General features: G+C 47.9%; 39 protein-coding genes (1 of these 39 running past the window's edge). 29 read left to right on the top strand and 10 right to left on the bottom strand.

All coding sequences use genetic code 11. The features are described 5' to 3' along the window. The 11 genes from recG to Q0110_RS12200 all read left to right on the top strand — a co-directional run. On the top strand, nt 1-713 hold the 3' end of the coding sequence (gene recG, locus Q0110_RS12250; protein WP_297906559.1) for an ATP-dependent DNA helicase RecG. The gene continues 1,384 nt to the left of window position 1, outside the view; 713 of the gene's 2,097 nt are visible here — the last part of the coding sequence; its start codon lies off the left edge, out of view; the stop codon is at nt 711-713. Nucleotides 714-923: 210 nt separating this feature from the next. Continuing rightward, a complete protein-coding gene (locus tag Q0110_RS12245; RefSeq protein WP_297906556.1) occupies nt 924-2,165 on the top strand; it encodes a LysM peptidoglycan-binding domain-containing protein in 1,242 nt (413 codons plus the stop codon). Nucleotides 2,166-2,323: 158 nt separating this feature from the next. Further along, nucleotides 2,324-2,869, top strand: coding sequence for a DUF1599 domain-containing protein (locus Q0110_RS12240; RefSeq protein WP_297906553.1), 546 nt, complete (start codon nt 2,324-2,326; stop codon nt 2,867-2,869). 5 nt (nt 2,870-2,874) lie between these two features. Beyond that, a complete protein-coding gene (locus tag Q0110_RS12235; protein ID WP_297906639.1) occupies nt 2,875-4,158 on the top strand; it encodes a BT_3928 family protein in 1,284 nt (427 codons plus the stop codon). Between the two features lie 36 nt (nt 4,159-4,194). Further along, nucleotides 4,195-4,953 (top strand): triose-phosphate isomerase, encoded by a 759-nt coding sequence (gene tpiA, locus Q0110_RS12230; RefSeq protein WP_297906551.1) that lies wholly within the window; start codon nt 4,195-4,197, stop codon nt 4,951-4,953. Nucleotides 4,954-5,023: 70 nt separating this feature from the next. Then, complete coding sequence (locus Q0110_RS12225; RefSeq protein WP_297906549.1) at nt 5,024-5,530, top strand: SPOR domain-containing protein; 507 nt, start codon at nt 5,024-5,026, stop codon at nt 5,528-5,530. A gap of 5 nt (nt 5,531-5,535) precedes the next feature. Next, nucleotides 5,536-6,126, top strand: a complete 591-nt coding sequence (gene folE / locus Q0110_RS12220; protein WP_297906546.1) for a GTP cyclohydrolase I FolE — start codon at nt 5,536-5,538, stop codon at nt 6,124-6,126. Nucleotides 6,127-6,789: 663 nt separating this feature from the next. Further along, nucleotides 6,790-8,949: an outer membrane beta-barrel protein gene (locus Q0110_RS12215; protein ID WP_297906543.1), complete on the top strand. Its 2,160-nt coding sequence runs from the start codon at nt 6,790-6,792 to the stop codon at nt 8,947-8,949. Nucleotides 8,950-8,969: 20 nt separating this feature from the next. Then, nucleotides 8,970-10,028: a histidine kinase gene (locus Q0110_RS12210; RefSeq protein WP_297906540.1), complete on the top strand. Its 1,059-nt coding sequence runs from the start codon at nt 8,970-8,972 to the stop codon at nt 10,026-10,028. Next, on the top strand, nt 10,025-10,720 hold the full coding sequence (locus Q0110_RS12205; protein ID WP_297906537.1) for a LytTR family DNA-binding domain-containing protein: 696 nt from the start codon (nt 10,025-10,027) through the stop codon (nt 10,718-10,720). Before Q0110_RS12210 ends, Q0110_RS12205 begins: the two co-directional genes overlap by 4 nt. A gap of 72 nt (nt 10,721-10,792) precedes the next feature. After that, complete coding sequence (locus Q0110_RS12200) at nt 10,793-11,428, top strand: outer membrane beta-barrel protein (RefSeq protein WP_297906534.1); 636 nt, start codon at nt 10,793-10,795, stop codon at nt 11,426-11,428. A gap of 46 nt (nt 11,429-11,474) precedes the next feature. Here Q0110_RS12200 and Q0110_RS12195 read toward each other — a convergent pair whose 3' ends face one another. The 6 genes from Q0110_RS12195 to Q0110_RS12170 form a co-directional block, all read right to left on the bottom strand. Next, complete coding sequence (locus tag Q0110_RS12195; protein ID WP_297906530.1) at nt 11,475-12,668, bottom strand: esterase; 1,194 nt, start codon at nt 12,666-12,668, stop codon at nt 11,475-11,477. Between the two features lie 133 nt (nt 12,669-12,801). Then, nucleotides 12,802-14,007: a hypothetical protein gene (locus Q0110_RS12190; RefSeq protein WP_297906527.1), complete on the bottom strand. Its 1,206-nt coding sequence runs from the start codon at nt 14,005-14,007 to the stop codon at nt 12,802-12,804. Between the two features lie 64 nt (nt 14,008-14,071). Beyond that, nucleotides 14,072-15,928, bottom strand: a complete 1,857-nt coding sequence (locus tag Q0110_RS12185; protein WP_297906524.1) for a DUF349 domain-containing protein — start codon at nt 15,926-15,928, stop codon at nt 14,072-14,074. A 211-nt stretch (nt 15,929-16,139) separates the two neighbouring features. Further along, nucleotides 16,140-17,375, bottom strand: a complete 1,236-nt coding sequence (locus Q0110_RS12180) for a sodium ion-translocating decarboxylase subunit beta (RefSeq protein WP_297906522.1) — start codon at nt 17,373-17,375, stop codon at nt 16,140-16,142. Continuing rightward, nucleotides 17,375-19,306 carry a biotin/lipoyl-containing protein gene (locus tag Q0110_RS12175; protein WP_297906519.1) on the bottom strand — a complete coding sequence of 644 codons (1,932 nt, stop codon included), beginning with the start codon at nt 19,304-19,306 and terminating at the stop codon, nt 17,375-17,377. The genes Q0110_RS12180 and Q0110_RS12175 overlap by 1 nt, the downstream gene beginning before the upstream one ends. 20 nt (nt 19,307-19,326) lie before the next feature. Then, complete coding sequence (locus Q0110_RS12170; RefSeq protein ID WP_297906516.1) at nt 19,327-19,620, bottom strand: OadG family protein; 294 nt, start codon at nt 19,618-19,620, stop codon at nt 19,327-19,329. Between the two features lie 445 nt (nt 19,621-20,065). On the opposite strand from Q0110_RS12170, the gene Q0110_RS12165 reads away from it, so the two are divergent. The 8 genes from Q0110_RS12165 (at nt 20,066) to rocF (ending at nt 27,797) form a co-directional block, all read left to right on the top strand. Next, on the top strand, nt 20,066-21,031 hold the full coding sequence (locus Q0110_RS12165; RefSeq protein ID WP_297906513.1) for a tetratricopeptide repeat protein: 966 nt from the start codon (nt 20,066-20,068) through the stop codon (nt 21,029-21,031). Between the two features lie 97 nt (nt 21,032-21,128). After that, complete coding sequence (rpmH, locus tag Q0110_RS12160) at nt 21,129-21,281, top strand: 50S ribosomal protein L34 (RefSeq protein WP_005633099.1); 153 nt, start codon at nt 21,129-21,131, stop codon at nt 21,279-21,281. Nucleotides 21,282-21,431: 150 nt separating this feature from the next. Then, nucleotides 21,432-22,058 (top strand): PASTA domain-containing protein, encoded by a 627-nt coding sequence (locus Q0110_RS12155; protein ID WP_297906510.1) that lies wholly within the window; start codon nt 21,432-21,434, stop codon nt 22,056-22,058. A gap of 4 nt (nt 22,059-22,062) precedes the next feature. Beyond that, nucleotides 22,063-23,142 carry an RluA family pseudouridine synthase gene (locus Q0110_RS12150; RefSeq protein ID WP_297906507.1) on the top strand — a complete coding sequence of 360 codons (1,080 nt, stop codon included), beginning with the start codon at nt 22,063-22,065 and terminating at the stop codon, nt 23,140-23,142. A gap of 2 nt (nt 23,143-23,144) precedes the next feature. Then, nucleotides 23,145-24,137, top strand: a complete 993-nt coding sequence (locus Q0110_RS12145) for a D-alanine--D-alanine ligase (RefSeq protein ID WP_297906504.1) — start codon at nt 23,145-23,147, stop codon at nt 24,135-24,137. A 2-nt stretch (nt 24,138-24,139) separates the two neighbouring features. Beyond that, nucleotides 24,140-25,303 carry a 1-acyl-sn-glycerol-3-phosphate acyltransferase gene (locus Q0110_RS12140; protein WP_297906501.1) on the top strand — a complete coding sequence of 388 codons (1,164 nt, stop codon included), beginning with the start codon at nt 24,140-24,142 and terminating at the stop codon, nt 25,301-25,303. Nucleotides 25,304-25,524: 221 nt separating this feature from the next. Next, nucleotides 25,525-26,733, top strand: a complete 1,209-nt coding sequence (rocD, locus tag Q0110_RS12135) for an ornithine--oxo-acid transaminase (RefSeq protein WP_297906498.1) — start codon at nt 25,525-25,527, stop codon at nt 26,731-26,733. A 167-nt stretch (nt 26,734-26,900) separates the two neighbouring features. Continuing rightward, complete coding sequence (gene rocF / locus Q0110_RS12130) at nt 26,901-27,797, top strand: arginase (protein ID WP_297906495.1); 897 nt, start codon at nt 26,901-26,903, stop codon at nt 27,795-27,797. A 110-nt stretch (nt 27,798-27,907) separates the two neighbouring features. Here rocF and Q0110_RS12125 read toward each other — a convergent pair whose 3' ends face one another. Genes Q0110_RS12125 through Q0110_RS12115 form a run of 3 tightly spaced genes read right to left on the bottom strand, consistent with a single transcriptional unit; the run spans nt 27,908 to nt 35,528 of the window. Then, nucleotides 27,908-30,214: a BamA/TamA family outer membrane protein gene (locus Q0110_RS12125; protein WP_297906492.1), complete on the bottom strand. Its 2,307-nt coding sequence runs from the start codon at nt 30,212-30,214 to the stop codon at nt 27,908-27,910. Beyond that, on the bottom strand, nt 30,211-34,824 hold the full coding sequence (locus Q0110_RS12120; protein ID WP_297906489.1) for a translocation/assembly module TamB domain-containing protein: 4,614 nt from the start codon (nt 34,822-34,824) through the stop codon (nt 30,211-30,213). The genes Q0110_RS12125 and Q0110_RS12120 overlap by 4 nt, the downstream gene beginning before the upstream one ends. A gap of 29 nt (nt 34,825-34,853) precedes the next feature. Then, nucleotides 34,854-35,528 (bottom strand): TonB-dependent receptor plug domain-containing protein, encoded by a 675-nt coding sequence (locus Q0110_RS12115; protein ID WP_297906486.1) that lies wholly within the window; start codon nt 35,526-35,528, stop codon nt 34,854-34,856. 414 nt (nt 35,529-35,942) lie between these two features. Between Q0110_RS12115 and Q0110_RS12110 the strand changes: the two genes are divergently transcribed. The 8 genes from Q0110_RS12110 (at nt 35,943) to Q0110_RS12075 (ending at nt 54,002) form a co-directional block, all read left to right on the top strand. Further along, nucleotides 35,943-37,673 carry a hypothetical protein gene (locus Q0110_RS12110; protein ID WP_297906483.1) on the top strand — a complete coding sequence of 577 codons (1,731 nt, stop codon included), beginning with the start codon at nt 35,943-35,945 and terminating at the stop codon, nt 37,671-37,673. A 100-nt stretch (nt 37,674-37,773) separates the two neighbouring features. After that, a complete protein-coding gene (locus tag Q0110_RS12105; protein WP_297906480.1) occupies nt 37,774-38,139 on the top strand; it encodes a DUF3244 domain-containing protein in 366 nt (121 codons plus the stop codon). A 143-nt stretch (nt 38,140-38,282) separates the two neighbouring features. Then, nucleotides 38,283-40,181 carry a 1-deoxy-D-xylulose-5-phosphate synthase gene (gene dxs / locus Q0110_RS12100; protein WP_297906478.1) on the top strand — a complete coding sequence of 633 codons (1,899 nt, stop codon included), beginning with the start codon at nt 38,283-38,285 and terminating at the stop codon, nt 40,179-40,181. A 20-nt stretch (nt 40,182-40,201) separates the two neighbouring features. Next, nucleotides 40,202-41,539: a Trk system potassium transporter TrkA gene (gene trkA / locus Q0110_RS12095; protein ID WP_297906476.1), complete on the top strand. Its 1,338-nt coding sequence runs from the start codon at nt 40,202-40,204 to the stop codon at nt 41,537-41,539. Nucleotides 41,540-41,546: 7 nt separating this feature from the next. Next, complete coding sequence (locus tag Q0110_RS12090) at nt 41,547-43,001, top strand: TrkH family potassium uptake protein (protein ID WP_297906474.1); 1,455 nt, start codon at nt 41,547-41,549, stop codon at nt 42,999-43,001. A gap of 136 nt (nt 43,002-43,137) precedes the next feature. Next, the gene (gene ruvA / locus Q0110_RS12085) at nt 43,138-43,728 is read left to right on the top strand and encodes a Holliday junction branch migration protein RuvA (RefSeq protein ID WP_297906472.1); all 591 of its coding nucleotides are present in this window, start codon (nt 43,138-43,140) and stop codon (nt 43,726-43,728) included. A gap of 43 nt (nt 43,729-43,771) precedes the next feature. After that, nucleotides 43,772-51,187, top strand: a complete 7,416-nt coding sequence (gene sprA / locus Q0110_RS12080; RefSeq protein WP_297906470.1) for a cell surface protein SprA — start codon at nt 43,772-43,774, stop codon at nt 51,185-51,187. Nucleotides 51,188-51,287: 100 nt separating this feature from the next. Next, nucleotides 51,288-54,002 carry a TonB-dependent receptor gene (locus Q0110_RS12075; protein ID WP_297906468.1) on the top strand — a complete coding sequence of 905 codons (2,715 nt, stop codon included), beginning with the start codon at nt 51,288-51,290 and terminating at the stop codon, nt 54,000-54,002. Between the two features lie 137 nt (nt 54,003-54,139). On the opposite strand, the gene Q0110_RS12070 is transcribed toward Q0110_RS12075, so the two are convergent. Then, nucleotides 54,140-54,838, bottom strand: coding sequence for a SprT family zinc-dependent metalloprotease (locus Q0110_RS12070; RefSeq protein WP_297906466.1), 699 nt, complete (start codon nt 54,836-54,838; stop codon nt 54,140-54,142). Between the two features lie 106 nt (nt 54,839-54,944). Here Q0110_RS12070 and gpmI point away from each other — a divergent pair, with 106 nt between their 5' ends. Next, nucleotides 54,945-56,468, top strand: a complete 1,524-nt coding sequence (gene gpmI / locus Q0110_RS12065; RefSeq protein ID WP_297906464.1) for a 2,3-bisphosphoglycerate-independent phosphoglycerate mutase — start codon at nt 54,945-54,947, stop codon at nt 56,466-56,468. 125 nt (nt 56,469-56,593) lie between these two features. Beyond that, nucleotides 56,594-57,175 carry a DUF3109 family protein gene (locus tag Q0110_RS12060; RefSeq protein ID WP_297906462.1) on the top strand — a complete coding sequence of 194 codons (582 nt, stop codon included), beginning with the start codon at nt 56,594-56,596 and terminating at the stop codon, nt 57,173-57,175. Nucleotides 57,176-57,671 lie beyond the last annotated feature (496 nt).

Here is a 57,671-nt window from a genome sequence, read left to right as displayed (position 1 = left end):
ATAATAAAAAGGCGCAGCTTTATGAGTTCCTCCGGAAAGAGATACGGAAAGGACGGCAGGTCTATGTGGTGTATCCGTTGATTGAAGGAAACGAGAAACTGGATTATAAGGACTTGGAGGCTGGTTTCGAGACGTTCAAGGAGGTTTTCCCCGAGTATAAGGTTTGTATGGTGCATGGCCGCATGAAAGCGGCGGATAAGGAGAAGGAGATGCAGAAGTTTATCTCCGGTGAGGCGCAGATCTTGATGGCGACTACGGTCATAGAGGTCGGCGTGAACGTGCCGAACGCCTCGGTTATGGTGATCGAGAGCGCCGAGCGTTTCGGCTTGTCGCAACTTCACCAGCTTCGCGGCCGGGTAGGTCGCGGCGCTGAGCAGTCCTATTGTATCTTGGTCTCTTCCTATAAGCTGAGTAACGATACCCGGAAACGGCTGGAGATTATGGTGAACAGCACGAATGGTTTTGAGATTGCGGAGGCAGATCTTCGTCTTCGGGGGCACGGGGACTTGGAAGGTACCCGGCAAAGTGGCGAGGGGATAGACCTTAAAATAGCGGATTTGGCTGCCGACGGGCAAATACTTCAATACGCGCGGGATATCGCTCAGGGAGTTCTTGACGAAGACCCCGAATTATTGTCCGAACAGCATCGGATATTGAGCGAAAGGCTCAAAACTCTATTCGCTAGGAAGATAAATTGGGGGATGATTAGCTGATATGTTGTGAAACATATTATTGCGCAAGGCATTGATATTTAATCTGTTTGTTCGCTAATTTCGCTTCCTCAAAAAGTTATTGCAGAAATTTTTCGTTAATCGATTTTGCCGGGTTATTCAAATTTCCGAACTTTGACAAGTTGACAATCAGGCAGAGATGCCGGGTATTGCTGTTTTATCCTGAATTATAAGAATGAAAGTTATCAAAAAATGAGTATAAAAACATATCTATTCATTTGTTGTGCCGCTGCGATGGTATCGACCGCGAGTGCGGAAAATCCGGAGAAACCGGAGACCCCCAGCCATCCGACCCACAAATTGATGGACAAACGTGTATCGGAATTGATGGCCGACCGTGTCGGTTTTAAGAAGGATATGGCTCTGAAAGAGCTTGCGGAGATTAATGAGAGAGCGGAGCTAGAGGCGAGAGAGAACTTGATGTTTCCGGCAGATGAGCTATACGGTGAATGGACGAATGAATGGGTGAATCCTTTCCGGGGTAAAAAGGTGGATATGCCGGATTCTTGCGTGATTGATTGTTCGACGTTTGTGTTGCCGATCGACACGATGATTCGGGTCACCTCTAAATACGGACCTCGCCGGCGCAGGATGCATAGGGGGATTGACTTAAAGGTTCAGGTTGGCGATACGATCCGTGCGGCTTTCGATGGTAAGGTGCGTATCAAGAATTTCGAGCGCAGGGGATATGGCTATTACTTAGTGGTTCGTCATCCGAATGGCTTGGAAACTGTATATGGCCATTTGTCTAAGTTCTTGGTCGGTATAAATGATATCGTCCGTGCGGGAGACCCGATTGCCTTGGGAGGTAATACAGGACGCTCCACCGGTTCTCACCTGCATTTCGAGACCCGTTTCTTGGGCCAGGCTATCAACCCCGCCGATATTATAGATTTCGAGAGTTGTGTGCCTCATCAAGACCAATATGTGTTCCGTAATGTGAAGATCAACGGACGTAAGAGTAATATTTATACTTCTTCCAATAACCAACTGGTTTACCACCGTGTAAAATCCGGTGACACTTTAGGTAAGATCGCCCGTATATACGGAACGACAGTAGGTGAGCTTTGCCGTCTGAATGGATTGAAAAGCACTTCGGTGTTGCGTATAGGGCAGTCTATTCGCTGCAACGCCGGAATAGAGACAGCGGCCAAGGCGACTTCCAAAAAACAAACGCGGAAGAAATCAACCGCTTCCAGCCCTTCCGGGAAAATCACGGTGCAGGCAGGCGCTTCCGCTACCGCTTCTTTAGGTAAAAGCGCGAATACGATGAATGATACGGAGGCTACACCGGTTTACCACCGTATTAAATCGGGCGATACACTTGGCGCTATCGCGAAAAAATATGGTACTTCCGTCAAGAAGCTTTGCGAATTGAATGGTATCACTAAGACTACCGTGTTGCGTTTAGGACGCTCATTACGTTGTTCATAACTAATATATAAGATGTAAGGAAACGAAAGGAAGCCGCTTTGTTAGCGGCTTTTTTCGTTGTAACCTCTTCCCGTTTGCCTTATTAGCTTTTGTTGTCTTGAATTTGAGAGAACATCTACGGCTTTTTTCCTATATTCGCGGGTATAATCTAGGATAGTATGCCAAATACAAAGGAACAATTCGAGCGAGTGATCTCCCTGTGCCGGGAGCTGTTCGAGAAGAAGTTGGAGGATTACGGGCCTTCGTGGAGGATTATGCGCCCCCAGTCGGTTACCGACCAGATATTTATCAAGGCGAACCGTATCCGTAGCTTGGAGATCAAGGGAACGAGTATGGTGGACGAGGGAATTCGACCGGAGTTTATCGCCATCGTTAACTATGGCGTGATCGGTTTGATCCAATTGGCGCTGGGATTTGCGGATACGACCGATATCACGATAAAGGAGGCCTTGGATTTGTACGATAAATATATTACGAAGACGAAGGAACTGATGTACGCCAAGAATCACGACTACGATGAGGCGTGGCGCGGTATGCGTATCAGCTCGTATACGGATCTTATCTTGATGAAGATTTACCGGACTAAGCAAATCGAGAGTCATGGGGGCAAGACGCTTGTCTCCGAGGGAGTGGACGCGAATTACATGGACATGATCAATTATGCCCTTTTCGGCTTGATCAAGCTGGAGTTTGGCGAGGAATGAGCTGCATGGAATATAAGGAGACTGTAAAGAAAGTGATTGCGGAGGCCTGTCGGCTGTTGTTGGGAGTTGTCTTTATCTTCTCCGGGGCGGTGAAGGCTGTCGATCCCATGGGAGGAGCTATTAAGATTGGCGATTATCTGACTTCCTTTGGGCTGGATAAGCTCCAACCTTTCACGGTCTTGATCTCCTTCAACTTGTCTGCGTTGGAGTTCATGCTGGGTATCTGTATGTTATTAGGGGTGTACCGGCGGTATACGACCTTCTTGACTTTGTTGATGATGTCTTTTATGACACCGCTCACGTTGTACCTGGCGATCTTTAATCCCGTGTCGGATTGCGGTTGCTTCGGGGATGCCTTGGTAATCAGTAATTGGCAGACCTTCTATAAGAATATCGTGCTCTTGGCTGCCGCTATTTATGTGTTCATCCATAATCAACGGCTTTTGCAAGGCTATACCTTCCATGTCTATTGGTTCGTGGCTTTGTGGGCGTATGTCTTTGCGATCGGTTTTGCTTACCGGAATTATAATCATTTGCCGATACTGGATTTCCGTCCCTATAAGTTGGGAGCGAATATCCCGGCCTTGATGTCCGTGCCGGAAGGTGCGCCGGAGGACGAGTATGCGTATTCTTTCATTTACGAGAAAGATGGCGTACGGAAAGAATTCTCCTTGGAAAATGTTCCTGCCGATGATAGCACGTGGACTTTCGTAGATTCAAAGACCGAGCTGATCAAACAAGGATACGTTCCTCCCGTCACCGGATTCCTGATTTATGACAAGGATGGCGCGGATGTGACCGCCCGGTTGCTGGACGATCCGAAAGGCCTTTTCCTGCTGGTCGCCCCCCGTCTGGAGAATGCGGACGACGAACGTATCGATGAGATCAACAGCGTATATGATTATGCCTTGGAGAATGGCCTGGGTTTCTATTGCGTGACGGGCTCTTCCGCTGAAGCCATCGCCACGTGGAGCGATAATACCGGTGCCGAGTATCCGTTCCTCATGGCCGACGATGTCCTTTTGAAAACCATCATCCGCTCCAATCCCGGATTGGTCTTGCTGAAGAAAGGTACGATCTTGATGAAATGGCACTACAACGATATCCCGCAGGAGGAAGATCTGAAAACGATCATAAACGGCTATCTGGAAGGAAATACCGACTGGAAAGCGAAAGAAGATGCCCGGCTAATAACCAACTTATTGAGTTTTACCGTACCTTTGTTGTTGGTTTGGGGATACGATGCCTTGCGCAATCGCCGTCGCCGGAAAGGGAAAAAGCCGGAATAGAGATTTATTTGTATTACATATTTAAATTATTAAGTTATGAGAAAGAATATTGTTGCAGGAAACTGGAAAATGAACACTACTCTTGCCGAAGGTCTTGCTTTGGCTAAAGGTTTGGACGAGGCTTTGAAGGGTAAGACTCCGAATTGCGATGTGATCATCGGTACTCCGTTCACTCACTTGGCAAGCGTAGCTGCCGCTATCGATACAAACAAGATCGGTGTCGCAGCCGAGAACTGCGCCGACAAGGAGAAGGGTGCTTATACAGGCGAGGTTTCTGCCGCTATGGTAGCTTCTACGGGCGCTAAATATGTGATCTTAGGCCACTCTGAGAGACGTGCTTATTATCATGAGACACCGGAGATCTTGAAGACGAAGGTTGAGTTGGCTTTGGCTAACGGCTTGACTCCTATCTTCTGTATCGGCGAGGTATTGGAAGAGAGAGAAGCTGGCAAGCACTTCGAGGTGGTAGACGCTCAGATCGCCGGTTCTTTGTTCGACCTTTCCGCCGAGGATTTCGGTAAGATCATCTTGGCTTACGAGCCGGTATGGGCTATCGGTACAGGTAAGACCGCTTCCGCTGAGCAAGCCGAGGAGATCCACGCTCATATCCGCGCTACTTTGGCCGCTAAATATGGCAACGAGGTAGCCGATAACTGCACGATCCTTTACGGTGGTAGCTGCAACGCCGGCAACGCGAAGGAATTGTTCGCTAAGCCGAACGTAGACGGAGGTTTGATCGGTGGCGCTTCTTTGGCCGTTGACAAATTCATGCCGATTATCGAGGCTTTTAATTAATTATAATAAGAAGGTATCTTTCCCCCCCGGTGAGAACGGGAGGAGAGATACCCTTTTTAATGTTCTGTCTATGAAAAGAATTCCTTGTATCTTATTGTTATTCGCCTTTATGATGGCCGGAACTTCATCCTTATTCGCCCAGACGGTGCCGGAGGGTGAGCGCTCGACCATATTCGATGCGTTGAAGGAGCCCGGTTTAGGAAAAGGCGAGGTCGTTATCAACCAGTCTGCCGCTATCAGCGGGATGGTGGGAGAACGTATGCGTGGAGCGAACGTAGAGACGACAGACAGCCTTACCTTCTTGAAGGTACAAGGGTATCGTACACAGGTATTTTCCGGAAATAACCAACGGGTCTCGAAAGACGAGGCTTTCCGCAAGGAGAAAGAGATCAAGGAGCTTTTCCCCGAAGTCCCGACGTATGTCACGTACAACGCCCCGTTCTGGAAGTTGCGTGTAGGAGATTTCCGCTCGCATGAGGAGGCTTATCATATGATGCGCCTGCTGATGGAGGCTTTCCCGAAATACGGAAAGGAAATGTATATCGTACGAGAAGAGATAAAAATTCCCCTAAATTAAAGAGAATGTCAGAAGTAAACGAAGAGACGCTACGTACCCGGGAGGCCTTAGCCGGCCATTATAAGGATATATTGGGCTTGCTGGGCGAGGATACCGGACGGGAGGGTCTGCTTAAAACGCCGGAACGTGTGGCGAAGGCCATGCAGTTTTTAACCAAAGGATATCACGAGGACCCGGAGGCGGTACTCCGTTCCGCCATGTTTCAAGAGGAGGATTACAAACAGATGGTCATCGTGAAAGATATCGATTTCTTCTCCCTTTGCGAACATCATATGTTGCCTTTCTTCGGTAAGGCTCACGTAGCTTATATCCCCAGGAAGTATATCACGGGCTTGAGCAAGATACCCAGGGTGGTGGATATATTCGCCCGCCGTCTTCAGATACAGGAGCGTATGACGATGCAGATCAAGGAATGTATCCAAAAGACCTTGGATCCGCTGGGTGTGATGGTCGTGATCGAGGCGCAGCATATGTGTATGCAGATGCGTGGCGTGGAGAAACAAAATTCCTTGACGACTACCTCTGATTTCACCGGCTTCTTCCAACAAGCCAAGACACGCGAGGAGTTCATGAACCTGATCAAGCATAATCGCTGATCCGGTATCCTGTTATTATCCCATTGGGCCGTACGTCGCATATTGACGTTACGGCTTTTTTTATGCCTTAATCCTGCCTTTTTGCTTCCCATAGGTCGCTAACCATGACAGAGGCTTTCTACAGATCGACCGAACTAGGAGGCAAGGGAGACGATAAAACCTTCCTTGGGATAAGAATATCGTTGTTTTTATGCACGATAGGTAGCGAAAGCCTATGCGTTAGGCGGCGTTGGGCAACGCCAGTAGTACTGTTGGACGTTGTTGATAGTCGTGAATAGGGTTGTAAGTAGTCGTGAATGGGCATCATAACCTTATTATAACCCAATCCTACCCCGAAGATAAGCCTAAAGAGGCCTATGAATATGAACTACGATGAATTGATTTTACTGGAATGCAAGGCTGTTTTTCGGTATCAATCTAATTAGTAAACGATTAAATATATTTTAACGTGGATTTAGGGAGTCCTTGTATCTTTGTCCGGAATAATAGGCTCCTCAGAGGGTAGGTTTACAAAATGTCAAAATGTAAGTTCCGTTCCAATTTGAATGGGGTGTATATTGTGATGTACGTGTGTACTCTTACCTTTCATCCCCTGAATACTTCCGTTGGTCACAATAATTTGATTGGATATTCCTGTGGATGTAGTTTTGAAATAAAAACGATATGGGCAGGAATCTTTTTATAATAGTTCTATTGTTTATCGGCCCTTTTAGCGGTTGGGGGCAGGTCGATACGATAGCGGACCAGAAGCTGCAGGAAGTGGTGATAATGGCAAAGCTCCCTACGGTAGAGATGAAACCGGGTAAGATGACTTATAGGTTGGATGCCTCCATCACCCAGAGCCAGGGAAACCTCTACGACGTGTTGAGCAGCCTTCCGGGAGTAGTGATACAAAACGATGGCACTATTTTCTTGAATGGCCAAAACGGAGCGAATATCCTGATGGATGGTAAACCCACTTATTTATCGGGCCAGGATCTTATCAATCTCTTGAAATCTACTCCTGCGTCTATCACGGATAAAATAGACCTGATAACACATCCTTCGGCCCGTTACGACGCTAGCGGCAATTCCGGTATCATTGATATACGGACGAAGAAGATACTGCGAAAGGGGATGAACCTCTCGGCGAGCGGCGGTTATGACCAAGGTAAATACGGGGAGGGCTTCGCCTCTGCCACCCTGAACGCACGGACGAATAGATTCAACTTTTATCTCTCTTATTCCTATTCCTTGAAAGATGATTACGATGACCTGTATGCGGAGAGAAACTATCTGGAAGGCTGGCGACCGGAAGGGGAGAGCGGGCAGATGATACAATCTTCCTATCGGACATGGAAGAATCGATCCAACTATTACCGTTTCGGGATCGATTACCAGATGTCGGACAAGACAACGATCGGGCTTTCCACGGATGGTAATCTGGCGAGTAGCAGGGTTGAGGGGGATATGAACTCATCTATTCCTACGCGGTCTTCGCAAACCGAGGGGGTACTTCGTACCTTGAACGACCAGAATCGTTCGCAAGATAATTTTACGGCTGTTTTGTGCATGACACATACCTTTAACTCCGATGGCGGGGTATTGGATGCCTCTATGGACTACCTCCGTTATCGATACGAGGAAGACCAATACCTGAATAGCCGAGATACCCTGTTCGGGGACATGGATGGAGGAATCCGTTTATACTCCGGGCAAGCGAACCTGGTGTGGCCTTTCTCAAAATCCTTCACGTTTCATGCGGGTGCCAAGACCTCTTTCGTCTCTATCGATAATAATGCGGACTATAATCGTCTGCAAGGTGACCGCTGGGAGCCGGATCGCGACTTGAGTTGTGATTTCCGGTACGACGAGAATATAAACGCCGGTTATATACAGCTCGACGCCAAGTTCTCCTCGGTAAGTCTGGAGGCAGGCCTCCGTCTGGAGAATACCCGCATAGAGGGGCAGCAGTCTGGCAACGCTTATCAAAGAGACTCCTCATTTACCGGCCATTATACGCATTTATTCCCTACGCTCGCTGTCCGGTATGCCTTGGGGAATGGGAACAGCCTGGCACTTACTTACGGCAGACGGATCAACCGCCCGAATTACCGGGATTTGAACCCGTTTGTATATATCCACGATGAGTATACATACGACAAAGGCAACACCCTGTTGCGCCCGGAATTATCCGACAATCTGGAACTAGCCTATATACACGGTGATCTGTTCCGGGCGGGGCTAGCTTTCAATTATACGAAGGATGTGATCATCAAGAGCTATCTGGATCAGGGAGATTATGTGGTCTATGTCTCTCCGGAGAATCTTTCTTCCCGCCTCAGCGTAGGGCCCCGGCTCAACACTTCCCAATTGCCGCTGACCTCCTTTTGGGACGTGAATCTCAGTGCTTCCTTGATCTATAACCGGTATCGTTTACCCGAGAATTATCAAGTGAAGGTGAATAAGAGATGGACACCGAATATCGGTATCTCGAATCAGTTTCGCTTTGCCCGGACTTGGAGCGCCGAGCTTGTCGGTTTCTATAACGGGAAAATGGCAGCAGGGCAAGCTACGATCTATCCGTTATGGCAAATAAATGCCGGTATCCGGAAAAAGATATGGAAGGGCAAGGGAACGATCCAGTTGTTCGCACGGGATATTTTCCATTCGAATATATCGAGAATGAGCGTGATGGCTCCTACCCAGCATGCGTTTATAAAAGAGCGGATGAACCGGTCGGTGATAGGTATTTCATTGACCTACCGTATAAATCGCGGCCTGGAGGTGAAAGAATCTCACCGGAAGCATAGCATAGATGAAAGTAAAAGAATAAATTTGTGAAACCTCCAGACAAATGGTTTATGAAAAAGATATATAAGTGGATATATGCCCTGATTTTCGCGGTCTCTCTCTATTCCTGTATCCGTTGGGTCACGGATTACACGAAAGAGGGGCATTACTGGACAAAGTCGATAAGGGGCAGCTTTTTGGAGATCATTATTATAGTTGTGGTCTCTTATCTGTTATTCATTTTCTTTGAAAACAGGATTAACCAAAACCGTACCTCAAGGGAGACCGGTAAATGGAGACAAGTTTGGCGCTTGTATGGGATGCCTTTCTTGTTTATCCTGCTTTGCGTTAACGGGACAATGGCCTTTTCCCATGTATTATTGGGCGGTTCGCTTGAGATGGACGCTATCATAATCGCTAACGTGATAGGAAGCTTATTCGCCTTTATGGTTTATAATGTCCAGCGGGTTCAGATGCTGGATAAAGATTACGCCGAGCAACGTATCCAACTGGAGAAGATCAAGAACGATCAATTACAGACGGAATTGAAGTTCCTGAAATCCCAATATCATCCTCATTTCTTGTTTAACGCTCTCAATACCGTGTATTTCCAGATCGATGAGAGCAACGAGGCCCCGCGCCGCACGCTGGAGATGATATCCGAACTCTTGCGTTACCAGTTGTATGGCGGCAATCAGAAGGTCAATATCCTGCAAGAAATTGATTATTTGAAAACGTATATAGATTTGCGTAAACTTCGTATGAGCGAACGCCTGCGGTTGCATGTGGAGTTTCCGTCCGGATTGAATGAGCTGAAGATTTATCCGTTGCTCTTCCTTCCGTTGGTAGAGAACGCCTTTAAATATGTAGGTGGCGATTATCAATTGGATATTATCATGAAACGGGAAAATAACCGGATCAGTTTGTTTATACGAAACTCCATCCCCGAGCTTTCGGAGGAGGACGAGGCGTTGTGTAAATCGGTGGATGAACGGCAGCGTAAAGGTATCGGTTTAGTAAATCTGCGTCGCCGGTTATCTTTGTTATATCCTAATAAGTATCATTTAGAGACTCGGAAAGGAGAGAATGAGTTCATTGCGGAATTAATGATTGAAATTGAAGATATATGACAATAACCTGTGTGATAACAGATGATGAGCCGATGGCCCGTAAAGGATTGCGATCGTATGTGGAGCGAGTGGATTTTCTCTCCTTGACCGGTGTATGTGAGGACGCTATCCAGTTAAATACCCTGTTGAAAACTCAGCGGCCGGATTTACTCTTGTTAGATATTGAGATGCCTTATCTCTCCGGTTTGGATTTGTTGGCGACTTTGAACCGGCCTCCCAAGGTGATCATTACCTCTGCCTACGAGCGATATGCCTTGAAAGGCTATGAGCTGGATGTCGTGGATTATCTGCTGAAACCTATTTCCTTCGAGCGTTTCTTAAAGGGCGTGAATAAGGTGCATGACCTGTTGGTTCGGGAGAATACACCGGATACGGATGCCTCGTTCTTCGTGAAAAGCGAGAAGCAAATGCGTAAGGTCTTTCTGAGGGATATCTTATTTGTAGAGGCCTTGGAGAATTATGTTAGCATCTATACGACTTCCGGCAGGGTATTGACTCATTCTACCTTGAAGCGGATCGGGGAGTCTCTTCCCAATGAGCGGTTCCTCCAAACGCATAAATCGTATATAATTAATGTGGACCGTGTCGATCTGGTAGAAGGGAATAGATTGCGTATCGAATCCTATCAGATCCCGATCGCCCGTAATCTCAGGGATGTCGTATTTAAGCGTATCCTTAAGAATACGTTGTAATTGCCAATTTATTGTATTTATACGAATTTTGTTCTTCAGGCGTTTTTATAGTAAACTAAAATACGGGAAGTTATGAAGATCAAAAGTTGTGCATGGTTGGTTTGTCTTATTTTGTGTTTGCCTGTAATGATGAGGGCGCAGGTACTGAAAATAGAGAATGGTATGGCTTTCTCTTCTTTGGTGAATGAAGGTGAGGACCTTTTTGATAAGTCTTTGTCATCGTATCAGATGTCTATAGGATTGGATTATTTGGATCAGGGTTGGTATGAATTGTCAAGTAATGTCGGTTACTTACGTAAAGGTGGAAGTTTTGACTTCTATGAGACTACGGATATGGGGCTCGGTATGCACGAGGGGCATATGAAATACAGGCTTGATTATATAACCCTGAATACTACTTTTCGAGTAAAGACTCTTTCGGATAGTGGTTGGAATTTTTACGCAGGTGCCGGACCTCGTGTTGATGTAAATGTGAAGCGTCATATTTCTTTAGGCGATATGGATTCTTTGTTTCCTGGGCAGACAGCTCCTGCCGTGAACCGGATTATTGTCGGATTAAAGTGCGAGGCCGGCGTTAATTATAATTTCGATCGTTATTTGTTGGGGCTAAACGTTAGTTATCTCCCGAGTTTTATAAAGCCTAATAAAGACTTCATTGCCCGTGACCGGACCTTCACGGTTGGGATTTTACTCGGATATAGGTTATAAAGCCATAGAGACGCGGCACGCCGCGTCTCTACGAGTGGGTATTTTGTCAGTTGAATAACATCGGGGCGAATTTCGTGAGATAGATACGCCAGTTTTTCCAGATATGGCCTCCGTCGCTCTCATAGTATTCATATTTGTAGCCGTTTTCGTCTAGTTTCTTGCGGTAGTCTACGTTGTTCTTATACAAGAAGTCGGTTTTGCCGATGGCGATCCAGTACAGCTTCGGGTGCTTGCTGAATTGTACTTTCAGCTTTTCGTCCATATTCTGGTAGATAGGAGATTCGGAACCTTCGCGGGGAAGGATGGCGGCAGAGAATAATCCCACGTAATCGAACATGTCCGGATATTGCTTGGAGATATGCAGGGAGTGGAAACCGCCCATGGAAAGACCGGCTATCGCACGGCTGGATTTCTTCTTTTCCACCCGGTAATTGCTCTCGATAAACTTGATGACATCCGGGAAACTGCTTTCCATGCTACCTTCCATGGTTCTCGGCAGTTGCATACCCGGTTTTACCAATCCCAGGCTGGATTCACCCGGAGCGGCCTCTTGATCCGCGTTTCCGTTTGTCATAACCACGATCATCGGTTTTGCCTTGCCTTGGGCGATCAGGTTATCCATGATCTGCGCCGTGCGTCCTAGGGCTATCCAAGCTTCCTCGTCGCCCCCCATGCCGTGCAATAGGTAGAATACCGGATATTTCTTACCGCTTGTCTCATAGCCTGCCGGCGTATAAATGGTGATACGGCGGGTCTTTCCCAGGGTAGGGCTCTCGTACCAACGGCGGGCGACCGTTCCGTGAGGAACATCATTGACACTGTATAAATCGCCCTGTCCACCTTTGATGATAAAGATATTCGTGACGGATGCCACGTCTCGGTTCAGGTACACATTGTTGGGGTCTGTCGTCTTCAACCCGTCGACGATAAAGGAATAACTATATAGTTCGGAAGGAAGAGGCTCCGGTGTGGTATATTCCCAAACGCCTTCTTTACCTTCTTTTAAGTCTACGGTACCGGGTACGTCCACTAAGCCGAACTGGGTCTCCATTTTTTGCGTGGGGAGGAAATCTCCGGTAAGCTGCACCTTTATCGCTTTGGGAGCCATGAACCGGAAGGTAACGGTATTATCCGGATGGATCTCCGGTGAGATGATGTTCTGACTTCCCCAAAGGGCTTGCTGGGCGAACGAGATCACGCTGATCAGCATGAATACGGCCAAGAATGATAATCTTTTCATAATGATAAATTTATTAATGGTATTACTGTGGTCCAAAGATATTTACAAATGTAATGAATAATACGGATGTCACAAGCTTTTGAAAAATAAATTCTCATAGAGGCGTGCGAATCCCCCGTCCCCACAGGCCTGACTAGATGAATAAATAGGCCCGGTAACGGGTCTCTTCGGAGACTGGACATAAAGAGAGGTATCCTCCTCGAATCTTTCCGTTTTCGATCCGGAGCGGGTAAGCTTCCGTCATGAACCGGTGTTTGTCGAGGGCTTCTCCGGCCTCTTTCTCGTAAGAGACCCGGTAATCGCCGGATGCTCCGGGCGCTACATAGTTCTGGTATAGGCGCAAAGCGACCATTCCCATCGTATACCGCATGTTGATCTCGACGCAGGGATGGATGGCGAAAGATCCGTCTCTTTGCTTATAGACCAGCATATCCACGCCGATATAACCCGCATAAATAGATCCGTATACTTCCTGCAATACGATCCTTACCGCCTCCCGGATACGGGAATATATCTCTTCGCCCGTAAACCGGGTGATGCGGGCAAGCATGGTGGATTGCTCCTCGAGGATATTACCTGTATAAGAACCTCTCTCTTCGGTGTTGAAAACGGACAGTCCCTCATACCGGACGTTACCTTGCCCGTCGGAATAAAATTCCATGGCGAAATCCTGTACCTTATCCAACCCGCTCTCGACGCTGATCGCCCCTTGCTTGTTGAAAGCGCCCGCTATCCAGTTCCTTGCCTTCGTATCCAGCATTTGTTTCTCCAGCCATAGCAATCCCCGTCCGGAGGAGGAATAGGGTGTTTTTAATAAGAGAGGCGCTTCATATGAGAGCATCTGCCTCTCTACCTCCTGGATATCCGTGCAAAAGCAGGGTGCGGTTGGAATGGGGAGACCGGGTAGAAGGGTCTGTAGCTTTTTCAGGCATTCGGCCGCGGTTTGCCTACCGGTAAGGCGAAAATAGTCTTCTTTCCATGTGGGGACCGACAACCGGGCTTTCGTCTTGTCTCTCAATTGCTCGAACAGATGGAGACTATGCGGGGATAGTCCCCACAGAGTAGCCTCCAGAGGAGGAAGAGAGGAAGCGTTCTTGGCCAGCGCCGCCATCGTTACGGGCGTAGGGGCCGGTTGTATCTCTAAGGGTAAATAGGAAAAGTACGAGGAGGGAACCATACTGTCTTCCAGATAGACAAGATCATCTTTCTCCGCGTACCATACCGGTAATAGCGCCAGATCCTTTTGCATCTTGCGGACGTTCATCGGCGCCGTATAGTTCAGTGTTCCCAAAAGTACGGCCGTCTCATGGCCGGGATTGAAATAATGTATACGTGGCATAAAAGCGTAAAAACAACGAAGCCGTCTTTTTTAAGAGACGGCTTCGCTCGGGTTTATGAGGTTGTCATTCCAGATTCTCATCAATGGCATCGATCTTCTTGATCGTCAGAGCCATGTCTTCTTTCAGTTTCTCGATCTTACGTTCCATCTCTTTCAGTAAGCCGCCGCCTCCTTTCGAGGAAATGCTTAAGAAGCCGATGTTGTTCTCGTAAGTCTGAAGCTCGTTCTTCATGCGCTCGTACATACGCATCAACTTGTCGCGTTCGCTGAACAAACGGCCTTTACCTCTCTCTCCGCTGGTCATCTCGCTCAGGTTGTTGCGGAACGATTGCATCTTACGGTCGTTCTGGTCTACTTTCAAGCGATCGAATTGTTGATCTACCGCCTCATGGTATTCCTTGTAAATCTTATCTTTCTCCTTGAACGGTACGAAGCCGATCGTATTCCATTCCGCCATGTAAGTTTTCAAGGCCGCGATAGCCTCATCATGGTCAAGGCTCTCGTCCAGCCCCTTGATCTTGGAGATCAATTCTCTCTTGGCAGCCAGATTGGTCTGCTCTATACTCTTCTGGGAGACAACATTCTTATTCTTTTGCTCGAAGAAGTAATCACAAGCCGTGATAAAACGTTTCCATACGGCATCGGAATGCTTGCGGGCTACGGGTCCGACCGTCTTCCACTCTTTTTGCAAGGCGATCATCTTATCCGTCGTGTCCTTCCAGTCCGTGCTATCTTTCAAGGCCTCGGCTTTCTCGCATAACGCACGCTTCGTTTCGAGGTTTTTCTCCATATCGCTCTTGATAGCCTTGTAGAACTCGCTCTTCTTCTCGAAATAAATGTCGCAAGCGGCGCGGAAACGCTCGAATATCTTCACGTTGTATTTTTTCGGCGCGAAACCGATCGTCTTCCATTTCTCTTGCAAGCCGATTACCTCCTTGTTCTTTTCTTCCCAGTCCTTGAACGATTTCAAGACACTGAAATCAATCGCCTCGATTTGCTCGCAGATCGCCGTTTTCGCTTCCAGGTTCTCTTGCTCCTTGGCTTTCAGTTTCTCGAAATGCTCTTGATGACGCTTGTTGATCACGGTTGAGGCCGCTTTGAAGCGGGCCCATAAGTCCTCGCGCAACTCTTTCGCTACCGGCCCGATCTCGCGCCATTGCTGGTGTAGCTTCTGTAGCTGGTGGAAAGCGGAAATGACATCCGGCTCGTTACCTAGCTTCTCTACGGTCTCGCACAAGGCGGTCTTCAATTCCAGGTTCTTCTTGAAGTCGTAATCGCGGAATTGATTGTTTATCTTGATAATATCGTAGAATTTCTCACTGTAGACTTGATAGTTCTTCCAAAGCTCGTTTACGTGCTCCTGCGGAACGGCTTTCACCTCTTTCCATCTTTGTTGGATATCCTTGAAAGAGTTATACAACTTATTGAAATCGTCTTGGCTTTCGCAAAGCTCTTTCAGTTGGTCGATCAACTGTAATTTCAAGGCGTAGTTGGCGGCCTTTACACGTTCTTCCTCGGCGAGGATGGCGGCTCTTTTCTCTTTATAAGAAGCGAGCAAGTCTTTGATCTTGTTCTCGGTCTCGTCTGCAGGCGCTGTAAAATCCTTTTCTTCGCCACCGTCGGCCATGAATTCCTTCTTAAGTTCTTCCACCTCGTTACGACGGATCTTGTAGTAAGCCTGTTTCAAGGCCTCTACTTCTCCGCGGGAAGTTTCTACGGAAGTCTCAACAAGTTCGGTTAGCTTAGCGAGAATTTCTTCTTTGGTTAATTTACCTGCGGCAATAACAACGGCCGCTTCCGCTGCTGTCTCGTTGGGTTCAACGTCTGCGGTAGCATCGATTTCCGGTGTCTCGACCGGTTTTTTAGTTTCTTCCAATTTCCCGGTTTCTTCCGGCAAATTAGTCTCAAGAGTGTCCTTCATATACAATCGCTTTTAAGAAAAGGATAAATACGTTCCTATATCAAGTCACAAATTAAGCTAAATATTTTTGGATTACAGCATTTCGGGGAAATTATTTATTTAAAAAGTCATTCTGGATATTAATAGACGTTAAGGTCGGGCTATTTTCCCTGTTTCCGGTTGTAGAGACGGGGCGTGCCCCGTCTCTCACCGTCAGGTTATAATTTAGAATTTATCCCAGGAAAGATATTAATACGCCGGCAGCCACTGCCGAGCCGATCACCCCGGATATATTGCTTGCCATGCAGTATTGCAAGACATGGTTCTTCGGATCATATCTCAACGCGATCTCGTTCGCCACGCGGGAGGCCATCGGCACGGCGCTCAGGCCTGTGGCACCAATAAGCGGATTGATTTTCTTCTTGGTAAACAGGTTGAAAATCTTAACAAATAAGATACCTCCGGCGATAGACAGGGCGAATGCCAGGAAACCGCCGATTACGATACCGATCGTTGTCAGGTTCAGGAACGCTTCCGTGGTCATGGTTGCCCCGACCGATAGTCCGAGGAAAATCGTTGCGGCGTTCATGATGCTGTTGGAGGCCGCGTCGAACAGACGGAACGTATTGGTACCGATCTCTTTCACAAGGTTACCGAACATCAGCATACCGATCAAGGGTACGGCGCTGGGGACAAACAGGGCGACCACGGTAGTCACCACGATCGGGAAAACAATTTTCAGCACACGTAAATTCTTGATCTCCGTGTTGGAAGGATATTTCTTCTCTTGTTCCTTCATGTTGATCTGCAATTCCTTCTTGGAGCACAATAGCTTTACCACCAAGGGGATGATAACCGGTACCAAGGCCATGTAGGAATAGGCGGCGATAGCGATCGGGCCCAGCAGATGCGGAGCCAATTTGATGGTCGTGAAGATCGCCGTCGGGCCATCGGCCCCGCCGATGATTCCTAACGCCGCCGCTTCTTTCGGCGTGAATCCCATCAGGATCGCTACCAGAAGCACCGTGAAGATACCCAATTGAGCCGCGGCGCCGAAGATAGACAGGCGAAGGTTGCGGAGCATCGGGCCGAAGTCGGTCAGCGCGCCGACACCCATAAAGATGATCGGCGGCAAGAAACCTGTCTTAATCAACATATAATAAATGAAGTTCATCAAGCCGAGCTCATGGGCGATGTCATGCAACGGCATTTCCCAGATGTTTTTCATCACGCCGTGTACGTTGACCAGTCCGTTCTCGTCTGCTTGGATCACTCCCATATCGCCTCCGGGGAAATTAGCCAGCAATACGCCGAACGCGATAGGCACGAGCAATAGCGGCTCGTATTGTTTCTTGATACCGAGGTAGAGCAATACGAACGCTATGGCGTACATGATCAAGAATTGCGGTTCAGCGATGATATTGCTGAACGCGGTCATCTCGTATAAGTTTTGAAATATCTCGTTCATTATTGAATCGTCATTAATACATCATCCTCAGATACGGCATCGCCGGAAGACAGACAGATCGCCGTGATCGTCCCCCCGAACTCGGCACGTACGGCATTATACGTTTTCATGGCCTCCACGTAGCAGAGCACATCGCCTTCTTTCACTACATCGCCCACTTTCACCGGGGTATCGGAGGCGTTCTTTACCAAGAAGAATTTACCTTCTAGCGGAGAAAGCACCTCTTTTCCCGCTCCGGCGGGAGCGTTTGCCGTCTCTGGGGCTGCCGGGGCGGGAGCTGCCGCCGCTGCCGGCTTGGTTTCCGGGGCCGTGCCGTTGGTGTCGCCGAAAGCGACTGTCACGCGGTAAGCCTGCCCGTTTACGTCTACGGTCATGACTTGCGGAGTTGTCGGCATAGCGAGCGTGGCTACAGGTGCCGGGGCCGGCGCTACCGGTGCGGCGGGCGCAGCGGGTTTGCCCGCGTTCGCTTTATCTGCTTTACGTTTGGCCACGTCTGCCTTGAACTCTACCTTGGCCTTACCGGAGCGATAAGCCTCATATTGGGCGGGATGCATGGCGTATTCGAAAAGCTCTTCCTCGTCTTCGCCGACTTCCCATTGTCTCTCGTTCATCAACTTGCGATATTTGTCCAATGCGTCCGGGTAATTATCTTGAGGATTGCCCTTGAAGAACTTGCGTCCCTCTGCTTGCGCTTTCTCGATGATCTCGGGGGCCAACGGGCCTGGGAGCCGTCCGGCTTTTCCAAGGATCATGTCCCAGATGTCATCGGCGATCATGCTCCAGCGGGCTTTACCTTTCTCCATCTGCATGACGTTCATCAAGGCCAGATTTTTCACGTATTGGCTGAACGGGGTTACCAATGGAGGATAACCTACACGCGGCCATACGTAGGCTACCTCGTCGAACAACTTGATCAGCAGTTGGTCTTGCGACATCAGCGGTTTGTTGTTCTTTATATTGTTCTTGTTGATCGTCTCTAGGTTCTTCTCAAGGTCTGCCATCAAGCTGCCCATCATACCTCCCGGAAGGCCCGGGCCGATCAGCAAGGAGTTCATCAAGCGGTTCTTCGGGCTGATGTACAATCCTAGGAAATCGTCCATAAATTCCTGGATCAAGGCGCGGACCTTCATATAAGCCTCCATGTTGATCTCCGGAACCTTATAACCCGCATCTTTCAGCATGGCTTGCACGGTTAGCAAGTCGGCGTGCCCGGTACCCCAGGAAAGCGGCTCCATGCCTACGTCGATGTAATCGCAGCCCGCGTTACAAACCTCCATGATAGAGGCCACGTTGAAGCCTGGACCGGCATGGCTGTGGTATTGGATGGGGATCTCCGGGTATTTTTCCTTGATGTTGGCAACGATACGTCCCAATGTGTACGGACGTCCGATACCGGCCATGTCCTTGATGCAGATCTCGTCCGCTCCTAGCTCGATCAGCTCGAATGCCATCTTGGTATAATATTCCACCGTGTGTACCGGAGAGTGCGTGATACATAAGGAGCATTGCGAGATCATGCCGGCCTCTTTCGCGTATTTGATAGACGGTGCGATATTCCGTACGTCGTTCAGGCCGCAGAACGTGCGGGCGATGTCCGTTCCCTGCGCTTTCTTTACCTTATAAAATAGCTGGCGCACGTCGTCGGGCACCGGGCTCATGCGAAGGCCGTTCAGCGCACGGTCCAACATATGGGTCTGGATACCTGCCGCATGGAAAGGTTTTGTCCATTCGCGGACAGCTTTATTGGGATTCTCGCCGAATAATAAGTTGACTTGTTCAAATCCTCCGCCATTCGTTTCCACCCGGGCGAAACAGCCCATCTCGATAATTGCCGGAGCGACTCTGGTTAGCTGGTCTACGGTCGGGACATATTTTCCGGCAGATTGCCACATGTCTCTGAAGACCAAACTGAATTTGATTTCTCTTTTCATGATATTAAAATGTGTATTATTTATACTTTCTCGATTTTGATAACTTTTCCCTGCCCGCGGGTCACGGCGCTGATTGCCGATATGATGGCTGCCGTTTCTTGTCCGGAAAGGTTACCGGTGATGGCTTGTGCCGGAGTGGCCGCTTGTGTCCGGACGGCCGCTGTCGCCGGTTTCTTCGCTATGATCTCTTCCGGCGCGTATTTATTCACCAAGACGATGAGTCCTTTTCCCAGATAAATAACGATCAGAAGGATAGCGAACACGGTGGTCATTCCCACTACCATTAATAAAAGTCCTATTTCTATATTCTCCATATTTTGTATTTGTGGCTAGCTTAAAAAAGGTTCTTACAAAGAATTGAGCAACTTCAGCCCAATTAAAAACAATCGCAAAATTATAAAATAACGGGAAAACGATCTGTTACATTTTAATTAAAAAAACGAAAATAAATAAGCGAAAGGGCGTTAAAGGTGAATGATTGTCAGTATAAGGCAGTTAGATGGGATTTTCTCGTACAATTGTAAGGTTTGTTTTACCTTCGGAAAAACATGCACGTCTTTCTAAAAAAACACGTACGTCTTTTCCGGAAAACATGTACGACTTTTCCGGGAGACACGTACGTGTTTTTTCGGGGTGTCTACGGCTGTGTCTCGTCGACGGCGAAATCATCTTGAAACGTTTGTCGCGAACTCTTTCGCCGGAAACGGAGTTAATGTTATCTTCGCGGCAAAACTATAATAATATTTAAGGTATAAGACCATGGGAAATTTCTTTACATCTCTGTTCTCGTCTTCCAAGACGGCCGGGTCGACGGAGGATAAGGCGAAAAATGAGCAGAAAAACTTCGATATCCTGAAATATGACGGTATCCGTGCCCAAAAGGTGGGAAAAGTCGCTTACGCCATCAAATGTTTTACGGAAGCGCTGAATATACGGGAGGATTTCGAGACGATGAATTATCTTGTCTCCGCTTATACGGTGGCCAACGACCTGGAGAAAGCCGGGGAAGTGTTGAACCGGATGGTCGAGCTGGAGCCGGATCATGTCGCCACACGTTTGACCCGTGTCAACCTATTGTTTATGCTGGATAAAGACGCGGAGGCCATAGCCGATTGTTTGCGTGTGATCGAGCTGGAACCCTCCAATCATATCGCGTATTTCATGATGGCGAAAGCGAAGAGAACGACGAATGACTTATTGGGCGCTATCGCCGACCTGACAAGGTCTGTCGCCTTGAAAGAAGATTTCGCGGACGCTTATTTGCTGCGGGCGGAGATCCTCTTGGGGCTGGGGCAGGCTAAAGAGGCGCTGGCCGATGTGGAGAAAGCGATAGAGATCGTGCCGGAAGAAGAAAGCTCTTACCTGCTGAGAGGACGTATCCGCGTGGCGCTGGGTGATGTCGATGCGGCAAGCTCGGATTTCCAGAGAACCTTGGATTTAAACCCCTTTAATGAAGAAGCTTGCGTCTTATCCGGCCGGTTGCTGATCGAGCGGGGGAAATACGACGAGGCCATCGCGTTCTTCAACGAGGCTATTGATACGAATCCCTCTTTCGCCAAGGCTTATAGCGAGCGCGGGCGGGCCAAGAACCTGAAAGGCGATAAGGCCGGGGCGTTCGAAGACTTGAAGAAATCGCTGGAACTGAACCCGGAAGGAGAGGAGGCCCAAAAGATGAACGGGCAACATTCGAATTTCGATAATATGTATAAAGGGGGGATCTTTTGAATTCGTAAAAAATCGCGCAACCCTTTGTTTATTAAAAAAAAGGCTCTATCTTTGCAGCCCGAATCAGTATGCGAATAATAATAAATAAAATAGAAAGATGAAAAGAACATTCCAACCTTCCAACAGAAAAAGAAAGAACAAGCATGGCTTCCGTTCCAGAATGGCTACCGCTAATGGCCGTAGAGTATTAGCTTCTCGCCGCGCTAAAGGCAGAGCGAAATTAACGGTATCCGACGAGTACAACGGATAATCGGTCTCGTTATAAAGATTTATAAGGAAAGTAGAGGTTTTTTACTAAAAAGCCTTTACTTTCTTTGTTTTTATAGTATTGTGTCGGTGGGAATTGGTCTATATGCCGTTTTTTTCCTACTTTTGGACCGCCTACAAATACATACGTGAAATGAGTAACTTTTTTGTAAGACTAATAAAGAACCCGTTTATCATCAACCTCTTGTTGGTGGTGGTCGTGTCGTGTGGCGTTGTCTACGGCGTGCTGGCATGGCTGGATTCTTATACCCGGCATAATCAAGCGGTGATCGTTCCGGACGTGAAAGGGATGAAGCTGGAAGATGCCGCCGAGTTCTTCCGGAATAATAAGCTGCGCTATAACGTGATCGATTCCGTGTTCTCGAAAGACGTGGCCCCGGGCTCCATCGTGGAGCTGGTTCCCGGTGTCGGGTCTAAGGTGAAAGAGGGACGGATCGTCTTTGTCACGATTAACGCGCTGACCTCCCAGATGGCCGTGATACCGGAGGTGGAAGACCTGTCTTTCCGCCAGGCGTACGCCTTATTGAGGGCCCGCGGTTTCTCGTCGGTCGAGATCGAGTATGTGCCGGGCGATTATAAAGACTTGGCGATGGGCGTAGAGTTAAACGGGCGTTCGTTGCTCAAGGGAGAGCATGTGCCGCTGGCCGCTCATCTCGTATTGAAAGTAAGCAGTGGCGACCCGAATATGCTTCCCGACTCCTTGGCTTTGGATAGCATCCCGGTGGAACCCTTGGATAGTGATATAGAAAACTGGTTTTAAAGGAATGGGCGGGTTTTTGGACGATATGGATGATGAGCGGGTAGACGACCTGTTGATGCCGGAAGAAGACGAAACGTCGCCGGGCCAGATGTATGAGCATTTCCGCTTCGTGGCGGATAAGGGGCAATCCCTGCTCCGGGTGGATAAGTTCTTGGTAGACCGCATGATGGGAGCTACCCGTAACCGTATCCAGTTGGCGGCCGAGGCGGGGTGTATCTTGGTGAACGATAAGCCGGTGAAAAGTAATTACCGGGTGAAACCTCTCGATGTGGTCTCTATCGTGATGGATCGCCCTCGCCGGGAGCTGGAGATCATCCCCGAAGATATCCCTTTAGATATAGTATATGAAGACGACGACTTGCTGGTGGTGAATAAACCGGCAGGCTTGGTCGTGCACCCCGGTCACGGCAATTATACCGGAACCTTGGTGAACGCCTTGGCGTATTATTTAAAGGATGATCCCTACTACGATCCTTCCGATCCTCGTTTGGGCTTGGTACACCGCATCGACAAGGATACGTCGGGCTTGCTGGTGGTAGCCAAGCGTCCGGAGGCCAAGAGTAATCTCGGCTTGCAGTTTTTCAATAAGACGACCAAACGTAAATACCGGGCCTTGGTATGGGGGATCATCCAGGAGGATGAGGGACGTATCGAGGGAAATATCGGGCGTGACCCGCGTGACCGTATGCAAATGACCGTCTTCCCGGAAGGCGACCAGGGCAAGACCGCCGTTACCCATTACACCGTGTTGGAGCGCCTGGGATACGTGAGCCTGGTGGAATGCCGCCTGGAGACGGGGCGTACGCACCAGATTCGTGTACATATGAAATATATCGGCCATACGCTTTTCAACGATGAGCGGTATGGTGGCCATGATATCCTGAAAGGAACAACTTTTGCTAAATATAAACAGTTCGTGCAAAACTGTTTCGCTATTTGTCCGCGTCAGGCCTTGCATGCTAAGACGTTGGGGTTCGTTCATCCTACTACGGGAGAGGAGATGTTTTTCGATTCCGAGATTCCTTCCGATATGCAGCGACTGATCGACAGATGGCGTGTATACGCGAACACTAAAGAATTGTAAAAATGAAGAGGAACATCGCTATTATAGCAGGAGGAGATTCCTCCGAGATCGTTATTTCATTAAAAAGTGCGGACGGGATCTACTCTTTTATTGATAAAGACAAATATAATTTATATATTGTCATCGTTAAGAAGGATGAGTGGGCGGTTGTACTTCCCGGCGGGGAACATGCGCCGATCGATAAGAATGATTTCAGCTTCAAGGAGAATGGCGTGGCGAGACATTTTGACTTCGCTTATATAACGATACACGGTACTCCGGGCGAGGACGGGCGTCTGCAAGGATATTTCGATATGATCGGCATGCCTTACTCGTCGTGCGGGATGTTGGTGAGCGCTTTGACATTCAATAAGTACGTATGCAATCATTACTTGAGAAATTTTGGCGTGAGAATTGCCGCTTCCATTCATTTGTTTAAGGGCGAGACTATTACGGACGAAGAGGTAGTGAACCGTTTGGGTTTGCCTATTTTCGTGAAGCCGAACGATGGAGGTAGTAGTTTCGGCGTGACAAAGGTAAGAGAGGCCTCCGCTATCCAGCCCGCTATCGCCAAGGCGTTCGGGGAGGGACGAGAGGTGATCTTGGAGAGCTTTATCGATGGGACGGAAGTGACGTGCGGCTGTTACAAGGTAGAAGGCAAAGAGGTGGTCTTCCCGCTGACCGAGGTGGTTACGGATAACGAGTTCTTCGATTTCGACGCGAAGTACAACGGGCAGGTAGACGAGATCACCCCGGCCCGTATCTCTGCCGGCTTGACAGAGATGATACAGCGCGAGACATCGAGGATTTATGATATATTGGGCGCCAAGGGGTTGATTCGTGTGGATTATATCATTCCGGCAGACGGGGAGCCCGTATTGCTGGAAGTAAACACGACACCGGGAATGACGTCTACCAGCTTTATCCCGCAGCAGGTACGCGCGGCGGGATTGGATATCAAGGATGTCATGACAGATATTATTGAAGACGAGCTCAAAAACAGAAAAACAAAATAAATATGGATACAGAAACAGTTTCCCCTAATTTCGACGACATCCGTCCGCTGAACAATAGTGAGGTGAAGGACGCGATTGAAAAATTGGTCGCTAATGAGGATTTCGAGCGGGCTTTACGTTACATAAAGCCGAATTTGAATTGGGAGGAATTCTCGGCTGCCATGCGTGCTTGCAAGACGAAGGAGGAGTTTAAATCTACTTTGGCCTATGACGCTGTAATGACGGTGGCGAAAAAAACTACTTTCTCGCTTACTATCTCAGGGCGTAGCCGCCTGCCGAAAGACAAGGCCGCGTGTACGTTTATCTCGAACCACAGGGATATCGTATTGGATGCCTCCTTCTTGAATGTCATGTTGTATGATGTTGGTTATGGTATGACGCAGGTCGCTATCGGCGACAACCTTTTGATCCGTCCGTGGATCGAGACGTTGGTCCGCTTGAACAATAGCTTTATCGTGAAGCGCGGCGTTTCTGTCCGTCAGATGCTGGAGGTCAGCAAGACGCTTTCCTCTTATATCCATCATGCGATCAAGGACGTGAAAGAATCTATCTGGATCGCTCAGCGGGAGGGACGTGCCAAGGATTCGGACGATCGTACGCAGGGTAGCGTACTGAAGATGCTGAGTATCGGGGGCGACAAGGATAACTTGTTGCTGAACTTGATGGACTTGAATATCGTGCCGGTCGCTATCTCCTACGAGTTTGACCCTTGCGATTTCCTGAAAGCGAAAGAGTTTCAGATGAGGCGGGATGATCCGGATTTCGTGAAATGCCAGCGGGATGATCTGTTGAGCATGGAAACGGGTATCCTGAATAATAAGGGGCGTGTCCATTTCACGATCACTTCCCCGATCAATGACTCCTTGGTTAAGCTAGACAAGGATATGGAGAAGAACGAGCTGGTGAGCGCTATCGCCTCCGTTATCGATCGGGAGATCTATAAGAATTATCGTTTCTATCCTTGTAATTACGTAGCTTATGATTGGCTGAACGGTACCCGCCGTTTCCACGAACATTACGGGCCGAAGGATAAAAAGCAGTTCGAGGAGTATATACAAGGGCAGTTGGATAAGATCGTTCTTCCGAATAAGGATGAGGCGTTCTTGCGTAAGAAACTGTTGGAAATGTACTCCAATCCGTTGAAGAATTATTTGACGACTTTATAAGTTTCAATTGATTTTGAAAAAGAGGTGTTGTAAAAGGGCGGAGGATGCCTTTTGCGACACCTTTTTTTGTAGACCGCTGCGTCTATGCCTGCGGATATCCGCATGAATGTATGTTTCTTAACATACGCTTTCGGTGACATATTGTAATCTCCTATTTCGTATCTTTGGCATATACGGTAAGAAACGCTTACAGTATGCGAATCATTTAAATCAGTAGCAGTATGAAACCGGAAGATTACATCACCCGTGAGGAGAAGTATGGTGCTCACAATTATCATCCCCTGCCTGTGGTCTTGAGAAGAGGCGAAGGTGTTTTCGTATGGGATGTGGAGGGAAAACGTTATTTTGATTTCTTGTCCGGATATTCGGCGTTGAGCCAAGGACATTGCCATCCTAAGATCGTAAAGGCCCTGATGGAGCAAGCGGAGAGACTTACGCTTGTATCTCGTGCCTTTCATGCTGATATACTTGGTGAATACATGGAATTTACCTGCAAATTCTTCGGGTATGACAAGCTCCTGCCGATGAATACGGGAGCCGAGGCGGTAGAGACGGCCCTGAAGCTTTGCCGCCGGTGGGGGTATCGCCGGAAAGGGGTTGCCCCGGAACATGCGAAGATCGTGGTTTGTAGCGAGAATTTCCACGGACGTACGATCACGATTATTTCCATGAGTACGGACCCTAGCTCATATGCCGATTTCGGTCCTTATACACCCGGCTTTATAAAGATACCCTATAATAATGTGGATGCGTTGGCCGGGGCCTTGAAAGAGCCCGGTGTGGTAGGCTTCTTGGTAGAACCGATCCAAGGCGAGGCCGGGGTAGTGGTGCCCGACGATGGTTACCTGCGGGATTGCTATGAGCTTTGCCGTCAGCGGAATGTGTTATTTATTGCGGATGAGATACAGACGGGTATCGGACGTACCGGTAAGTTGCTGGCTTGCGATTACGAGGGAGTCCGTCCGGATATCTTGATTTTGGGGAAAGCGTTGTCCGGCGGGGTTAGCCCGGTATCGGCGGTGTTGGCAGACGATGAGATCATGCTTACGATCGCTCCGGGAGAACACGGCTCTACGTATGGTGGAAATCCGTTGGCGGCGAAAGTCGCTATCGCCGCCTTGGAGGTGGTACGTGATGAGCGTTTGTCGGAAAACGCGTTTAAGATGGGCGAATTGTTCCGTAGTGAGATGGAGCGGATCGAGAACCCGATGATCCGGAAAGTACGTGGCAAAGGTTTGCTGAACGCGGTCGTAACGGAACCTAAAGACGGGAAGACCGCTTGGGATATCTGTCTGGCGCTGAAAGAAAACGGTTTGATCGCTAAGCCTACTCATGATCATATTATCCGCTTTACGCCTCCTTTGGTGATTACGGAGGGGCAAATGATGGAAGCGATTGGTATCATACGAGATACATTCGCTAAATTCTAGGAAATAATGAATTTATTACCTCTGTTCGTACATCCATATACCTATCAGTTTGTTATCCATATACCTAGTTGTAGAGACGGGGCGTGCCCCGTCTCTACAACTGGATTCGGATATACGGACTAGGGGAATTAGGTTCAAATCTTATAATTATTGAAATAATTTGTGATATGAAGATAAACGTGATAGGTGTCCCTTTGAATCTGGGATGTGATCGGGAGGGCGTGGAGCGTGCCCCGAATCACCTCCGGGAACGGGGATTGATGGAGAGGATACGGAAAAACGGGCATAAGGCCTTCGACCTGGGTAATTTATATGTGCCGCCGGTTAGCGAGACGGATAAATTTGCGCGGGGTAACAGCATGAAATACTTGGATGCGATCGTGGAGGTGAATACGAATCTGGCGGAACTGGTTTATGATACGTTGAGGGGAGGGGCTTTCCCTTTGGTTATCGGTGGGGATCATTCGCTGGGTTTGGGCAGTGCCTCGGGCGTGGGGAAGTGTTATGATGATTTTGGTATCATATGGTTGGATGCGCATGGAGATATCAATACCAGCGAGACTTCTCCCAGCGGTAATATTCATGGGATGCCTTTGAGCGCCTTGATGGGAATGGGCAGTGAGGAACTGGTGAATATCTATGCCCCGGGGAATAAGGTGAGCCCGCGGAATGTGTTCTTGGTCGGGACTCGCAGCTTGGATGAGGGTGAGCTGGAACTGATCGAGCGGGAGAATTTGAGTGTTTATACGATGGAGACGATCCATCTGAAAGGGATCGGTTTTGTAGCCGAGGATATCAAACGGAAACTAAGGGAGCGGAAGATACGTAACGTGCATTTCAGCATCGATGTGGATAGTATCGATCCTCGTTTCGCCCCGGGTACGGGAACCCGTGTGTGCGAGGGGCTGATGCCGGATGAATTCAATGATTTCGTGGATCATATACTGTCTACGAACCTGATTAAATCAATGGATCTGGTAGAATTGAACCCGGAACTGGACGTGAACGAGCAGACCGCGAACCTCTGTCTGGAGATTATCGATTATATTACGGCTCGTCTATGATATAAAGGTTGGGGGGGGAGGTAGAGGAAAGTATTTCATTTTCAACTGGAATCGGTCTGTTGAAAATGAAATACCTTGAATCAGACGGCAGAATCCTTGGAACAGGACCGCTAGAAGGGATATCCGATGGCGAAATGGTAGCCCATGCCGTCTTTAAATTTCGGGATATTGTAATACCCTTTCTTTCCGGTATCGTAGGGAAGGTGCAAGCCGATGCCTACGTCGAAACGGATTACGATGAAGGTAAGGTCATAACGCAACCCAAAACCGGTGCCCAAGGCTAGATCCTTGAAGAAACTGCCCCATTTAAGTTGCCCGCCGGGACGGTCCGGGTCGTTTCGGATCAGCCAGATATTGCCGCTATCGAGGAATGCCGCCCCGTGAAGGTCGCCCAAGATCGGGAAGCGGTATTCGAGATTCGCCTCGAATTTAAGGTCGCCCGTACGATCGATATAAGCGTATTTATTGTTGTCGCTGTTTTGATAATAGCGACCGGGACCGATACTGCGGATCGTGAAAGCACGGATACTATTCGCCCCGCCGATATAGAATTGCTCGTTATAGGGGGAGGTCCGGGCGTTACCGTAACTGTAAATAGCTCCGGCCATCAGTCGGCCTACGAGATGCTGTTTATGCCCAAGGGCGTAGTTATAGCGTATCTCGGCGGTTCCCTTGATGAACTGGGCGAAGGGGTTGCCGAGTAATTCTTTGTCTTCTTTATTGAATTTCTTCCCGGCTAACGCATAAATCCCGTTCAAGACAAGACCCGCTTGCGTGACGGATGCCTGCCACCAAAGATGGTTCCGGCGGCTGGTGATCGGGGAGTCATCATAGGTATAAGTATAGTTCATGGCAGGGATGAACTGATCTTGCAAACTCTTCTTCAAGGCCTTGTTCACGTCTGTAATGCTATCGAACTCATGCGTGGTATGTTGAAGCAGGTTGAACGTCAGCTTGAATGGGGTAATGGAATGATGAGACGTGGCAGAGGGCTGGAACTCGTACGAGGCATCGCCCCCGAATGCCAGCAACTTGAAGAAACGGGCCCGGTTCATCTGGTCCGCGTAGAGACGGAAAGCGGTACTGGCCGGGAAATTCATATCCCGTTTGCTGAACGCGGGAAACAATACCCGCGGGAAAGTCAACGTGGTAGTCAGCCCCAGCTCATAACTGTTGATCTTGGAGCTGCTGCCATCCAACTTGTTTCCGGTTTGCCATTCGTAGGAACCGCGAAGTTTTACGCCGAAGGTCTCGCCCCCTCCGAAGACATTCCGTTTGGTCACGCTGAAAATGGCACCCGGGCCTACTTGATCGTTGCTCTTGGCGGTAACGTTCAGCTCTAGCTCACCGTCTAAAGGGAGATCGTAAACCGTATTGATCCGTAAATCCAGCGTGTCTTGGCGGCGCATGGTATCCCGGGGGGAATATTGTAACTCCGCGTAGCGGAAAATACCCAAGCGGGCCAGGGCGGTTTGCGTCCGTTCCTGTGCCTGTTGGTTGTAAAGCTCTCCCGGCTTGAAATATAAACGGTTGTAAATGACCGATGGACGTACCCTTAACTTTCCTTCATAATAGATCGTAAGGTCTTTATAACGGATCGAGTCTGTAGGAGGCTCGTTCTGATAACCGTTCAGCCAGACGGATATATCTCCTAGTTTCCAAGGCCGGAGGGCCGAGGGAGGCAGACTCTCCTTCGGGGTCACCCGCAGGGTCACTTTTCCCGGGTTCAGCAAGGTATCCGCTTGGTAGGTGATAAAATCGGGACGGAAATAGTAATATCCGTTGTTACGGAGCAAGGACGAGATGCGTTCTCGCTCGGCTTGCAATTGTACTACATTGAAATTCTCTCCTTTATGAAGGATACGCTCACCGATGGTGGCATCGATCAATGAGTCGGCACGGTGGCGGATATGGATATACTGGATACTGTCCAGCGTATACGGATCGTTCATGGTGACACTGTATTCCAGCTTCGCTTTCCGGGGATTCTTGGGATCGGGAATGACCTCGAAGGAGGTCTCTCCGTTGAAATAACCGTATTCGTTCAACAAGTTCCGGGCCACCTTGATACGGACATCCGGATTTACGGTAGTGATAAGTACCGGCTTCGCGGCCAGTTTATTGAAAATCCATTTGCCGATCTTCCCTTTCTTGTTCACGAAAGCGTTGTATACCCATAATCCGAAAGGGAAGGGTACTCGGATCGAGGAACTTCCCAACAAAGCGTTGTTAGGAGGATAAGCTAAGGCGGCCTCAACCTCTTCCAAGGTCGTTTCACCGGCTTTGGTCTTATCCTCGTTTCTCACCTCTATTTTCTTGATGCCGGTATACAAGACTGCTCCCTCGGGAAGATTCTTCGTGGTGGAGCAAGAGAAGAGAAGAAGTACGAATAGGAGATATGTTAAGATGTTTTTCATTCCTTTTCCTTTTCATCATTTATGGGTTTCACTTTCGTTTTCTTGAAGTTGAACAACTCCCTGAGGTGCATCATCTTCTTGCGGAGCACGATACCGGCCCCGGTCTCCGTGATCTCGCCTTCCAGCAGGCTTTCGTAATTCTTGTCGTGGAAGAGCTTGACGTAGCGAGATCCGCTGCTGTCTAGCCGGTACTCTACGGATACGTTGTCGATGAAGGGTTGCGCTTGTCCGTTGTTGATGTTCTCGCCGGTAGAGATACGGCCTCCCAGAACCACGCGGATGCGGTCGTTATAGAATCGCTTGGCGAAGCGGAACGAGTAGTCGGTACGGCTGCCACCGCCCTCTTCGCCGTTATCGTCATACGTCTCCATGCCGAAACTGATGTCCACGGACTTTAAGGCGCTTCCGGCAATGTTGTTGATCTCGCTTTGCAAGAAACTGGTCAAGGCATCCCCCATATTCACGTTCACCTTGCCACTTCCTCCTCCTCCGAGGTACATGCCGGTCACGAGCATGCTGACTGCCAGTTTCGCCCGTTCCTCAGGACCTTTCGAGGTTAATTCCTCCTGCATCGCCATGTCTTCTGGGGCGGTGAGAGTGAATTGCAGCCCGAGGTTTTCCAGCCGCTGGGTCAATTCGATACCCACGTCGAAGTTCACCAAACGGGGAGATGATTGCCCGGTCGGTGTGACAGACGTGCGGACACGTTCGGTAGCCGTTAAGCTCAGGGTCGGGTCCATAGGGTCGCCTGTCCATTGTACATAACTACCCTCTTGTACATTGAACTCCTTCAGCGGAATGACCGGAATGGAGTATTTGATGGTTCCTCCGGATAGCGTGTAGCGTCCGTTCAAGAACATATCGCCTTGCGGGGTATACTGGAAAGAAAGATCGCCGCCACCCTCTAGGTTGATGTGGTTAGACTGGTCGGAACTCAGGTCTACGTTCGCTTGTACGGCGGGATCGATGCGGATAGTCATCAACATGTCCATGCCGCCCATCGGCAACGGAGGCTTACGGGGCATCCTGCGGCGCAAGGTATCGGTGAAGGAGGTGAAGGTTACCATGTCCGACATCCGGTCTTGCACGGTCAGCGGAGAGTCTTTCAGTACATAGGTGATATTCGTACCACCCAGTAGTTGCAAGTCACCCCGCATAGTCAAGGCATCCAACGGCCCGTGCACGGTAGAATTCAGGTTGACGAACAATTTCCCGTATACAAGGCTTTCCTCGTTTTTCTTGACATTCAGCAGTTGTAAGTTATTCGCCGTTAGTTTAAGATCTGCCGTCATGCGGGATAAGTCGTTGAAGTCCACTTCCCCGTTGATGATAAACGGATTCTCGTTGTATGCGTAAATACCATACCGGTCGAACACGATCCGGTTATCCTTTATCTTGATCTTCTTATCGTCAAAACGGAAGGTGGAACCTGCCGCGGCCACATAGACAGAGGCGGTATCAAGTATCAGGTACCCCTCGGCCATAGGCTTGTCGCTCTGCCCGCTGATAGCGAGCGTACCATCGAGGTCTCCTCCCATCTTCGCCATATCATCCGGGATAAACGGGTTGGCGATATCCAGGGGGAAGTGCATGAACTCTACGGTACCGCTGATATGGTCGGTCTCGCCCATCTGATATAAGGCAGTGATGGCGCTCACTTCCTCCCTGTCTCGGAAAAGGTGCATATCCACTTGGTGGTTTCCTTGCTCTAAAGGCAGGTAAATGGCGTTGAACATGAGTTCGCCCACTCGCTCATTCTCGTAATACAGGTCATCGATATTCATGTCGGCCACGACCATGAAAGCGGAATCGGAAGGCGTGTACTGGAAATCGGCGTTCAAGATTCCTTCCATCGGCGGGATATAGCTGAACGCGCTGGAGATAACCCCTAGGTCGATCTGGCTCAACTCGGCGTGGATTTCCTCCATCTCCTCACTCTCCGCTTTGGAGTGAACCCACAGGGTAGCGTTATTCTCTCCGCTGAGCCGTAGGTTTGCCGCGATATCCTTCATGCCGCGTACCGTGACGTAGTTATCCGGATTCAGTTTAAAGGGACGGAACGCTATGATCGGGTCGTCGGGGAAAAGGCGGAACTTAATCCCGTTCTGTATCTTATCGGCCCGGATCCCGAGCAATAAGCCGGTCTCGCCTTTGCCATTCTTAAAATAAAAGCGGGCATCGCCGGAGCCATAACGTATTTGCCCGTCCAGCCCCGCGCTGAAAGGTTGTTGTTGCCTGTATTTATTCTTGATCACTTGAGCGCTGTAGACCAGCCCGAGCGGGTCTTGGCGCACCTCGGCCCGGATGGTATCGATCTGCGTCGTATCCCTCGCCAAGTCGTAGATGGAAGCATCCATGCGTATACCCGTTTCCGGCGAGGTATAGGCATTCATGGCGATACTCTTGAAATCCACGTAATAGGCTTGTAGATAGTTATAGATCGGATTATCTTGCCCCGCCCGTACCTCAAGGCACATATCGGGGAGGAGCGGGCGCAACATTTCCAAGTCGACCGTCGAGTCTCGTTCCAGTTGGAGAGTGATATCATTGGATACCTTAGCCAACTTATCCGTGATATGGTGTATGCAATCGTTGCCCGTGAGGATGATCCCTAAATCCCCGGCATGGAAAGATATCCGGGTAGTATCGATATCCGTCCGGGCACGTAAGGTAAGCGTCTTCGGCTTGAAACTTTTTTTCGGGGTGACGATCTCCCAGTTGCCCAACGTAACATCGAGCGCGTTATCTTCGTCCAGGTTGCTTTCTGCCTCGGCGAAAAGCTGGAAAGACGTGGAAAAGGGATCGGCCATTAGATGCATACCGTATAAATCCGCGTTCTCTACGTCCGCTATCAACATGGCCTTAACCTCATGCTTATGGAGGGTAGCGTTTAAAGTGACATCCATTTTCGCCAACGGGTATTCGCTGAGCAGGTCTGCTTTCAGTAAATTCTTTTCCAGAGAACCATCGATGGATACATCCGACACGGATGAGGTGCCGTAGCGTATATCCGATATTTTACCATTCAGCTTAGCCCATGTATGTTCGGAAAAAAGATCTGTTCCCTGACCTTCCGCTTTAACGGAGGCTGTCAGCCAATATAGGGAGTCTTTGGGCATGAAATGGGTAGGTTCCAGGCTGTCTATCCGCAAATTGGCTTCGTAGGCAAGCTGTGCCGGATTATAGCGGGCGGTCAGATCCACTTTGCCTTTGTCTTGGGTGAGAACAAGCTCCGTACGATATTCTTGATTCACGATCGTAGCCTCTCCTTTCAATTGGATTCCGGCCGGAATGGAGAATTGATCTCTTTGAGAGGCGGGAAGCATCGCCAGCAAAAAATCCAGGTTACCGGATTGAGCCTTTAACTGAACCTCGCCGGTACGCCGGATACTATCTGTCACGGATTCCAAGCCGCCCGTGATGTCTACCTGGAACGCACCCGGCAGCGTGATATCTCCTTGCGTGATACGTATGGCGGAGAGATTCCCTTCCACTCCGGTCGTGATAGCGAGAGGCTTATCCGGATAGGCCTTCTTGAAATCTTCCGGAAGGGAACCTGCCGCTATCCATAGATCTTCTTTCCCCAACGATGCGTTTAACAAGGCTTTCATGTTTCCTTGCGGATGATCCTCGAAGGAGCTCCAAGGGATGGTAGCGGCCAATTTCATCTCGGAATTCGGGGTCTGGAGAAGCAAGCCCGGTATGTCTATCTGTTTATGGTCGCTCCGGATATTTCCCGTCAGTGCGGTAACTTTGAGGCCGGAACGTTCTTCTACGGAGAACTCCTTGATACGGGCATTTATTTCTTTGCCTTGGTATAGGATGGAATCGATGGAGGTGTTCAGGCCCGTCAGATTGATATGGGAGAAATCAAGCCCTTTTCCGGCGGCCGCGTAATTTCCGTCATAAGCGAATGTGGAATTCGCTATGTCGAAGTTTCTCGCTTGATATCGCTCAGCTCCAAGGTCTACGATACCGTTATTTAGCCCGGCTTTATTTACGAAAGCCGTAAGCCGCAAGGAGTCTGAGGGTATCTGGAGGGCAAAAGCCACACGGTCCAGGCTAATCTTATCCAGTTTAAGTACCCAGTTCAAGGGAGTGGAAGTCGTGTCTTCTTTCGAGGTTGAATCTTTTAATATAAGGGTAATGGCGGTATCGGATAGATCTACGGTATTAAGCGTCGCTTTTTCCTCGGACAGGTTTATACGGTCGGCGTGCAGGTAAAGTTTCCCTAAGAATCCTTTAATTTCCAGACCTTCAATCAGGGTTCCTGTGTTGACTTTCACGTCGCGGAGATCGATCGCTTCTACCAATATCTGCTTCCGCAAAAGAGGAAGGGCACGAACCCGTACCGTCAAGCTCTGTAAACTCAATAAAGTATCGGCGGGAGGATTCATTACCTCGACACCTTTGACCGTAAGGTCTAGCGGGAAAGACAGCCTGATTTGCTCGATCCCGATACGCATGCCGGTCGCTTTTCCGGCATACTCGGTCGCTTTCCGTACCGCGAAGTTTTGGAAAGGTGGTATATATAGCAATATAGAGAGTAACAATACCAATGCGATCGGTATTAGGCATATCGCTCCTATCCGTTTAATCCATACTCTCATGTTGATCTGTTTCTCTTTTTCTTATTTGTTTATTTGCCTGTTTTTATGACGATTGCCCCGTTAGCGCCTCTCACTCCGTATTCACCGGCGTCTTTTAATACCCTTAATTCCGAGACATCTTCCACGGGCATCGTGTTTAGAACAGATAAGTCCATCGGTATACCGTCTACTACCACTAGCGGGTCGCTCGGGCTGTTTAAGGAGGCACTCGCTCGGATGCGCACGGAACCATCGGCAAATGTTATGCCGCTCATCCTTCGCAGCAGGCAATAGAGATCCCTGCATCCTGTTTTCTGTATCTCTTCTTTATGCATAACGCTTGAACTTATCATTTTGTTTCGTTCCCTTTCCATAATTTCTCTCAAGGTCTCGCTTGGCTCGAAACTACGCTCTGCGTTGAAAGTACTGTTCTCTAGAGTGATGGTTATATAATTGTATCCGTTGACGGGGACCTTGACCGTATTTTTCGTTTTCTTGATGGTGACGAACAGGGTATCGTTCAAATTAGCCCCCGGGATAGTGAATACACCCTGCCTGTTCGTTTTCACGGTGATAGGCTTCAGGCTCCCTAGCGTGACCGGATAGCGCTTGATCTTCTTATTGCTGATGTCGCGCAACACGCCTACCAGCGTGTCATTCTGTGCCGAAAGGAGTTGGCTACAGGCTATCAGTGAGAGAATTGTAAGAATATGGATCATTCGCATGGCTCTATCATTTTGGGTTGTCGGTCAAAGATAACATAATATTTCTTAATATCTGGTTCCCAAAGGTAATTTTATCAAGGGAAAGTGATCGGAATAACCTGTGAAATAAGAAAAAAATAGAGTGATAAAAGGAGGATAAAGATTATGGGATGTTCATAAATTCGTTGGGGTTACCGGAGACTGTGGCATCGGTTGGGCTTTGGAGAAATTGTGTTTTCGTGTTTTTACGATTTTAAGGATAAAAGAGTTTAAACATATTTTTTATGGATTAATTCGGAATTCTTTTTGATTTTCAAAGTCATTAAAAAAGGGGTATATCCGTGTATTCGTATGTATATCCGGCTCTATAAAAAATCAATACTTTGAAGATTTGAGATTTTATTTACATTTGCGGGAAAAATAATGTCGCAGTGTATGAAAAACAATATGTGCCTCTTTTTTCTGCTCTTCATTACCGGTCTAATCTCATGTAACCCTTACTCAGATCTGTATGAACATGCGGAAGAGATAATGCCGCAACATCCTGATAGTGTCTTAACGTTGCTATCTGCGATCGATGTGGACGATCTTTCAGAAAAGGACCGTGCGATGTACTATTTGCTTTTGACGGAAGCGCAAAACAAGACTTATGTCAAGCCTGCCTCAGACTCATTGATTACGATAGCTGTCGAATATTTTGATAAAACGGAAGACTGGGAAAGGAAAGCGAAGGCTTGGTATTATAGAGGCCGGATAAACCAAGATTTAGGCGATGCGCTTCATGCGCAGGATTATTATTTAAAAGCGTTGCGGGATGAGGATAAGATAACTGACTATGCCCTGTTAGGGCGTTTGTGCAATAGTATCGGTATGCTCTATACGGATCAACAGGTTTACGAGAAATCTTTGTCTTTCCAGAAAAAGGCGTTAGGGTATTTTGGCGCTTTACGTGATACGGTAGGGCAATCTTTTGTCTTAAGAGGATTGGGAAGAGTCTTTTCAGTGATACAGGAAAAGGATAGTGCCGTTTTTTATTACGAGAAAGCGCTGGCATTGGGTAGCGAGGCCACTAGACGCTCTCTATATAATGAGCTGGGCGGTATTTATTTAGATTTGGGTTTATATTCGAAAGCTTTCGACTATATCCGGATCGCTTTGACCCATCCCGCGAGCCAGGAGCAATTATATCCGATTTATTTGACATTGGGGGAACTCTATTTAAAAACATCTCGTTTAGATTCCGCGGAATATTATTTGAAAAAGGGATTGGCCAGCACAAGGCTTTCTACCCGAGCTGGAGCCTATTATCATTTGTCCCGTTTGTCAAAGGCCCGGGAGCGATGGGAAGAGTATGCGTTAAGGCAAACTAAATACGAGGAATTGCGTGATTCCTTGATGTTGGTAAGGCAGACGGAATCTTTTAGAAGAGAACAAGACTTATTCAATTACCATCAGGTAGAGTCTAAGCTCCTTCAAGCTACGATCGCGTTTAATAGAGCGGAGATCAACTTCTTGATAGTAAGTATTATCGCGATAATACTTGTTGTGGTCTTAGGCTTGTTCGCGGTTCTCGTTTATATGAAGTTCAAAAAGAAGAAAAGGAGTATACAGGAACAACGCAAGAGGTTGGCCGAATTGTTGAGGAGGCAATATGAGGATAAGATTCATATAGAGAAGAATGAAGCGCTCATCGCAGATCTGGAAAAGAAATTGCATGCCTCTTCTGTCGCTTATGATGAAAAAGAGAAAGAGCTTATGGCTTTGAGGAAGCAACGGCTGGAAATAGAAAATCAGAATTTATTGTTCGCGAAGACTGAAAATAAACTTTTAGTGGACCGTTTTGTGGTTTCTAACGTGTATTATCGTTTTCATTTAAAGGAAGAATGGAGGCCGAAAAATAGTGATTGGGCCGAGTTGTTCGAGGCGTTAGACAAGACCTACAATAATTTTACCCATAGATTGATGGGGCTTGTGCCGAAATTGACCCCGATTGAGCTGAAGGTAAGTTGCCTGGTGAAGTCAAATGTGCCTCCCGCTACAATCGCGATGCTGATAGTGACAACTCCCACGAATGTGTCGATGATACGTAAACGGCTTTATGAGAAAATATATACGACAGATAAAGGCTCTTCTGAGAAATTCGATAAGTTTATTCGGGATTTTTAGGAGTGTGCATAATTTGTGCAATAAAACAATACCGGTTAGTGGGGAATGAGTGATATGTTTGCTTCACATTTTATAAACATCTTTTTATAAACATCCGATTATGAAAGTTAAGAGACTTACTTTAATCGCATTATTATTTGCGACCTTTTTGATTCATCCTTTGTTTGGCGACACGATCCCTATCGAGGGGCGTTGGGATGACGAGTATTATCGTTCTGCCGATACGAATCGTCCACCGGTAGCTTCCATCGAGGGAGATATCCTTACCTTGGACTTTGAAGACGCTCTATCGAACCTGACTGTATGTGTCGTGAATGATAAAGGCGTGAAAGTATACGAGGATATCGTATCTGCAGAGGCGGGCGGTACGTATTCGCTCTCTTTAGCTGGAGAAGCGAGCGGCCGGTATCAGGTTGTGTTATTACATCAATTAGGATACTTGACCGGAGACTTTACCTTGGAATAGGAATTTAAGAGGTTTTTTTATTCCGATCGGGTTTGGGTGTTAAAATTAATATGGATTTTCCGCTTGTCTAAGATAAGAAATGACAGGGCAATACTATTATATATGCCGTTTATTCTGTATTTTTGCCAGAAAAATTAGCAGACATGGCGGAAAGCAAAGTTGGACACCTATTGGATAGCATTCAGATACCGGCAGACCTGAGACATTTGTCACAGGATAAGTTGGAGCAAGTATGCGCCGATTTGCGTCAATATATTATTGATGTTTTGTCTGAGAATCCCGGTCACCTGGGGGCGAGCCTTGGTACGGTGGAGCTGACAGTCGCCCTTCATTACGTATTCAATACTCCCTATGATCGTATCGTTTGGGATGTCGGGCATCAAGCTTACGGACATAAGATACTTACAGGAAGGAAGGATATATTCCATACGCTCCGTAAATTCAAGGGAATCAGTGGTTTCCCAAACCCGTCGGAAAGTGAGTACGATGCTTTTATCGCCGGGCACGCCTCAAACTCAATCTCGGCGGCGATGGGTATGTCGGTAGCGTCGGCCTTGAGGAAGGAAGCAGATCGCCATGTGATCGCCGTGATCGGGGATGGCGCTATGACCGGCGGGCTTGCTTTCGAGGGCTTGAACAATGCCTCTGCCAATCCTAATAATCTATTGATCATCTTGAATGATAACGATATGGCGATAGACCATAGCGTGGGAGGCCTTAGCCAGTATCTAGTGGATATAACGACCAGCCAAGCCTATAATAAGATGAGATACGATGTGTATCGAGGCTTGAAGAAAATTAAGCTGATCAATAACGACAGGCGGGAGAATATCTTGCGTTTTAATAATAGTCTAAAGGCATTACTTACCCAGCAACATAATTTATTCGAAGGTTTCAGCATCCGCTATTTCGGTCCGGTGGATGGACATGACGTAAATTATCTGGTGAAAGTATTGAATGATATAAAAGATATGCAAGGTCCGAAATTGTTGCATATCAAGACGAAAAAAGGAAAAGGCTTTAAGCCTGCCGAAGAATCGGCGACGGAATGGCATGCGCCCGGAAAGTTCAATAAGGAAACCGGGCAGCGTATTATCGTCCGGAAATTGGATGAGCCTCAATTGTATCAAGATGTATTCGGGCATACATTGGTAGAGCTTGCCGAGAAGGACGAGCGTATCGTGGGAATAACCCCGGCTATGCCGACGGGCTGCTCCATGACGTATATGATGAAAGCCTTTCCGGAGCGAGCCTTCGACGTGGGAATAGCCGAGGGACACTCCGTTACATTCTCCGCGGGCTTGGCGAAAGAGGGTATGATTCCTTTCTGTAATGTATACTCCTCGTTTATGCAGCGTGCGTACGATATGATTATCCATGATGTAGCTTTGCAAAAGTTGCATATGGTAATCTGTTTGGATCGTGCGGGATTGGTGGGTGAGGATGGAGCCACGCATCATGGCGTGTTTGATTTGGCTTATCTCCGCCCGATACCGAATTTGGTGATCGCTTCTCCGTTGAATGAGTTGGATTTAAGGAACCTGATGTATACGGGTTATGCCGCTTTTGACGGCCCGTTCGTAATTCGTTATCCTAGGGGCAAGGGAGAGATGAAGGATTGGCGTAACGAGATGCGGGTATTACCTGTCGGAAAAGGGAAGAAGTTGCGTGACGGGGATGATATCGCCGTGCTTTCCATCGGACCGATCGGCAACGAGGTGATCAAAGCCATTGAGATGGTGAAAGACGAGGGCCTGTCGGTAGCCCATTACGATATGATTTACCTGAAACCGATAGACGAGGATCTGTTGCACGAGATCGGAAAGAAATATAACCATATCATTACGGTAGAAAACGGGGTGATAAAAGGAGGTTTGGGTAGCGCTGTCCTTGAGTTTATGGCAGATAATGGCTACACGCCTCACGTAAAGCGCATCGGAGTGCCGGATACGTTTATCGAACATGGTTCTATACCGGAGCTATACCGGTTATGTGGTATGGACGCCGAGAGTATAGCGAAACAGTTGAGAATAGAGAATTGATTATTGCCGATTAATAGAATATGAAAATTGTCATAGCCGGTGCGGGAGAGGTAGGTACACATTTAGCGAAAATGTTATCTCAAGAGAATCAAGATATTATTTTGATGGATCCGAATGAGGAACGGCTGAATTTCTCTAAGTCCAGTATGGAGATTCTCCCCATGGTCGGGAATCCGACCTCGCTCAGGGATTTGGAGGAGGCGGGGATCAAGAAAGCGGATTTGTTTGTAAGTGTCACTCCCGAGGAGACTACCAATGTGACGGCTTGTATGCTAGCCCATAATCTGGGGGCGCATCGTACATTGGCCCGGATCAATAATTACGAATATTTATTACCTAAGAATAAAGAGCTGTTCGAGAAGCTGGGTATCAGCTCGATGATTTACCCGGAGATGTTGGCGGCAAAGGAAATCGTGACGGCGGTGCGCCGCCCGTGGACCCGTCAATATTGGGAATTGTTCGGTGGGGCCTTGATCTTGATAGGCGTTAAAGTCCGGGATAACTCTCGCTTGGTGAACCGGGTATTAGCCGAGTTGCTGAATGAGCAGAAGCTATATCATATCGTTGCTATTAAGCGAAAGAACGAGACGATAATACCTCGCGGTACAGACCGGATAGAGTCCGGCGATATCGTATTCTTTACGACCACCCGGTCTCATATAGAAGATGTACGCTTGCTGGCCGGGAAGAAAGACCCGGAAGTTAAGAAAGTCATAATCTTGGGCGGGAGCCGTATCGCTATCCGTGCCTGCCAATATTTACCTAATAATATCCGGGTAAAGGTGATTGAGGTTAATAAAGAGAAAAGTCACCGGATAGCGGAGGTCGTACCCGGCAATGTCTTGATTATAAATGGAGACGGGCGTGATACCGATTTGTTGATGCAAGAGGGGATCAAAGATGCCCAAGCCTTTATAGCCTTAACGGAGAACTCCAGCACGAATATCTTGGCTTGCCTGGCCGCTAAGCGTCTGGGGGTGTTTAAGACAATTGCCAAGATCGAGAATATTGATTATATCCAATTGGCTGAAAGTATGGATATAGGTTCGGTTATCAACAAAAAACTGATAGCGGCCAGCCATATTTATCAGTTCCTGTTGGATGCGGATGTCTCTAATGTGAAATGCTTGACTTTCGCGAATGCGGATGTGGCAGAGCTGGTCGCCCGTCCGGATTCGAGGATTACCAAAAAGCAAGTCAAGGATCTCCGCTTGCCGAAAGATATGACTCTCGGAGGTTTGATCCGCGACGGTGAGCCGATGATGATCAAAGGAGATACTCAGATACAGGCATACGATCACGTGGTCGTATTCTGTTTGGATACCGCGATGCGTAAACTGGAGGACTACTTTAACTAGTGGAATTATGTTGAACGTACGTTTTATAGTGAAGATGCTAGGGATGATGTTCATCCTGGAGACTTTTTTTATGCTGGCCGCTACCGCTGTCGCCTTCCTTTATCGGGGAAATGATGTATATCCGCTTCTTATTTCCAGTGGTATCTTATTCGGGACGGGATTCTTGTTCTATTCTCTGGGCTTTAGGGCAAACGAACATTCGGCCGGACGGCGGGAAGGAATGTTGATCGTGACGTTGACATGGATTTTATTTTCCTTATTCGGGATGTTGCCATTTTACATAGGCGGGTATATAAATAATGTAACCGATGCTTTTTTCGAGACTATGTCCGGGTTCACGACTACTGGCTCCACTATTTTGAGAGATATAGAAGCGTTGCCTAAGGGGATCTTGTTTTGGAGGAGTCTTACGCAGTGGCAGGGAGGCATCGGTATGGTGGTGTTTACGGTGGCGTTGATGCCTATTTTCGGGGGTGGCGCCTCACAGATGTTCGACGCAGAGACTCCCAGTATAACCCATGAGCGTTTTCGTCCTCGTATTACACAAGTGGCTAAACGCCTTTGGGGGGTATATGTTTTCTTGACGTTATTTTTGGTGGGGCTTCTTTGGGCGGGCCCTATGGATTTATATGACGCCGTCAATCACGCTCTTACCGCTATATCTACGGGCGGGTATTCTACGAAAAATGCCAGTATCGCTTACTGGAACTCTTCTTACGTGGAGTATATAATAACCTTGTTTATGTTTATTGGGGCTACCAATATGACCTTGATTTATTTCTGTTTTAACGGAAATGTGAAGAAGTTGCTTAAAGACGAGGAGTTTCGCTGGTTTTTCTTTTTCGTTTTAGGGACGATTATCGTGGTCATGTTGTGGATTCTCTATCTCGGATTCGCTTCTGATGTGGAGAATGCGTTCCGTAAGTCGGCGTTTCAAGTGGTAACATTGGTCTCTACCTGTGGCTTCGCTACAGACGACTATATTCCTTGGGGGCCGTTTTTCTGGTTTATCTCGTTGGTCTTGATGTTTATTTGTGGTTGCGCCGGATCTACTTGCGGTGGTTTGAAGATGGGGCGCTTTATTATATTGACGAAGAATCTTTCCAATGAGTTCAAGAAGCAGACACACCCTCATGCGGTAATTCCGGTGCGGATGAACGGACATGTCGTGTCGGGCGATATCGTGCATCGTGTGTTGGCTTTTGTGTTCGCTTATATTACGTTGATCGTGGTAAGTTGTTTGGCCTTGTCTTTGGATGGCATGGGATTCTCGGAGGCGATAGGAGCCGCTGTCTCTGCGATAAGTAACGTAGGGCCGGGTCTGGGGACACTGGGGCCGGTAAGTAATTTTGCGGATGTCCCTACGGTATCGAAGTGGTTCCTCTCTTTCTTGATGTTAACGGGACGGTTGGAGATATTTACGGTATTGACAATACTAGTCCCCGGTTTTTGGAAACAATGACAGGTAAGCTTGTGGGTTACCCGGGAAAGGGATGGTGGTTCCTGAATGGTACCTATTTGATTTTTCTTATAAGATGATATACGCTTTTGGTTAATTTTGCGTTATAATAGGTACGAAATATAAAAAAGATATATAGATGATAGAATATATAAAGGGTGAAATCGTGGAACTTACACCTACACGGATGGTTTTGGAGTGTAGTGGTATAGGCTACGAGCTGAATATATCCTTGAATACATATAGTGCGTTTGGAAGCAAGACTACCGGAAAGATATATATATATGAGGTAATCAGGGAAGACGCTCATTTATTATTTGGTTTCGCCGAGAAAATAGAAAGAGAGTTGTTCCTATTGCTTACTTCCGTCTCCGGGGTAGGGCCGAATACCGCGCGCATGATCCTTTCTTCTCTACCTCCAACCGAATTAATACAAGTGATCGGCTCGAAGAATGAAGCCGCTTTGACCGCCGTGAAAGGTATTGGATTGAAAACGGCTCAACGTATTTTGGTAGATTTGAGGAACAAGGTAAAGCCGATGGAAGGTATGGCCGGCAACTTACCGGAAGCATCAGTCTCCAGTGGGGCGGTAGCGGAGGAGGCTGTAGCTGCGTTGGTTATGCTGGGCTTCCAGAAAGCTGCCTCGCAAAAGGCTGTGGCTGCGATTTTGAAAGGCTCGCCCGCTTTAGCCGTGGAACAAGTAATTAAAACTGCGCTTAGAATGCTTTGATAATTGACAATTGAGGATTGACAATTGACAATTAAATGAGGAAATGAGAAAACGAGTATTGAAATATTCCATATGGATCGCTGTACTGTTGTTTGGTGTCGGCCTGTATTCGCTGAACGCTGATTACCTTGCGTATACATCGTCCTTGCCGGAACTGGAATTGCTGGAGGCCCCGGAAGATACGATTCCTCCCCGTTATCCGGTAGCTAAGACCACGCCGGAGGAATATCAAGATATCGTAAGGCAATCGCCCGCCGATTTGCGTGATCCGGAGAATGTCAAGACAACGATTGAGTATGACTTGAGGACGAATACCTATATTGTCCGCACGAAATTGGGCGATATGGAGATCGGTACGCCGATGAGCTTAACACCTGCGGAATACCAAGATTACTCTATGCAACAATCCCTTCGTTCGTATTTCCGCCAAAAGAATGAGGAAGAATACCAGAAAGCTACGAATAAGCAGTTTAACCTGACCGATATGCAGTTTAATATCGGTGCGGCAGAACGTATCTTCGGCCCTGGTGGAGTACGTGTAAAGACACAAGGCTCTGCGGAAATTACGATGGGATTGAAGACCAATAAGAATAATGACCCTTCCCTTCCGGAGCGTTCCCGTAAACGTACTTTCTTTAATTTTGACGAGAGCGTTCAGTTGAACGTGCAGGCCTCGGTGGGCAGTAAGGTGAATTTCGGGATGAATTACAATACCGAGACCTCTTTTGACTTCGATTCCAAGAAGCTGAAGTTGGCGTATACGGGCGAAGAGGATGAGATCATCAAATCGTTGGAGGCCGGTAACGTGAGCATGAATACCAGCAATTCCTTGATTAACGGAGGGGCGGCTTTATTTGGTATGAAAGCGGATTTGCAATTTGGCAAGCTGCGGGTGAACGCCTTGTTCGCCCAGCAGGAATCCGAGTCTAAGACGGTTAGCTCAAAAGGTGGCGTGCAAACGAAGCCCTTTGAGATCAAGGTGGATGAATATGATGAAAATCGCCATTTCTTCTTGGCCCATTATTTCTATGATAACTACGACAAGTTTATGGAGTCTTTGCCTACCGTCACCTCTGGTATCGAGATCTCCAAGATAGAGGTTTGGGTTACCAATAAGCGCGGTAATTACGACCAGTCCCGCAATATCGTAGCTTTCACGGATTTGGGAGAAAACGAGTCGCGCAACATCAGCAATACCGCATTGGTGATGCCATCCGGAACTGACCGGCGTCCGAACAACTCGGCTAATAACTTGTATACGACTTTGACCACCCAATTTACGGATGCGCGTAAGATCAGCATGGTTAACGATGCGTTGAAAGGAGTCATGGAAGGTGGAAAGGATTTCCAAGAGATCGAGAGCGCCCGTTTGCTGGAGTCTTCTGAGTATACGCTGAATAAGAAGCTGGGATATATCTCGTTGAAAACCCAATTGCAGGCAGATGAGGTATTAGGTGTCGCTTTTAGCTTTATCTATAACGGTAAGACGTATCAAGTCGGCGAGTTCTCTACGGATAATAAGGAGAATACGAGCGACTGTATTTTCGTGAAATTGCTGAAAGGTATCACGATGTCACCGGATATGATGTTTTGGGACTTGATGATGAAGAACGTATATTCGTTAGGCGCTTACTCGGTACAGAAAGAAAAGTTTAAGTTGAACGTAACGTATCAAAGCGATTCTACCGGCACATATGTCAACTATCTTCCGGAAGGTAACTGCGCGAATCAGATTTTGATCCGGGTATTAGGCCTGGACCGCTTGGACACTTATGATAATCCGAATCCGGATGGTTTCTTCGATTTCATTGATGGCTATACGATACAGTCGGAGACCGGAAAGATCATATTCCCTTGCGTGCAACCATTCGGCTCGAAATTGCGGGAAAAGATAGGTAATGCTTATGCGAGCAAATATGTGTTCCAGGAACTGTATGACTCTACATTGACCGTTGCCCGCCAGATCGCCGAGAAAAATAAATTCCTTTTGAGCGGTGAGTACAAAGCCTCGTCGGGCTCGGAGATTGATTTAGGAGCCACTAACGTAGCCCGGGGGTCCGTGCGTGTGACAGCGGGAGGGGCTACGCTGACCGAGAATGTGGATTATACGGTAGACTACAGCTTGGGCCGGGTGACGATCTTGAATGAGAGTATCATATCTAGCGGAACCCCTGTCAGCGTATCGTTGGAGAACCAGTCTACTTTTAATATGCAACGGAAGACGATGATCGGGTTGGATTTGAATTATCAGTTCAACAAGGATTTCATGGTCGGCGCCACGGTTATGCATATGTCGGAGATGCCTCTTACGGTAAAAACCACTTTGGGGGATGAGTCTATAAAGAATACCTTATGGGGTTTGAATACCTCCTACAAGGCAGAGAGCCAATGGCTGACGAACGTGTTCGATAAGTTACCGTTGCTGACATTGACTAAACCCAGCCAGATCTCGTTCAATGCAGAGTTCGCTCATTTAATAGCGGGGCATTATGAGAACCAATATACGGGTGGTTACTCATATCTGGATGATTTTGAGTCTACCCAAAGTGGCATGGATCTATTGAATCCCTATGCGTGGAGCTTGGCGAGTACTCCTTATGAGGACACGAACCCTAAATTCCCGGAGGCAGATAAAGTAAATGATATCGCTTATGGTAAAAACAGGGCTTTATTGGCTTGGTATACGGTGGATGGTATTTTTACTCGTAAAAGTTCGTCTTCCCGCCCCCGTCATCTTACGAATGATGATTTGTCGAATCATTATGTCCGGGGAGTTAGCTATAAGGAGATTTACCCCAATAAGGAATTAGGAACGAATGATAACACGACCTTGCCGGTGTTGAACTTAGCTTTCTATCCGGATCAGCGAGGCCCTTATAACTTGGATGCGGATAATATAACGCCGGAGGGCAGATTGGCGAACCCTGAGAAACGTTGGGGTGGTATTATGCGTAAGATCGAGCCGAGTGATTTGGAATCTGCCAATTATGAGTATATAGAGTTCTGGATGTTGGATCCCTTTTTATACAGTGAGAACTCGGAAGGTGGTGATTTGTATTTTAACTTGGGGGAAATATCGGAGGATATCTTGAAAGATGAGAAGAAGTTTTTCGAGAATGGTATGCCGGTAGACGGCGATATGTCGAAAGTCGATACCACGGTATGGGGTAAGGTGCCTCGTACGCAAAGTACGGGGTATGCGTTTGATGCCCAGAACCGGGAGCTGCAAGATGTCGGCTTGGACGGTCTTTCTACGGAGGAGGAGTTGCAGTTTCCTACTTATGCGGAATACCTCGATAAGTTACGGAGCAAGTTATCCGGTACGGCCTTGGCCGATATGATGGACGATCCTTTCTCGCCGTTCAATGATCCGGCCGGCGATAATTACCACTATTTCCGCGGCGATGATTACGATGAGGCGGGGAAGAGCATCTTAGAGCGTTATAAGCGCTATAACGGCGTGGAAGGAAACTCGCGGGAATCAGACCAGCGGTATGCCACGGCGGGCAAGAGTACCCCGGATGTGGAGGATATAAACGGTGATAATACCTTGAACAAGACGGAGAAATACTTTGAGTATAAAGTCTCGCTCCGTCCGGAGGATTTGCAGGTCGGGGTCAATAACATCGTTGACGAGCGTACGCCGGAGGTGACTTTGATGAATGGTAAGTCGGAGAAGGTGAAATGGTATTTGTTTAAGATCCCGATCAAGAATTACGACAAGACGGTAGGCGCTATTCGCGATTTCAAGACGATCCGTTTCATGCGTATGTATATGACGGGTTTCCGTGATTCTACGGTCTTACGTTTCGGCTCTTTTGAGTTGGTTCGCGGTGATTGGCGTACGTATACGCAGGATTTATCGAATCCGCTTATTCCACCTAAGTCTGATGGACAAATAGTTGTATCTTCTGTAAATATAGAGGAGAACGGGCAACGTCAACCGGTCAATTACGTGTTACCTCCGGGAGTTAGCCGTATGTTCGATTCCAGCCAGCCGCAGTTGCTTCAACAGAATGAGCAGGCGTTGTCTCTGAAGATTACGGATCTGTCTCCGGCAGATGCCCGTGCGGTTTATAAATCTACCTCATATGACCTTCGCCGATACAAACGGTTGGAAATGTTCGCTCACGCGGAAGCCCCGATTGATGAGAACCAGACGTTAGGCGATGGAGATCTCTCGGTATTTATCCGTTTGGGATCGGATTATAAAAATAACTATTATGAGTATGAGGTTCCTCTGAGCCTGACCCCTCACAGTACGATCCTCTACAATACGAACAATAGTGCGGATCAAGAGAAGGTTTGGCCAAACCAGAACAAGCTGGACTTCAGCCTGGATATCTTAACGGATCTGAAATTGGAGCGGAACCGCTTGAAACGGCAAGGACAAGGAAATATAAGCTATCAAAAAGTTTATTCGAAGAACGATCCGGACAACACCCGTAATAAAATTAGTATTATCGGTAACCCGAGCTTGGCAGAGGTGAAGGTAATCATGATCGGTGTGCGTAATAATACGAGCGATATCAAGAGCGGTGAAGTCTGGGTGAACGAGCTCCGTATGACGGATTTCGATGAGAAAGGCGGTTGGGCGGCTAATGCGAACCTGAATGTCGCTTTGTCGGACTTGGGTACGGTCAACGTGAGCGGACGGATGGAAACCGCCGGTTTCGGTGCGTTGGATCAGTCGTTGGCCGAGCGTCGGATGGATGATTATTCGCAATATAGCGTGGCAACCTCTATCGAGTTGGGAAAATTGTTCCCGGAGAAGGCCAAAGTCAGCATACCTTTCTACTACGCTTATTCGAAAGAGACGACAACGCCCGAGTATGATCCGTTGAATGAGGATATCAAGCTCTCGGATGCGTTAGACGCGGTGGATACCCAGGCCGAGAAAGACTCTATCAAGAATTATTCCTTGGACCAAACCGTTATCAAGAGTGTCTCTGTCAATAACGTGAAAGTGGATATCCGTAGCAAGAACCCGATGCCGTACGACCCTGCGAACTTCTCGTTCGGTTATTCTTATAGCCAGAACAGCAAGAAGAACCCGGAGACTGAATATGAGACGACCAAAGACTACCGAGGCAATTTCGCGTATAGCTATACGCCTTACGTGAGACCGTTCAGGCCATTCGAGAAGATGAAGAAGAACAATGGCTATACGAAATATATCAAGCAATTCGGATTGAATTACGTCCCGTCGAATATTAGTTTCCAGACGGCGATGATGAGGAATTACTACGAGATAAAACTGAGAGACCTGACTAGTTCTACCGGTGGTGGCAACCAGTTGCTCTCGTTCAGCCACAATTTCTTATGGGACCGTGCTTTCAGCTTGCGTTGGGACTTTACGAATAACTTGAGTATGACCTTTACCTCGGGTACGAACGCCCGTATCGAGGAACCGAACGTTCAGGTAAACAAGAAGTTGAACCCGGATGATTATCAGGTATGGAAGGATTCGGTGAAGCAAAGTATCCGTGATTTGGGTACTCCGTTGAAATATGACCAGACGTTTAATGTCACTTGGAACATGCCGTTGCAATTCATTCCTGCGCTAGACTGGGTGAACAGCTCATTGACTTATAATGCCACGTACAACTGGGACCGCGGGGCCGAGGTCGCTAGTGTAGAGTTGGAACAGGGTAATATAATCAAGAACCAGCGCCAATTTGACTGGCAAGGTAGTTTCAACCTACAGGCGTTGTACAACAAGAACAAATACCTGAAAAAGATCAACCAGAAATTCATGGCCTCTTCCCGTACAAACGCCCGCCAGCCGGAGAAAAAGAAGAAAAAGGTAAAACTGGAGAAGGAGATCCAATTGAGCCCGGATAGCGGTACGATCGTGCAGCACGGGATGTTTACGAAAAAGGTTCGCATCTCGGCGCGCGGGGCGGATGGAAAAGTCTATTCGATCAAATATAAACCGATCAATTATGCCCAAGTGATGATCTTGAATAAAGATACGGCGCATTTGAAACTGACAATCGTGCCCGGTCCTCAACCATTGGAGGGAACGCTGACGAAAGTGGCCGAATACGGTAGCCGTTTCCTGATGATGTTGCGCCGGGTGAACGTACAATACTCGTCGGTAGATGGTATGATGTTGAGCGGTTACGCGCCGGAGGTCGGCGATATGTTCGGGCAGCGGCGTACGGGTACCTTGGCTCCGGGGCTTGGTTTTGCTTTTGGAGCGGTAAGAAGGAGTTTTATCGACGAGGCGGATGAGCGGGGCTGGTTGATAAAGAATGAGAATATGACGACTCCCGCCATGATCAGTAACGCGAAGAATCTTACGATCCGTGCGAACCTGGAACCTATAACCGGCTTGAAAATCGATTTGAACGCGAACCGGGTGGATACCCGCAGCACCGATATCTATTATATGCAAGACGGTATGCCAGAACAGATGGGAGGAAGTTTTACGATGACAACGATCGCCTTGGGTAGCGCTTTCAGCGGTAGCGGAAACGCTAATAACGGCTATTCGTCGAAGGCTTTCGATAAGTTTATCTCCCACCGTAATGTGATCGCCCAGCGTTTGGAGAATGCCTATGCGGGAACTAATTATCCTACTTCCGGTTTTATGGCCGATCACTCATTGGCCGGTAAGCCGTATGACGCCTCGGCCGGCAACGTGAGCTTGAACTCGATGGAGGTATTAGTACCGGCGTTCTTGGCCGCTTATACGGGGAAAGACCCGAACAAAGTAAGTTTGTCTCCATTCCCTTCGGTAAAAAGCTTACTTCCGAACTGGCGTATCACGTATGATGGCCTGGGCCGTATCCCGGCTGTCCGTAAATATTTTAAGAGCATGATATTGAGCCATCAATACCGCTGTTCTTATAGTGTGGGGGCATTCTCCTCGTTCTTGGATTGGGTGGATGCCGGGCAGGATGGTTTGGGATATATCCGCGATATCCAGACCGGTAATCCTACGCCATCTTCCCCTTATGATATAGCGGCGGTGAGTATCACGGAGGGATTCAGCCCGTTGTTTGGCGTAGACGCTACCTTATTGAATAATGTAACAGGTAAGTTTGAGATACGCAAGACGCGTAATTTAAGTTTGAACATATCCTCTTATCAATTGGTGGAGGCGCTTTCCAACGAATTCGTGGTTGGCGTAGGATATAAATTGACTGAGTTTAACAAGGTGTTGAAAATGAAGAAGACACGCGATTTCAGCAATGATCTTACGATCCGCTTGGATTTCTCCTACCGCAAGATGATGTCTTTGATCCGTAGGATTGAGGATCAGTTGACGCAAGCTACCAGCGGGAATGTAGCGAAGACCATCCAGTTCTCCGCTGATTACGGGTTGAGCCGTGCCTTGACATTGAGAGCGTTCTATGATTTGCAGATCAATGAACCGATCGTGTCTACCTCTTCTTACCCGACCTCCAACTCGAACTACGGCATTAGTTTACGGTTCTCGTTAGCGCAATAAGAAGAGTATAGTCTATTTACAGGACTTCTTGGTCTGTTTTTAAATGCCTGTCTATCGGTATGGAATAAACCTTTATATTTGTGCAAAATATAATTGAGATATGAAGAATACTTACAAATTGATACTATTTCTTCTCTTGATAGCCAATGCTTCTTTCGGTCAAGACGTGAAAGGGCATATTAAGGATGCGGAGAGCCAGGAGGCTTTGGCCGGCGTGAACGTCTTTTATAAGGATAAAGGAGGAACAAGGGGAACCGTGTCTGATATAAACGGTTATTATGAGCTGAAAGTAACGGACGGCGACGCGATCTTGACCTTTAGCTATCTGGGGTATGAGACGTTAAGTGTTCCTGTGAAAGTAGACCCGGGAGAATTCTTGACACATGATGTATCCTTGCGGACAAACTCGAACATGATGGACGAGGTTGTCGTGAGCGTCGGGCGCTATGAGCAAAAGCTGAGCGATATTACCGTCTCCATGGAATTGTTGAAGGCGAGAGATATCACCCGCCAGTCTCCGAAAGATTTAACGGATGTTCTGAAAAACATCTCGGGCGTAGACGTGACGGACCGGCAACCATCCGTGCGCGGTGGTACGGGATGGACTTATGGGGTAGGTAGCCGTTGCTTGGTTCTGGTAGATGGGATGTCGGTGCTGACCCCTGGGTCCGGTGAGATAAACTGGAATATGATCCCGATGGAGAATGTTGATCAGGTAGAGGTACTGAAAGGAGCGTCTTCCGTGTTATACGGTTCTTCGGCCTTGAATGGCTTGATTCACGTGAAAACGAAACGTCCCGGATTGGATCCGGCGACACGGGTAAACCTACAAGGTGGATTATACGGAAAGCCGCGTCAGAACGGCGCTCCTTTGTATGGGGGCCTAGACCTCTCTCACTCCCGCAGGATCCATAATCTGGATCTGACGGTTGGCGCTAATACATTTTTAGACGATGGGTATCGGCAAGACAATTATAACCGCCGTGTCCGGATCGGCGGGAACTTGACGTATCACGATCCTCGGGTACAGGGGCTGAGTTATGGCATGAACGTGAATTATTTGTATAACGATTATACCGGCTTCTTTATCTGGCGCTCTCCGGAGGAACCTTATATACAATCTCCGCTGGCGAATATGGGACGTCGTGAGAATACGTTTTATATAGACCCCTTCCTGAATTATACGAATTCGGAAAAAAAGACGACCCATCGTTTCAAGGGGCGTTTCTTCCAGCGGGGAAGTCGTATCATCACTCATACTACGGATAAATCCCTTTTGGACATAGCGGATAATATGGGATTCGATATCTCATCCGTTCCGGAGATTATCGATATGGCGCAGAACTGGCAAACCGGATTATTGCCTACTTTCCTGCCGTATCTGCCGGAAGTGATGAACGGGAAGGTCTGCGGCCTGATGGGGGAATTGGGCAAACTGGGAAATCATTTCTTCCCGACAGCTACCTCGGCTGATTATATGGACTTGATCTCTTGGGTCATGGGGCGTACTCCGCTGCCGGATAAGAATAATTTAGGGGCATGGATGGTAGATGCCATGAAACCGATGAGGCAAAAAGCCGTGGAGGCTACGGATCATACTTATTCCTACAATCTGGATTACCAATTCAGCAAGGAGTTCGATCACTCGCGACTTACGGTGGGAGGTACTTATGAGCGCATCCACGCGGATTCGAAGGTGACGGGGCAGCACAGTAGCGATAACGTGGCCACTTTCCTGCAATATGATCATACGTTCATCGATCGTTTGAATGTCTCGGTAGGTGTTCGTCTGGAGTATTACCGGGTAGATGATTTCTACCGGGAAGCGGAGACGAAGATTCTCGGGGCGAAGATACCGGTGAAACCTGTCTTCCGCGGGGGCTTGAATTATGAGCTGGGCGAGTACAGTTTTATCCGGGCTTCCTTCGGGCAGGGATACCGTTATCCATCCGTTACGGAGAAGTTTATCTTGAAGGATATCGGGGGTGTGGGAGCTTTCCCTAACTCTGAGTTGAAAGCGGAGCAGGGCTATAACGCCGAGCTTGGTTTCAAGCAAGGGTATAAGTTGGGTGGTTTGAAAGGTTTTATCGATGTGGCCGGCTTTTATACCCGCTATAAGGATATGATTGAGTTCCGTTTCGGCTTGTTCAACAATAAGACATTCGATTATATCGACGGGCTTTCGAAATTATTCAACGCGCTCTCTAGTGGCGATGGCTTGGGGATCGGCGCTCAGTTCACGAACGTGGGACGGGCCGAGATTTATGGGGTGGACTTATCTACCTCGGGCGTGTATGAGTTCAACCGCGATACCCGCCTTGCATATACTTTGGGCTATGTTTATACGAACCCGATCGATATGGACGTGGATTCGCGGAACGCGGAGGAAGAGGCGAATGATGATCTGATGGCGATGCGCTCGAAGTCGAATGACAGCAAGTATTTGAAATACCGCCAGAAACATTCCGTAAAGGGGGTATTCGATTTGGAATGGAAGCGGTTCAATATCGGAACGAATATGTCTTGGAGGAGCAAGACTTTGGCGGTCGATTATTTTATGGTCGATGAGCGAACGAAAGCGGAGCCGAATCTCATGGATTATATGCGTTCGATGTTATTCGGGAACTTGCATGATTATTGGGAGGATACTAATAAAGGATATTTCGTCATGGATATGCGCGCCGGAGTAAAGGTGACGAAAAATATCCATGTACAAGGACTGGTCAACAATATCTTGGGTAAACGTTATAGCACCCGCCCGATGGATGTCGGCGCCCCCCGGACCTTCATCCTGCAAATCAGTGCCGATTTCTGACAATTTACCTGGTTGTAGAGACGGGGCGTGCCCCGTCTCATCCCCTCAAAATGGTAACTTAAAATACTATCAGACTGTGGGAGACGGGGCACGCCCCGTCTCTACAACTATAACCAATAATGCTTTTTTAATTCATATCACAGCATATGATAGTTTTTCAACTCATTTCGTAAACGGGTCGCTTGATTGTCCGTCACCTTATCCATCAGTTTCCAGAACTTTTCGCTATGGTTCATCTCTATCGTGTGGCAAAGCTCATGCAATAGCACGTAATCCACCAAATGCCAGGGAAGCAGCATCAATGATAACGAGAGGTTGATGCTTTTCTTCATCGTACAACTGCCCCAATGCGTCTTGCTGTTATTGATTTTCACCCCGGTCAGCGTAAATCCGTGTTGCCGTGCCAATAGCGTGACACGTTCCGGCAACAACCGTTTCGCCTCATGGCGGAGCGCCTTCTCCAGCATGGATTTCAGTAAGGATTGCACTTCCTCCTCCTCGAAGCGGGTCTCGTCCGGACAAGCGATATGTAGCACCCCGTCCTCCAGCCTCATATAAAAATTACTTCGTTCGGTACGAAAGATATGCAAGCGGAATGTCGTGGCCTGTAACTCCGAATTCTCGTCGAGCAAAGGCCGGGCCGGATGCTTTTGGAGCGCTTTCGCGAGCCGGGCCTTGTTCTCCATGATAAAAACGATCATACGTCTCTCGTCTCCCCCGGGCGGCATCGTGGCGGTTATCTTTCCTTTAGATATCTTGAGCGTGTATCGGGTGGCCCGGGGAGTGGTACGGAGCGTAATGACTCCCAAATCCTTGTCTTGTATGTTCTTTTCCATTCCAGCCACAAAAGTAATACATTGAGGGAAACAATAATACGACGGAATTGATTATCTTCGCGATTGTAAAGGTTAAAAACATAATCAATAATAATAATTAGCAATCATGAGCAAAAAAGCACTTTTAATTATCTGTGATGGTTGGGGAATCGGCGACAAAGGCAAAGATGACGTGATCTTCTGCACTCCGACTCCGTATTGGGACGAGTTGTTGAAAACTTATCCGAACTCACAGCTACAGGCTTCCGGCGAGAACGTTGGTTTGCCTGACGGACAAATGGGTAACTCTGAGGTGGGTCACTTGAACATCGGTGCTGGCCGTATCGTTTACCAAGACTTGGTGAAGATCAATATCGCTTGCCGCCAGAACACGATCATGGAGAACCCGGAGATCAAACGTGCTTATAGCTACGCGAAAGAGAATAATAAGCAGATCCATTTCATGGGCTTGGTTTCCGACGGTGGCGTGCATAGCTCCTTGGAACATCTCTTGAAACTGACGGATATCGCCAAGGAATACGGAATCAGCAAGGCTTATGTTCATTGCTTCATGGACGGTCGCGATACAGACCCGAAGAGTGGCAAGGGCTTTATCGAGACGTTGGAGAACCATCTGAAGACTACCGGCGGTAAGATCGCCTCTATCATCGGGCGTTATTACGCTATGGACCGCGACAAACGTTGGGAACGCGTGAAAGAGGCTTACGATTTGTTGGTGGAAGGTAAGGGCAAACCGGCCGAATGTATGGTAAAAGCCATGGAAGAGTCGTATGCCGAAGGCGTGACGGACGAGTTCATCAAGCCGATCGTTCACGTGGAGAACGGTAAGCCGGTAGCTGTTATCGAGGAAGGCGATGTCGTGATCTTCTTCAACTACCGCAACGACCGTGCGAAGGAGCTTACTGTCGTATTGACCCAGCAAGATATGCCGGAGGCCGGAATGCATACGATCCCCGGCTTGCAGTATTTCTGTATGACTCCGTACGACGCTAGCTTCAAGGGTGTTCATATCTTATTCGATAAAGAGAACGTAAACAATACGTTAGGCGAGTTCCTGGCAAACGTAGGTAAGACCCAGTTGCATATCGCCGAGACCGAGAAGTACGCCCACGTGACTTTCTTCTTCAACGGTGGCCGCGAGACTCCGTTCGATAACGAGGAGCGTATCTTGGTTCCTTCCCCTAAAGTGGCTACTTACGACTTGAAGCCGGAGATGAGCGCTTTCGAGGTGAAAGATAAATTGGTTGACGCTATCCATACGAAAAAATTTGATTTCATCGTAGTCAACTACGCCAACGGCGATATGGTAGGCCATACAGGTATCTACAAGGCGATCGAGAAAGCGGTCGTGACGATCGACGCTTGCTTGCGTGATACGGTCGAGGCTGCTAAGGCCAACGATTATGAGGTGATCATCATCGCGGATCATGGTAACGCGGATCACGCCTTGAACGAGGATGGCACTCCGAATACGGCTCACTCCTTGAACCCTGTCCCATTCGTTTATGTGACAGCCAACAAAGACGCTAAAGTAGAGGACGGTATCCTGGCTGATGTGGCTCCTTCTATCCTTCACATCTTAGGCTTGAAACAACCGAAGGAGATGACAGGTAAGTCTTTGATTAAATAATGATATAATATCGTTTTAGCGGAATGAGGAAATTGCGAGGATATCCGGACAGTTTCTTCATTCTTTTTATTTTTACACCTCTCTCATGAATCATAGTTCATAATTCAAAACTCATCATTCATTATATGATCCAGATAGACGATACCTTAGTCAGTCTTGATGTAATCGAGCGTTATTTTTTATGCGATCTTTCCAAATGCAAGGGAGAATGCTGCGTAGAGGGAGATTCCGGCGCTCCCTTGGAAGACTCCGAGTTGGCTAAACTACAGAAAGTATTGCCCATTATCTGGGATGATTTATCCCCGAAAGCCCAAGAGGTCATTAATAAGCAGGGCGTAGCTTATATCGACGAGGAAGGAGATACGGTTACTTCTATCGTTGACGGTAAGGATTGCGTTTTCACTTGTTATGACGCGGACGGTACGTGTAAATGCGCTATCGAAAAGGCCTACCGGGAAGGCAAGACAAATTTCTATAAGCCCGTTTCTTGCCATCTCTACCCGGTTCGCGTCACTCAATACCGCGACTTCAAGGCCGTGAACTACCACCGCTGGAACGTATGCAAGGCGGCGGAGATCTTAGGCAAGAAAGAGCGATTGCCGGTTTATAAGTTCCTCAAAGAGCCTTTGATCCGTAAGTTTGGCAAGGCTTGGTATAAAGCGTTGGATGAATGCGCGGAGGAATGGAAGAAACAGCATAAAGAGTAGCTTCTACATCGTTCATAAATGAGTCCCTTTGGCTTTCGCCTGTTTTTAACGTACAGTTATCAACGGGGTGGGCTGAAGGGATTTTTTTTGTTTTATAGTCGCTCTTTTTCCTCAAGGGAAAGGCCGGCATGTGTATGCTTTAAAAAAAACATGTACGTCTTTTTCCGGAAACACGTACATGTTTTCTCAAAAAGACGTACGTGTTTTTTAAGGGCCCTAATATCGCCTTATATCTGTGATTTTAAAGGGTATTTTTGTCGTATAAACTGATGGTGTATAGATCTTTAGCTGGTATAAGCGGTGTTCCTTCGTATTGGTTTTCGGTAGGGTTTCCAATCAGGTGAGGAGGGAGAGGGCCATAAATGGCATTTTCCGTGTGCGTGTAAAAAATATGTTTTGTTGTAAATATGTTTCTTGCGATTATATTAATGTACGTGCGTACATTAAATAGTTTGTATAATGGATAGGATATAAAAATGAATAGTATAAACGATCG

It is taken from the genome of uncultured Parabacteroides sp., from assembly GCF_947855115.1.
In the GTDB taxonomy this organism is placed as follows: Bacteria; Bacteroidota; Bacteroidia; order Bacteroidales; family Tannerellaceae; genus Parabacteroides.
Note: the sequence above shows the minus strand (reverse complement) of the source record. Positions and strands in the feature narration are given on the sequence as shown.

Bases quoted from the DNA above. Each gene is read 5' to 3' on its own strand.
- rocF (WP_297906495.1), top strand. From the start codon at position 26,901: ATGAAGATAAACGTGATAGGTGTCCCTTTGAATCTGGGATGTGATCGG.
- gpmI (WP_297906464.1), top strand. From the start codon at position 54,945: ATGAGCAAAAAAGCACTTTTAATTATCTGTGATGGTTGGGGAATCGGC.
- Q0110_RS12200 (WP_297906534.1), top strand. From the start codon at position 10,793: ATGAAGATCAAAAGTTGTGCATGGTTGGTTTGTCTTATTTTGTGTTTG.
- Q0110_RS12170 (WP_297906516.1), bottom strand. From the start codon at position 19,620: ATGGAGAATATAGAAATAGGACTTTTATTAATGGTAGTGGGAATGACC.
- Q0110_RS12195 (WP_297906530.1), bottom strand. From the start codon at position 12,668: ATGAAAAGATTATCATTCTTGGCCGTATTCATGCTGATCAGCGTGATC.
- Q0110_RS12165 (WP_297906513.1), top strand. From the start codon at position 20,066: ATGGGAAATTTCTTTACATCTCTGTTCTCGTCTTCCAAGACGGCCGGG.
- Q0110_RS12205 (WP_297906537.1), top strand. From the start codon at position 10,025: ATGACAATAACCTGTGTGATAACAGATGATGAGCCGATGGCCCGTAAA.
- dxs (WP_297906478.1), top strand. From the start codon at position 38,283: ATGGCGGAAAGCAAAGTTGGACACCTATTGGATAGCATTCAGATACCG.
- tpiA (WP_297906551.1), top strand. From the start codon at position 4,195: ATGAGAAAGAATATTGTTGCAGGAAACTGGAAAATGAACACTACTCTT.
- Q0110_RS12190 (WP_297906527.1), bottom strand. From the start codon at position 14,007: ATGCCACGTATACATTATTTCAATCCCGGCCATGAGACGGCCGTACTT.
- Q0110_RS12235 (WP_297906639.1), top strand. From the start codon at position 2,875: ATGGAATATAAGGAGACTGTAAAGAAAGTGATTGCGGAGGCCTGTCGG.
- Q0110_RS12070 (WP_297906466.1), bottom strand. From the start codon at position 54,838: ATGGAAAAGAACATACAAGACAAGGATTTGGGAGTCATTACGCTCCGT.
- Q0110_RS12115 (WP_297906486.1), bottom strand. From the start codon at position 35,528: ATGCGAATGATCCATATTCTTACAATTCTCTCACTGATAGCCTGTAGC.
- Q0110_RS12155 (WP_297906510.1), top strand. From the start codon at position 21,432: ATGAGTAACTTTTTTGTAAGACTAATAAAGAACCCGTTTATCATCAAC.
- Q0110_RS12110 (WP_297906483.1), top strand. From the start codon at position 35,943: ATGAAAAACAATATGTGCCTCTTTTTTCTGCTCTTCATTACCGGTCTA.
- Q0110_RS12225 (WP_297906549.1), top strand. From the start codon at position 5,024: ATGAAAAGAATTCCTTGTATCTTATTGTTATTCGCCTTTATGATGGCC.
- Q0110_RS12105 (WP_297906480.1), top strand. From the start codon at position 37,774: ATGAAAGTTAAGAGACTTACTTTAATCGCATTATTATTTGCGACCTTT.
- Q0110_RS12175 (WP_297906519.1), bottom strand. From the start codon at position 19,306: ATGAAAAGAGAAATCAAATTCAGTTTGGTCTTCAGAGACATGTGGCAA.
- Q0110_RS12075 (WP_297906468.1), top strand. From the start codon at position 51,288: ATGAAGAATACTTACAAATTGATACTATTTCTTCTCTTGATAGCCAAT.
- trkA (WP_297906476.1), top strand. From the start codon at position 40,202: ATGAAAATTGTCATAGCCGGTGCGGGAGAGGTAGGTACACATTTAGCG.
- Q0110_RS12210 (WP_297906540.1), top strand. From the start codon at position 8,970: ATGAAAAAGATATATAAGTGGATATATGCCCTGATTTTCGCGGTCTCT.
- rocD (WP_297906498.1), top strand. From the start codon at position 25,525: ATGAAACCGGAAGATTACATCACCCGTGAGGAGAAGTATGGTGCTCAC.
- sprA (WP_297906470.1), top strand. From the start codon at position 43,772: ATGAGAAAACGAGTATTGAAATATTCCATATGGATCGCTGTACTGTTG.
- Q0110_RS12180 (WP_297906522.1), bottom strand. From the start codon at position 17,375: ATGAACGAGATATTTCAAAACTTATACGAGATGACCGCGTTCAGCAAT.
- Q0110_RS12245 (WP_297906556.1), top strand. From the start codon at position 924: ATGAGTATAAAAACATATCTATTCATTTGTTGTGCCGCTGCGATGGTA.
- rpmH (WP_005633099.1), top strand. From the start codon at position 21,129: ATGAAAAGAACATTCCAACCTTCCAACAGAAAAAGAAAGAACAAGCAT.
- Q0110_RS12150 (WP_297906507.1), top strand. From the start codon at position 22,063: ATGGGCGGGTTTTTGGACGATATGGATGATGAGCGGGTAGACGACCTG.
- Q0110_RS12240 (WP_297906553.1), top strand. From the start codon at position 2,324: ATGCCAAATACAAAGGAACAATTCGAGCGAGTGATCTCCCTGTGCCGG.
- Q0110_RS12185 (WP_297906524.1), bottom strand. From the start codon at position 15,928: ATGAAGGACACTCTTGAGACTAATTTGCCGGAAGAAACCGGGAAATTG.
- Q0110_RS12145 (WP_297906504.1), top strand. From the start codon at position 23,145: ATGAAGAGGAACATCGCTATTATAGCAGGAGGAGATTCCTCCGAGATC.
- Q0110_RS12120 (WP_297906489.1), bottom strand. From the start codon at position 34,824: ATGAGAGTATGGATTAAACGGATAGGAGCGATATGCCTAATACCGATC.
- Q0110_RS12125 (WP_297906492.1), bottom strand. From the start codon at position 30,214: ATGAAAAACATCTTAACATATCTCCTATTCGTACTTCTTCTCTTCTCT.
- Q0110_RS12060 (WP_297906462.1), top strand. From the start codon at position 56,594: ATGATCCAGATAGACGATACCTTAGTCAGTCTTGATGTAATCGAGCGT.
- folE (WP_297906546.1), top strand. From the start codon at position 5,536: ATGTCAGAAGTAAACGAAGAGACGCTACGTACCCGGGAGGCCTTAGCC.
- Q0110_RS12090 (WP_297906474.1), top strand. From the start codon at position 41,547: ATGTTGAACGTACGTTTTATAGTGAAGATGCTAGGGATGATGTTCATC.
- Q0110_RS12215 (WP_297906543.1), top strand. From the start codon at position 6,790: ATGGGCAGGAATCTTTTTATAATAGTTCTATTGTTTATCGGCCCTTTT.
- Q0110_RS12140 (WP_297906501.1), top strand. From the start codon at position 24,140: ATGGATACAGAAACAGTTTCCCCTAATTTCGACGACATCCGTCCGCTG.
- ruvA (WP_297906472.1), top strand. From the start codon at position 43,138: ATGATAGAATATATAAAGGGTGAAATCGTGGAACTTACACCTACACGG.